This is a genomic window from Streptomyces sp. NPDC002776, assembly GCF_053592195.1.
Window position 1 is genome coordinate 164,125 of the sequence record NZ_JBSFVG010000001.1, and the last position, 55,821, is coordinate 219,945.

The 55,821-nt window shown below is 70.7% G+C and carries 53 protein-coding genes and 1 pseudogene (1 of these 54 only partly in view); 20 read left to right on the plus strand and 34 right to left on the minus strand.

Features of this window, described 5'->3' with window-relative positions; genetic code table 11:
• Together ACWD11_RS00755 and ACWD11_RS00760 are read left to right on the plus strand one after the other, a co-directional pair.
• Nucleotides 1-399: pseudogene (locus ACWD11_RS00755) on the plus strand (DEAD/DEAH box helicase); the annotation flags it as partial.
• A 401-nt stretch (nt 400-800) separates the two neighbouring features.
• On the plus strand, nt 801-1,658 hold the full coding sequence (locus ACWD11_RS00760; protein ID WP_451280478.1) for an alpha/beta fold hydrolase: 858 nt from the start codon (nt 801-803) through the stop codon (nt 1,656-1,658).
• 50 nt (nt 1,659-1,708) lie between these two features.
• Here ACWD11_RS00760 and ACWD11_RS00765 read toward each other — a convergent pair whose 3' ends face one another.
• Complete coding sequence (locus ACWD11_RS00765; RefSeq protein ID WP_389415068.1) at nt 1,709-2,599, minus strand: NYN domain-containing protein; 891 nt, start codon at nt 2,597-2,599, stop codon at nt 1,709-1,711.
• Between the two features lie 194 nt (nt 2,600-2,793).
• Here ACWD11_RS00765 and ACWD11_RS00770 point away from each other — a divergent pair, with 194 nt between their 5' ends.
• Nucleotides 2,794-2,946: a hypothetical protein gene (locus ACWD11_RS00770; RefSeq protein WP_202485837.1), complete on the plus strand. Its 153-nt coding sequence runs from the start codon at nt 2,794-2,796 to the stop codon at nt 2,944-2,946.
• An 81-nt stretch (nt 2,947-3,027) separates the two neighbouring features.
• Here the strand turns inward: ACWD11_RS00770 and ACWD11_RS00775 are convergent, their stop codons facing one another.
• The 4 genes from ACWD11_RS00775 to ACWD11_RS00790 all read right to left on the minus strand — a co-directional run bounded on the left by ACWD11_RS00775 (nt 3,028) and on the right by ACWD11_RS00790 (nt 6,197).
• Complete coding sequence (locus ACWD11_RS00775) at nt 3,028-3,633, minus strand: MarC family protein (RefSeq protein ID WP_389415069.1); 606 nt, start codon at nt 3,631-3,633, stop codon at nt 3,028-3,030.
• Nucleotides 3,634-3,684: 51 nt separating this feature from the next.
• Complete coding sequence (locus tag ACWD11_RS00780; protein WP_389415070.1) at nt 3,685-4,542, minus strand: PHP domain-containing protein; 858 nt, start codon at nt 4,540-4,542, stop codon at nt 3,685-3,687.
• A 206-nt stretch (nt 4,543-4,748) separates the two neighbouring features.
• On the minus strand, nt 4,749-5,390 hold the full coding sequence (locus ACWD11_RS00785) for a DUF6758 family protein (protein WP_389415071.1): 642 nt from the start codon (nt 5,388-5,390) through the stop codon (nt 4,749-4,751).
• 222 nt (nt 5,391-5,612) lie between these two features.
• Nucleotides 5,613-6,197 (minus strand): suppressor of fused domain protein, encoded by a 585-nt coding sequence (locus ACWD11_RS00790; RefSeq protein WP_451280481.1) that lies wholly within the window; start codon nt 6,195-6,197, stop codon nt 5,613-5,615.
• Between the two features lie 465 nt (nt 6,198-6,662).
• Between ACWD11_RS00790 and ACWD11_RS00795 the strand changes: the two genes are divergently transcribed.
• Nucleotides 6,663-7,790: a magnesium and cobalt transport protein CorA gene (locus ACWD11_RS00795; RefSeq protein ID WP_389415073.1), complete on the plus strand. Its 1,128-nt coding sequence runs from the start codon at nt 6,663-6,665 to the stop codon at nt 7,788-7,790.
• 33 nt (nt 7,791-7,823) lie between these two features.
• Nucleotides 7,824-8,336: a hypothetical protein gene (locus tag ACWD11_RS00800; RefSeq protein ID WP_451280483.1), complete on the plus strand. Its 513-nt coding sequence runs from the start codon at nt 7,824-7,826 to the stop codon at nt 8,334-8,336.
• A 5-nt stretch (nt 8,337-8,341) separates the two neighbouring features.
• Here the strand turns inward: ACWD11_RS00800 and ACWD11_RS00805 are convergent, their stop codons facing one another.
• Nucleotides 8,342-9,073 (minus strand): LolA-like protein, encoded by a 732-nt coding sequence (locus ACWD11_RS00805; RefSeq protein ID WP_389415075.1) that lies wholly within the window; start codon nt 9,071-9,073, stop codon nt 8,342-8,344.
• Nucleotides 9,074-9,250: 177 nt separating this feature from the next.
• On the opposite strand from ACWD11_RS00805, the gene ACWD11_RS00810 reads away from it, so the two are divergent.
• Genes ACWD11_RS00810 through ACWD11_RS00820 form a run of 3 tightly spaced genes read left to right on the plus strand, consistent with a single transcriptional unit; the run spans nt 9,251 to nt 12,303 of the window.
• Nucleotides 9,251-10,549 carry a magnesium transporter MgtE N-terminal domain-containing protein gene (locus ACWD11_RS00810; RefSeq protein WP_389415076.1) on the plus strand — a complete coding sequence of 433 codons (1,299 nt, stop codon included), beginning with the start codon at nt 9,251-9,253 and terminating at the stop codon, nt 10,547-10,549.
• Nucleotides 10,539-11,126, plus strand: a complete 588-nt coding sequence (locus tag ACWD11_RS00815; RefSeq protein WP_389415077.1) for a DUF1003 domain-containing protein — start codon at nt 10,539-10,541, stop codon at nt 11,124-11,126. Before ACWD11_RS00810 ends, ACWD11_RS00815 begins: the two co-directional genes overlap by 11 nt.
• A 43-nt stretch (nt 11,127-11,169) precedes the next feature.
• Entirely contained in the window at nt 11,170-12,303 is a 1,134-nt protein-coding gene (locus tag ACWD11_RS00820) for an Mrp/NBP35 family ATP-binding protein (RefSeq protein WP_389415078.1), read from the plus strand.
• Between the two features lie 44 nt (nt 12,304-12,347).
• Here ACWD11_RS00820 and ACWD11_RS00825 read toward each other — a convergent pair whose 3' ends face one another.
• From ACWD11_RS00825 to sigE, 5 genes are all read right to left on the minus strand, one after another.
• Nucleotides 12,348-13,004, minus strand: coding sequence for a hypothetical protein (locus ACWD11_RS00825; protein WP_389415079.1), 657 nt, complete (start codon nt 13,002-13,004; stop codon nt 12,348-12,350).
• A 221-nt stretch (nt 13,005-13,225) separates the two neighbouring features.
• Nucleotides 13,226-13,657: a sec-independent translocase gene (locus ACWD11_RS00830; RefSeq protein WP_389415080.1), complete on the minus strand. Its 432-nt coding sequence runs from the start codon at nt 13,655-13,657 to the stop codon at nt 13,226-13,228.
• Between the two features lie 153 nt (nt 13,658-13,810).
• Nucleotides 13,811-15,625 (minus strand): trypsin-like peptidase domain-containing protein, encoded by a 1,815-nt coding sequence (locus ACWD11_RS00835; protein WP_451280486.1) that lies wholly within the window; start codon nt 15,623-15,625, stop codon nt 13,811-13,813.
• Nucleotides 15,626-15,765: 140 nt separating this feature from the next.
• Nucleotides 15,766-16,740 (minus strand): anti-sigma factor family protein, encoded by a 975-nt coding sequence (locus ACWD11_RS00840; protein ID WP_451280488.1) that lies wholly within the window; start codon nt 16,738-16,740, stop codon nt 15,766-15,768.
• Nucleotides 16,737-17,510: an RNA polymerase sigma factor SigE gene (gene sigE / locus ACWD11_RS00845; RefSeq protein ID WP_389415083.1), complete on the minus strand. Its 774-nt coding sequence runs from the start codon at nt 17,508-17,510 to the stop codon at nt 16,737-16,739. The genes ACWD11_RS00840 and sigE overlap by 4 nt, the downstream gene beginning before the upstream one ends.
• Nucleotides 17,511-17,672: 162 nt before the next feature.
• Between sigE and ACWD11_RS00850 the strand changes: the two genes are divergently transcribed.
• Nucleotides 17,673-18,371, plus strand: coding sequence for an O-methyltransferase (locus ACWD11_RS00850; protein ID WP_383312304.1), 699 nt, complete (start codon nt 17,673-17,675; stop codon nt 18,369-18,371).
• Between the two features lie 86 nt (nt 18,372-18,457).
• Here ACWD11_RS00850 and ACWD11_RS00855 read toward each other — a convergent pair whose 3' ends face one another.
• A complete protein-coding gene (locus ACWD11_RS00855) occupies nt 18,458-18,625 on the minus strand; it encodes a DUF3117 domain-containing protein (RefSeq protein ID WP_003966491.1) in 168 nt (55 codons plus the stop codon).
• Between the two features lie 344 nt (nt 18,626-18,969).
• Between ACWD11_RS00855 and chcB the strand changes: the two genes are divergently transcribed.
• A complete protein-coding gene (gene chcB, locus ACWD11_RS00860) occupies nt 18,970-19,761 on the plus strand; it encodes a 2-cyclohexenylcarbonyl CoA isomerase (protein ID WP_389415084.1) in 792 nt (263 codons plus the stop codon).
• A 14-nt stretch (nt 19,762-19,775) separates the two neighbouring features.
• Here chcB and ACWD11_RS00865 read toward each other — a convergent pair whose 3' ends face one another.
• Together ACWD11_RS00865 and ACWD11_RS00870 are read right to left on the minus strand one after the other, a co-directional pair.
• Nucleotides 19,776-20,405: a DNA-3-methyladenine glycosylase I gene (locus tag ACWD11_RS00865; protein WP_451280491.1), complete on the minus strand. Its 630-nt coding sequence runs from the start codon at nt 20,403-20,405 to the stop codon at nt 19,776-19,778.
• Nucleotides 20,402-20,746, minus strand: coding sequence for a DivIVA domain-containing protein (locus ACWD11_RS00870; protein WP_389415620.1), 345 nt, complete (start codon nt 20,744-20,746; stop codon nt 20,402-20,404). The genes ACWD11_RS00865 and ACWD11_RS00870 overlap by 4 nt, the downstream gene beginning before the upstream one ends.
• Nucleotides 20,747-20,879: 133 nt before the next feature.
• Between ACWD11_RS00870 and folP the strand changes: the two genes are divergently transcribed.
• Nucleotides 20,880-21,740 (plus strand): dihydropteroate synthase, encoded by an 861-nt coding sequence (gene folP, locus ACWD11_RS00875; RefSeq protein ID WP_451280493.1) that lies wholly within the window; start codon nt 20,880-20,882, stop codon nt 21,738-21,740.
• Between the two features lie 30 nt (nt 21,741-21,770).
• Here the strand turns inward: folP and ACWD11_RS00880 are convergent, their stop codons facing one another.
• Together ACWD11_RS00880 and dapE are read right to left on the minus strand one after the other, a co-directional pair.
• Entirely contained in the window at nt 21,771-22,529 is a 759-nt protein-coding gene (locus ACWD11_RS00880) for an LOG family protein (RefSeq protein ID WP_389415087.1), read from the minus strand.
• 101 nt (nt 22,530-22,630) lie between these two features.
• Complete coding sequence (gene dapE, locus ACWD11_RS00885) at nt 22,631-23,710, minus strand: succinyl-diaminopimelate desuccinylase (protein WP_389415088.1); 1,080 nt, start codon at nt 23,708-23,710, stop codon at nt 22,631-22,633.
• Between the two features lie 83 nt (nt 23,711-23,793).
• On the opposite strand from dapE, the gene ACWD11_RS00890 reads away from it, so the two are divergent.
• Both ACWD11_RS00890 and ACWD11_RS00895 read left to right on the plus strand, forming a co-directional pair.
• The gene (locus tag ACWD11_RS00890; protein WP_451280495.1) at nt 23,794-24,762 is read left to right on the plus strand and encodes a heavy metal transporter; all 969 of its coding nucleotides are present in this window, start codon (nt 23,794-23,796) and stop codon (nt 24,760-24,762) included.
• Nucleotides 24,763-25,074: 312 nt separating this feature from the next.
• On the plus strand, nt 25,075-25,530 hold the full coding sequence (locus tag ACWD11_RS00895) for an ATP-binding protein (RefSeq protein ID WP_389415090.1): 456 nt from the start codon (nt 25,075-25,077) through the stop codon (nt 25,528-25,530).
• A gap of 62 nt (nt 25,531-25,592) precedes the next feature.
• Here the strand turns inward: ACWD11_RS00895 and ACWD11_RS00900 are convergent, their stop codons facing one another.
• Both ACWD11_RS00900 and fdxA read right to left on the minus strand, forming a co-directional pair.
• A complete protein-coding gene (locus ACWD11_RS00900; RefSeq protein WP_451280497.1) occupies nt 25,593-26,687 on the minus strand; it encodes a bifunctional succinyldiaminopimelate transaminase/glutamate-prephenate aminotransferase in 1,095 nt (364 codons plus the stop codon).
• Nucleotides 26,688-26,796: 109 nt separating this feature from the next.
• A complete protein-coding gene (gene fdxA, locus ACWD11_RS00905) occupies nt 26,797-27,117 on the minus strand; it encodes a ferredoxin (RefSeq protein WP_003985062.1) in 321 nt (106 codons plus the stop codon).
• Nucleotides 27,118-27,257: 140 nt separating this feature from the next.
• Between fdxA and ACWD11_RS00910 the strand changes: the two genes are divergently transcribed.
• Nucleotides 27,258-28,268 (plus strand): GNAT family N-acetyltransferase, encoded by a 1,011-nt coding sequence (locus tag ACWD11_RS00910; RefSeq protein WP_451280499.1) that lies wholly within the window; start codon nt 27,258-27,260, stop codon nt 28,266-28,268.
• A 30-nt stretch (nt 28,269-28,298) separates the two neighbouring features.
• Complete coding sequence (locus ACWD11_RS00915; RefSeq protein ID WP_389415093.1) at nt 28,299-29,165, plus strand: transglutaminase family protein; 867 nt, start codon at nt 28,299-28,301, stop codon at nt 29,163-29,165.
• A 60-nt stretch (nt 29,166-29,225) separates the two neighbouring features.
• Here the strand turns inward: ACWD11_RS00915 and ACWD11_RS00920 are convergent, their stop codons facing one another.
• The 4 genes from ACWD11_RS00920 to ACWD11_RS00935 all read right to left on the minus strand — a co-directional run bounded on the left by ACWD11_RS00920 (nt 29,226) and on the right by ACWD11_RS00935 (nt 33,120).
• Nucleotides 29,226-31,427: a hypothetical protein gene (locus tag ACWD11_RS00920; RefSeq protein ID WP_451280501.1), complete on the minus strand. Its 2,202-nt coding sequence runs from the start codon at nt 31,425-31,427 to the stop codon at nt 29,226-29,228.
• A gap of 158 nt (nt 31,428-31,585) precedes the next feature.
• On the minus strand, nt 31,586-31,999 hold the full coding sequence (locus tag ACWD11_RS00925) for a DUF6113 family protein (protein ID WP_389415095.1): 414 nt from the start codon (nt 31,997-31,999) through the stop codon (nt 31,586-31,588).
• A complete protein-coding gene (gene mshB, locus ACWD11_RS00930; protein ID WP_451280503.1) occupies nt 31,999-32,892 on the minus strand; it encodes an N-acetyl-1-D-myo-inositol-2-amino-2-deoxy-alpha-D-glucopyranoside deacetylase in 894 nt (297 codons plus the stop codon). The genes ACWD11_RS00925 and mshB overlap by 1 nt, the downstream gene beginning before the upstream one ends.
• Before the next feature lie 33 nt (nt 32,893-32,925).
• Nucleotides 32,926-33,120, minus strand: coding sequence for a hypothetical protein (locus ACWD11_RS00935; protein WP_250077487.1), 195 nt, complete (start codon nt 33,118-33,120; stop codon nt 32,926-32,928).
• 177 nt (nt 33,121-33,297) lie between these two features.
• On the opposite strand from ACWD11_RS00935, the gene ACWD11_RS00940 reads away from it, so the two are divergent.
• Nucleotides 33,298-35,412, plus strand: coding sequence for a prolyl oligopeptidase family serine peptidase (locus ACWD11_RS00940; protein WP_451280505.1), 2,115 nt, complete (start codon nt 33,298-33,300; stop codon nt 35,410-35,412).
• Nucleotides 35,413-35,534: 122 nt separating this feature from the next.
• Here ACWD11_RS00940 and ACWD11_RS00945 read toward each other — a convergent pair whose 3' ends face one another.
• The 12 genes from ACWD11_RS00945 to ACWD11_RS01000 form a co-directional block, all read right to left on the minus strand.
• The gene (locus ACWD11_RS00945; RefSeq protein WP_451280507.1) at nt 35,535-36,572 is read right to left on the minus strand and encodes an ABC transporter ATP-binding protein; all 1,038 of its coding nucleotides are present in this window, start codon (nt 36,570-36,572) and stop codon (nt 35,535-35,537) included.
• On the minus strand, nt 36,565-37,548 hold the full coding sequence (locus tag ACWD11_RS00950) for an ABC transporter ATP-binding protein (protein ID WP_389415099.1): 984 nt from the start codon (nt 37,546-37,548) through the stop codon (nt 36,565-36,567). The genes ACWD11_RS00945 and ACWD11_RS00950 overlap by 8 nt, the downstream gene beginning before the upstream one ends.
• 3 nt (nt 37,549-37,551) lie before the next feature.
• Nucleotides 37,552-38,529 carry an ABC transporter permease gene (locus ACWD11_RS00955; protein WP_451280509.1) on the minus strand — a complete coding sequence of 326 codons (978 nt, stop codon included), beginning with the start codon at nt 38,527-38,529 and terminating at the stop codon, nt 37,552-37,554.
• Nucleotides 38,522-39,445 (minus strand): ABC transporter permease, encoded by a 924-nt coding sequence (locus ACWD11_RS00960; RefSeq protein ID WP_451280511.1) that lies wholly within the window; start codon nt 39,443-39,445, stop codon nt 38,522-38,524. The genes ACWD11_RS00955 and ACWD11_RS00960 overlap by 8 nt, the downstream gene beginning before the upstream one ends.
• Nucleotides 39,446-39,451: 6 nt before the next feature.
• Nucleotides 39,452-41,080 (minus strand): peptide ABC transporter substrate-binding protein, encoded by a 1,629-nt coding sequence (locus ACWD11_RS00965; protein WP_389415103.1) that lies wholly within the window; start codon nt 41,078-41,080, stop codon nt 39,452-39,454.
• Between the two features lie 211 nt (nt 41,081-41,291).
• On the minus strand, nt 41,292-42,401 hold the full coding sequence (locus ACWD11_RS00970) for an ABC transporter ATP-binding protein (RefSeq protein WP_451280513.1): 1,110 nt from the start codon (nt 42,399-42,401) through the stop codon (nt 41,292-41,294).
• Between the two features lie 14 nt (nt 42,402-42,415).
• Complete coding sequence (locus ACWD11_RS00975) at nt 42,416-43,477, minus strand: ABC transporter ATP-binding protein (protein WP_389415105.1); 1,062 nt, start codon at nt 43,475-43,477, stop codon at nt 42,416-42,418.
• Nucleotides 43,478-43,493: 16 nt separating this feature from the next.
• Entirely contained in the window at nt 43,494-44,471 is a 978-nt protein-coding gene (locus ACWD11_RS00980; protein WP_389415106.1) for an ABC transporter permease, read from the minus strand.
• Nucleotides 44,472-44,568: 97 nt separating this feature from the next.
• Entirely contained in the window at nt 44,569-46,359 is a 1,791-nt protein-coding gene (locus ACWD11_RS00985; protein ID WP_389415107.1) for an ABC transporter substrate-binding protein, read from the minus strand.
• A gap of 101 nt (nt 46,360-46,460) precedes the next feature.
• The gene (locus ACWD11_RS00990) at nt 46,461-47,507 is read right to left on the minus strand and encodes an ABC transporter permease (RefSeq protein WP_389415108.1); all 1,047 of its coding nucleotides are present in this window, start codon (nt 47,505-47,507) and stop codon (nt 46,461-46,463) included.
• Nucleotides 47,508-47,868: 361 nt separating this feature from the next.
• On the minus strand, nt 47,869-49,776 hold the full coding sequence (gene typA / locus ACWD11_RS00995; RefSeq protein WP_389415109.1) for a translational GTPase TypA: 1,908 nt from the start codon (nt 49,774-49,776) through the stop codon (nt 47,869-47,871).
• Between the two features lie 195 nt (nt 49,777-49,971).
• Nucleotides 49,972-52,131 (minus strand): ABC transporter family substrate-binding protein, encoded by a 2,160-nt coding sequence (locus ACWD11_RS01000; protein ID WP_389415621.1) that lies wholly within the window; start codon nt 52,129-52,131, stop codon nt 49,972-49,974.
• A gap of 323 nt (nt 52,132-52,454) precedes the next feature.
• Between ACWD11_RS01000 and ACWD11_RS01005 the strand changes: the two genes are divergently transcribed.
• The 4 genes in view from ACWD11_RS01005 to ACWD11_RS01020 are tightly spaced (at most 19 nt apart) and all read left to right on the plus strand, a layout consistent with a single transcriptional unit that may run on beyond the window.
• Complete coding sequence (locus ACWD11_RS01005) at nt 52,455-52,745, plus strand: hypothetical protein (RefSeq protein ID WP_389415110.1); 291 nt, start codon at nt 52,455-52,457, stop codon at nt 52,743-52,745.
• 19 nt (nt 52,746-52,764) lie between these two features.
• Nucleotides 52,765-53,586, plus strand: coding sequence for a hypothetical protein (locus ACWD11_RS01010; RefSeq protein WP_389415111.1), 822 nt, complete (start codon nt 52,765-52,767; stop codon nt 53,584-53,586).
• Nucleotides 53,586-55,538, plus strand: a complete 1,953-nt coding sequence (locus ACWD11_RS01015; protein WP_451280517.1) for a fumarate reductase/succinate dehydrogenase flavoprotein subunit — start codon at nt 53,586-53,588, stop codon at nt 55,536-55,538. The genes ACWD11_RS01010 and ACWD11_RS01015 overlap by 1 nt, the downstream gene beginning before the upstream one ends.
• Nucleotides 55,535-55,821, plus strand: partial view of a succinate dehydrogenase/fumarate reductase iron-sulfur subunit gene (locus ACWD11_RS01020; protein ID WP_389415113.1) — the 5' end (the start) only. 493 nt of this gene lie beyond the right edge of the window; only the first 287 of its 780 coding nucleotides appear in the window; the start codon lies at nt 55,535-55,537; its stop codon lies off the right edge, out of view. The genes ACWD11_RS01015 and ACWD11_RS01020 overlap by 4 nt, the downstream gene beginning before the upstream one ends.

The following is a 55,821-nucleotide window of genomic DNA, read 5'->3' on the forward strand; positions in this document are numbered from 1 at the left end:
GCCCCGCGCCGCCGGACCCGCAAGACGGCGGAAGCGGCGCTCGACACCGCCGAGGCCACCGAGGCCAAGCCCAAGGTCCGCCGCACCCGCAAGGCCGCCGAAACGGCGTCCGAGCCGGAGGCAGCCGCCGAAGCCAAGCCGCGCCGCACCCGCAAGACGGCGGAGACGGCGGTCGACACCGCCGAGGAGCCGACGGCCCCGCGCCGCCGGACCCGCAAGACGGCGGAAGCGGCGCTCGACACCGCCGAGGCCACCGAGGCCAAGCCCAAGGTCCGCCGCACCCGCAAGGCAGCCGAGACGGCCGTCATCCCGGCCCAGGCCACGGAGACCGCGGAGGCGAAGCCCAGGGCCCGCCGCACGCGCAAGGCGACGGTCGCCGCAGAGCCCACGGAGAGCTGATCTCCGACCAGAACGGCCCGGCCCCACCCCAGGTGGGACCGGGCCGTTCGCTTTCCCCAGTGCCGGTGGGCCCAACCCGCCCGCGCAGGGCCCCTGCCCCAGCACGGTGAGAACCTCGCCGCACCCACGACGGAACCCCGCCCCCCATAAGGGCGCAGGCCCCCCCGGGCAGGAGCCCACCCCAAACCCGACGCAACCCTGCCCCACCCACGACGGAGCACCGCCCCACCCCCATAGGGACGCACGCCCACCCCGGCAGGACCCCGCCCCAGGCCGCGACAAACGCGGTCCGCCCCGCGCAGGAGCCCCGCCCCACACCCGACGGAGCCCGCCACACATCCGACGGAGCCCCGCCCCACCCACGACAGTCCCCGCCCCCCCACCCCGCTACCCTCGCCCCCGTGACCACCCCCGCTCCTCCCCCCACCCCCCGCGCCTACACCCTGCACACCCCCCGCGGAGACTTCGCCGTAATCGACTCCCCCGTATCCCCCGGAGTGGAAGCGCGGGGTGTCGCCCTCCTGCTCCCCGGCTTCACCGGCAGCAAGGAGGACTTCACCCTCCTGCACGCGCCGCTCGCCGCACGCGGATACCGGAGCGTGGCCGTGGACGGTCGGGGACAGTACGAGTCGGACGGCCCTGCGGACGACGAATCCGCATACGCGCAAGAGGAGTTGGCGCAAGACGTCCTCGCGCAGGCGGAAGCCGTCGGCGCCCCCGTCCATCTGCTCGGGCACTCCCTCGGCGGCCAGATCGCCCGGGCCGCCGTGCTCCTCGACCCCTCCCCCTTCCGGTCGTTGACGCTCGTCGCGTCGGGCCCCGCCGAGATCTCCGTGTCCCAGCAGCAGCGCGTCAAGCTGCTCCGCGACGCGCTCGCCGTGATGACGATGCCGGAGGTGTGGGAGGCGATCCTGGCCATGGGGCCGCCCGAGGAGGTCGGCGGACCGGCCCGCGGGATCGGCGGGCCCGAGCATCTGCGCCGCCGCTGGCTCGGCACCAAGCCCGCCCAACTCGCCGCCACCGGGCACCAGTTGTGCACCGAGCCGGACAGGGTCGCCGAACTGGCCGCCGTACCGCTGCCGTTCCATGTGCTGTCGGGCGAGAAGGACGACACCTGGCCGGTCCCGCTCCTCGACGACATGGCGCTACGGCTGCACGCCCGCCGCACCGTCGTCCCCGGCGCCGAGCACTCCCCCAACGCCGAACAGCCCTTCGCCACCGCCCAGGCCCTCGCCGACTTCTGGGACGGCGACGGTTAGCCCGCGTATCAGACCCCGCGACGCCGGATGATCCAGTCGGGAGGGCCTGCCTAGTACTGCGCCTGGAGATGCCCCCAGAACCCGTCCCGCAGCGCCCGCCGCAGGTCCGCCTGGCCGCGCAGGGAGTACTGGAGCATCCCCTCCGCCTCCACCAGCAGGTCCTGGTCGACGGAGCCCGGCAGATAGGGGTGCCCGGGGAGCAGTTCCACCAGAGCCTCCCTGCCCCGTGCCGCCAGCCACTTCGCCGCGATCTGGGCGCCCACGAAACGGACGTCCTCGCGGGTGGGCCGGGCCGCGGTCCCCTCGGAGGCGGCCGTGCGCCGGGAGACGTACGGCTTGAAGAAGTCGAGGTCGAGGGTGCGCTGGCTGTCGACCTCCCAGAGCAGCGGCTCGGCCTGGTTGCGCCCCTCCGGCGCCTCGATGCCCCACAGATGGACCCGGGCGCCGTACCCCTGCGCCGCCTCCACCGCGGAGACCAGGTCCTCGTCGCCGCCGAGGAGGGCGGCGTCGCTGATGGCGCGGTGCCGGGCGAGGGACTCCAGGTCGGTGCGGATCAGGGAGTCGACGCCCTTCTGCTGGTTGCTGGAGTTGAGGTTGCCGAGCCGCACCTTGACGTCCGGCAGTTCGGCGATCGACTGCTGCTCGGCGGTATGGATGCGGCGCCGGGCGCCGTCGTACCAGTAGACGCGGAGCAGTCTGCTGTCCGCGAAGATCGTCCGGGCCCGGTCGATGAGCGCCTCGATCAGCCCCTCGGTGTCCAGGTCGAAAGCGCGCCGGTCCTCGGTCCCGGCGACGAGCCGGCCCGCGGCGGCGTACAGATAGCCCGCGTCGACGAAGATCGCATGGGTCGAGGGTGTCTTCGCCACCTCGGCGAGCATGCGCTGAAGCAACTCGTTGGTGCGGTCGATACGGGCGCCGAGCGCCGTGAGGTCGTCGTTCATCGCCTCCATTGTCCCGGCGGTCACGCTGCGAACACAACCGGTCCCGCTCGGTCCCGGCCATGCCGCTTACTGGTCAGTAATTAGCCGTTCGAAAAATTTCTTTAGCGTAGGGAATGTTTGTAACAAACAAGCCGTTGACTATCTACGTACACAGCAATTCTCCTCAGGAGGATGACCAGACGAAGGGAGAAGCCATGCGCTTCGAGATCATGCGACTCGACGAGGTCGACGGCACGACCGTGGACAGCACCGTCGTGGACGCCGCCTCCGTCAACCGGATCGTGCAGCAGGCAGCCGCCATCGGGCAGCGCCTGTGGATCCGCCCGGCCGACACCACGGCCTCGTAACAGACGCGGATCACCGCTGACGCTTCAGAGCCCCCGCACGGCACCGATGCCGTACGGGGGCTCTGCGCTGTGCCGAGGGGTTCAGGAGCCCTGGATCACCTGTGTGACGCCGTTGATGATCTGCTGTACGGCGATCGCGGAGAGCATCATGCCCGCGAGCCGGGTCACCAGCACCACGCCACCGTCCTTGATGACCCGGATGATCAGCAGCGAGTACCGCATCACCAGCCACAGCACGACATGGATGGCGAGGATCGCCGTCCACACCGAGACCTGCATGGTCACGCTGTCGGCCTTCTGCACGGCCAGGATGACGGACACGATCGCACCGGGGCCCGCCAGCAGCGGCATGCCGAGCGGCACGAGGGCGACGTTGACGTCCTTGGTCTGCTTCGGCTCGTCCGTCTTGCCGGTGAGCAGGTCCAGGGCGATGAGCAGGAGCAGCAGCCCGCCCGCGATCATCAGCGCGGGCACGGACACATGCAGATAGGCGAGGATCTGGTGGCCGAGGACCCCGAAGACGGTGATCACGCCGCCGGCCACGCAGACGGCCTGGAACGCCATCCGCCGCTGCACCTTGGCCGGACGGCCCGAGGTCAGCGCGAGGAAGATCGGGGTGATCCCAGGGGGATCCATGATGACAAAAAGGGTCAGAAAGAGTGAGCCGAAGACGGCGACGTCGAACATCAGTGAAGAGGCCTTGCGAAGAAGCGAACGTGATGGACGGGGGGAGGTGTCTCAGGCTCCGCCGGTCCCCGGAACCGGGAACGCCCCCGTCGCGCGCCGCGTGATCTCGCCGTAGACCTCGGGGTCGGTCGTGTACTCGCCGAGCACACAGGTCTTGCGGCTGCCGTGGTAGTCGCTGGAGCCGGTCATCAGCAGACCGAGCTCCTTGGCGAGGCCGCGTAGCCGCGCCCGGGTGTCCGGGTCGTGGTCCATGTGGTCGACCTCGATGCCGTCGAGTCCGGCCGCGGCGAGCTCCGCGATGGCCGACTCGGGGACCGTACGGCCTCGCTTGGCGGCCGCCGGGTGTGCGAACACGGCGACTCCGCCCGCGCCCTTGATCAGCCGGATCGCCTCGAAGGGATCCGTCTCGTGCTTGGCCACGAAGGCCCGTCCGCCGTCGGCCAGCCAGTCCTGGGTGAAGGCGTCACCCACGGTCGGCACGACCCCGAGCTCGACGAGCGCGGAGGCGACGTGCGGGCGCCCGACGGAGCCGTCCCCGGCGATCCGCAGGACCTGCTCCCACGTCACCGGCACACCCAGCTCGTTCAGCCTGGCGACCATCCCCTGGGCACGCGGCACCCGGTCGTCCCGCACCAGCTCACGCTCGGCGAGCAGCGCCGGCTCCTCGGGATCGAAGAGGTAGGCCAGCATGTGCATGCTGATCCCGTCGAGGCGGCAGGACAGTTCGGCACCGGTGACCAGCGTCAGCCCCTCGGGCAGTGCCGCGACGGCCTCGGCGTGCCCACGGGTGGTGTCGTGATCGGTGAGCGCCACGACGTCGAGCCCGGCAGCGGCGGCGTTGCGCACCAGCTCGGCAGGCGTGTCCGTGCCGTCGGAAGCGGTGGAGTGAGTGTGCAGATCGATACGCACGCGCGTGCTCCAACGGGCCGGGAAGGACGGGGGACACGCCAAGGATAACCGCTGATTCAGCCGCTCATGTCACACCCGCAGCCCAGGTTCACTTCTTACGAACGCCCTGTGCGACGCCTCTGAAAGGGGCGCGGGGAACTGCGCGACCAGCCAAGGACGCCCCGCAGCCGCCCAACAAACACGCACCCCCACCCCGGGAGGCGCCCTTAGGGCTCCAGCAAGCGCGGCGACAACGCCCCGCACGGCACCAGGTCCAGCTCGGCCCCCGCGTCCCGCAGATCCGTCAGCACCAGCTCGTCGTACATCAGCAGACCCGTCTGCTCGGGCCAGACCACGGCCCATAGCCACAGCCCCCGGGCCTCACCGGCGAACACGGCCCGGTCGTCCGGCGTCTTGGTGACATGCCACAGCGGAGTCGGCCGCCCGGCGGCCAGCACCTTGGCCTGGGCCGGCTTGTCGACGTTCATGTACGGCCCCGGGTCCGGCCCGTCGATCCCCGCGTACCGCGCCCCGAGCCCGACCCCCAGCTCCTCGGCGACCAGGATCAGCTCCCCCAGGCCGCCCAGGGGTCCGGGACCGGAGCAGGCGACCGCCGTCGCGCGTCCGCCGCTGCGGTCGTCCCCCGCGCAGGCCACGCCCGTGAACAGCCATCCGACCGGCAAGGGCCACGGCATCCACACCGGCACCTGGGTGCGATGCACGACGACGCTGAGAGCCTCGACGCTGGGCGGGATCACGGGCTGCAGCGGATGCACGGTGCCGTGGACATCGCACTGCCAGGAATCGGCGAAGAGTCCGGGAGCCCTGACCCGGCCACCACACTTCGGGCAACTGGGTTCGCCCCTCATAGGGCTCCACGGTCCTACCCCTTCCGCGCCACGTCAAGGACGATCACCCGTCCGGGCGGAAGCAGCCGACCGACCCGATTTAGATGCAGTCAGCATCTATTGGGGCAGCCGGCTCACCAGGAAGGCGCTGGCGGAGGAGCCGGAGGCCCGGCACGCCGCGCCGGGGACGGTGTCAGCGTGTTCGCCAACTGGCCGTCCCCGATGGCCGGTTGGTGACCTTGCTCACGCCAGCGGGACCGAGGCGCGGGCCGGGTCCCTGAGGTCCGTCCCGTTCGCCAGCCAGCGCTCCTGGAGGGCCCCGGCGCCGTGCACGCGCTTCCACGCGGCCTCGTTCGGAGTAATCGGGAGCAGGGGCAGGAAGTGGACGGGGTCCAGGGGCTCATCCAGTTCCAGGTCCTCGACCAGACCGCCCGGCTCGGCGACCAGGACCGAGCTGAACGGGGCGCCGGGCCACAGCGGTTCACCGACGTCCAGGGAGGCGCCGGGCGCCACGACCACGCCCTCGACCTGCGGGGACGCGGCCAGTACGGCGAGCGGGCGGAGGACCTTGTCGGTGTCGGCGAGGCCCGCCCGGACCGAGAGGACCAGCTCCGCGCGGGGGCCCTTGACGGGGTCGGCGACCACCGCGGTGGGGTCCGTCATGGGGTGCGCGGACATACCGAGGGTGGCGTAGCGGACGATGTCATCCTCGTGGAAACGCAGCACCTCGATGCGGTCCGTCCCGAGGAAGGTGACCGCGGCGCGGGCGTCCGGTTCGCCCAGCGCGGAGCGCAAGCGAGCCTCGACCAGAGGAAGAACATCAGCCATGCGGCGAGCATAGAACTCGTCAGTACCGGGCAAAGCAGCGCCTTGACACTTCGGCCGGCTGCTACTCTGGCCCGGTGGTTCGGGGCAGCACGCAGAAGCGTCGCGGTCAAGCCCCGGACGCCGACGACACTCCCTTACGAGGGACCGGCCGGAGGAGGTGGGGCTGCAATGGATCGAAGTCGACCGTGCAGTAGCACCCGCTCTTCCCGCCGCTGACGTAGCTGCTCTGCTTCTAGCCGACTGCCACCTCTCGCCTGCCTTTCACCGCGGAAGAGCCTTCGTTTCGTTTTGCCTGATCTGTCAGTCAGCAGCAGTAGCTGAATCAGCAGCGAAGTACGCCACCGCGACGGTGCGGTGCTCCCCGCTTTGTGGACGTGCCAAACATCCGCAGTCAGGACGTCCCCATTCCGGGCAGTTCCATCCGTCGAAGCGGCCTTTCGCTGCCTGCTCGCGAAGGAGCCTGCCATGTCGATGATCCGTGACCTGCGTGCCGCGGTCCGTCCGTCCCGTCCCTCACTGAGCAAGGCCATGCGCATGGACGGCGGCGCGTACGACACCACCCGTGACCCCGGCACGCCCTCCGCCGTCGTCGACTGCGCCGTCTACCGTGACGGCGCGCGCGTCGAGTGCGGACGGCAGCTGAGCCCGCACGAGGCGATGCGCCAGGTGCGGCGCGACGGCGGGTTCGTGTGGATCGGGCTGCACGAGCCGACCGAGGCCGAATTCGCCGGTATCGCCTCGGAGTTCGGACTGCACCCGCTGGCCGTGGAGGACGCCGTCCAGGCCCATCAGCGGCCCAAGCTGGAGCGCTACGACGACTCCCTGTTCACCGTCTTCAAGACGGTCCACTACGTCGAGCACGCCGAACTCACCGCCACCAGCGAGGTGGTGGAGACCGGCGAGGTCATGTGCTTCACCGGCCGGGACTTCTTCATCACCGTCCGGCACGGCGGGCAGGGCTCGCTGCGGGCGCTGCGGCACCGGCTCCAGGACGACCCGGAGCTGCTCGCCAAGGGCCCGTCCGCGGTGCTGCACGCCATCGCCGACCATGTCGTCGACGGGTACATCGCCGTGGCCGACGCGCTCCAGGACGACATCGACGACGTGGAGACGGACGTCTTCTCGCCGGGCCGCAAGGGCACCCCGCGCGGCACGGACGCCGGCCGGATCTACCAACTCAAGCGCGAGATCCTGGAGTTCAAGCGGGCGGTATCGCCGCTGCTGCGGCCGATGCAGCTGCTGAGCGAGCGGCCGATGCGGCTGATCGACCCGGACATCCAGAAGTACTTCCGGGACGTCGCCGACCACCTCGCCCGGGTCCAGGAGCAGGTCGTCGGCTTCGACGAGCTGCTCAACTCCATCCTCCAGGCCAACCTCGCGCAGGCGTCCGTGGCGCAGAACGAGGACATGCGGAAGATCACCTCGTGGGCCGCGATCATCGCCGTACCGACGATGGTCTGCGGGGTGTACGGCATGAACTTCGACTACATGCCCGAGACCCACTGGAAGTTCGGCTACCCGCTGGTCCTCGGTGTCACGGTGATGATCTGTCTCGGCATCCACCGCACGCTCAAGCGCAACGGCTGGCTCTAGGGAGCGTCCGGCGGGGCTGACTAGGCTGGGCTCATGACAAGTGAGCTGCTCGATCAGGCCCTCGTCGAGGAGGCCACGAAGAAGTCCGGGCTGATCTGGGTCAAGGGGCCCGGTGTCCCGGCCCGGACGCTGTGGCACGTGTGGCACGAGGGCGCGGCGTGTGTGGTCGGCGACGGGCCCGGCGAGCAGCCGCTGCCGGGGCTCGCCGACGGGGGCGGGGCCGAGGTCACGGTCCGCAGCAAGGACAAGGGCGGCCGGCTGGTCTCCTGGACGGCGAAGGTCGTGGAGCTGGCCTCGGGGTCCGAGCGGTGGGAGGCGACGGTCGCCGAGCTCAAGGGCAAGCGGCTGAACGCCCCGGACGGCGAGGCGATGCCGGAGCGCTGGAAGCGGGAGTGCCGCGTGCTGCGGCTGGAGCCCACGGGCTCGACCGCGCCGCTGCCGGACGGCGACCTGTCCTCGGCCCCGCTGCCCTCGCCGGCGACCACGCGGGAACCGATCCCCGCGGGGCTGCCGAAGCTGCTCATGAGGCGCCGCAAGCGCACCTAGCGCCCCTACGACGTCGGCAGCTGCCGGCCGTAGTCCACCGTCTCGGTCTTGTCCGGCTCCTCCAGGGTGAAGTTCTCGCCCCAGGAGGAGAAGGTCAGCGTGCCCGCGCCGCCGCCGCGCACCAGCCGCAGCGGATACGGCGTGCCCTCCAGCGAGACGTCCAGGGTGCCGCCGGAGCCGCCGTCGCCGGTGATGCGGACCGTGCGGGTGCCGGACTGCTCGTGACGGCCGTCGGTCTCGACCTTGCCGTGCAGCGTGAGCAGGCCCTCCAGCAGCACGTCCGGATCGGTGAAGCCGCTGAACTTCTTGTACGAGGGATCGCCCTGCGGCACCTTGACGTACTTGCCGCTGAGCTTGGCGCTCGCCGCCGCGTCCGCGTCGCCGTCGCTCCAGAAGTCGGCGTCGGCCTTCAGGAACAGCTGGTCGTCGATCCTGAGCAGCCGGAAGGTCGCCCCCTCGGCGGTGACCGAGCCCACGCCCCCGTCGGACTTCAGCCGCATGTCGAGGGTGTACGTGCGCCCGCTGGTGACCACGCTCCCGGCCAGCCGTACCGCGTCGGCGGACTCGGCGGCGGCGAGGGTCTTGCGCTGGATCTGGTCGGCGGGCAGCTTGCCGACACCGTTCGTCCCCGCGTCGGGATCCTCACTGCCGCACCCCGCCAGACCCGTCACGGCCAGGGCACTCAGCGCACTCAGCAGCGCGGCCCGGCGGATGCGGCCCTGGGGAATCGCAGTCACAGGTGGGCTGCCTTTCTGACGGATCCTGATCGGCGTACGGCAGCGTACCGGGGTCCCGGAAGCCGGACGGAGCCAGTCCGGCCGGACCGCTCACCAGGGCGTATCCGAACGGGACGGGCTAGCCTGAAGCCCATCCGAGCGGGCATAGCCGGTGGAATCGGCCGAGGAGGTGCGGAAATGGCGGCGGGCACTCCCCGGGTCTTCGTGTCGCACCTCTCCGGCATCGCCGTCTTCGACCCGAACGGCGACCAGGTCGGCCGGGTCCGCGACCTGGTGGTCATGCTGCGCGTCGGCCGGCGACCGCCCCGACTGCTCGGCCTCGTCGTCGAACTGTCCACCCGGCGCCGCATCTTCCTGCCCATGACCCGGGTGACCAGCATCGAGTCCGGCCAGGTCATCACCACCGGGGTGCTCAACGTCCGCCGCTTCGAGCAGCGGCCGACCGAGCGGCTGGTCTTCGGTGAGCTGCTGGACCGCCGGGTCACCCTCGTCGAGACCGGCGAGGAGGTCACGGTGCTGGATCTGTCGGTGCAGCAGCTGCCGGCCCGGCGGGACTGGGAGATCGACCGGGTGTTCGTGCGCAAGGGCGGCAAGAGCGGGCCGCTGCGGCGGGCCAGGGGCGAGTCGCTGACCGTCGAGTGGTCCGCCGTCACCGGGTTCTCGGCGGAGGAGAAGGGCCAGGGCGCCGAGAGCCTGCTCGCCACCTTCGAGCAGCTGCGCCCCGCCGACCTCGCCAACGTGCTGCACCACCTCTCCCCCAAGCGCCGCGCCGAGGTCGCCGCCGCCCTCGACGACGACCGGCTGGCCGACGTACTCGAAGAGCTGCCGGAGGACGACCAGATCGAGATCCTCGGCAAGCTGAAGGAGGAACGGGCCGCCGACGTCCTGGAGGCCATGGACCCCGACGACGCGGCCGACCTGCTCTCCGAGCTCCCGGAGGCGGACAAGGAGCGGCTGCTGAGCCTGATGGAGCCCGCCGACGCGGCCGACATGCGGCGGCTGATGGCGTACGAGGAGCACACGGCCGGCGGTCTGATGACGACCGAGCCGATCGTGCTGCGGCCCGACGCCACCGTCGCCGACGCGCTGGCCCGGGTCCGCAACGCCGACCTCTCCCCCGCGCTGGCCGCCCAGGTCTACGTCTGCCGCCCGCCCGACGAGACCCCGACCGGCAAGTACCTCGGCACGGTCCACTTCCAGCGCCTGCTGCGCGATCCGCCGTACACGCTCGTCAGCTCGCTGCTCGACGACGATCTGCAGCCGCTGGACCCGGACGCCGCGCTGCCCGTCGTCGCCGGTTTCTTCGCCACGTACGACATGGTCGCGGCGCCGGTCGTCGACGAGTCGGGCTCCCTGCTGGGCGCGATCACCGTGGACGACGTGCTGGACCACATGCTGCCCGAGGACTGGCGGGAGACCGAGTTCCACCTCGACGAGGACGAGGACGACGAGGAGGCGGCGGCGCATGGCTCCTGAGCGCGACGGCGGCCGGGAGCGCACGCTGTCCGGGGCGACCGCGTCCACCCGGCCGCGCGCCCGGCTGGACCAGCCCCGGGCGCCGCGCCGCCGGTTCCTGCCCGAGTACGACCCGGATGCCTTCGGGCGGTTCTCCGAGCGCATCGCCCGCTTCATCGGCACCGGGCGGTTCCTCGTCTGGATGACGGTCGTCATCATCGCGTGGGTACTGTGGAACATCTTCGCGCCCAAGGACCTGAAGTTCGACGAGTACCCGTTCATCTTCCTGACCCTGATGCTCTCGCTCCAGGCCTCCTACGCGGCCCCGCTGATCCTGCTCGCGCAGAACCGGCAGGACGACCGTGACCGGGTCAATCTCGAGCAGGACCGCAAACAGAACGAGCGGTCGATCGCGGACACCGAGTACCTGACCCGGGAGATCGCCGCACTGCGGATCGGACTCGGCGAGGTCGCCACCCGGGACTGGATCCGCTCCGAGCTGCAGGACGTGCTCAGGGAGCTGGACGGCCATCGCGCCGCAGGTCCGGTCGTATTCCCGGCAGAACGGCCGCACGGACGTGACGTAGACGACCGGTGACGGGCATCCCGGGGCCCCCGCGGGGCGCCGTACCATCGACCTTATGGCTACGGAAGACGCGGTGCGTGAAGCACTGTCGACGGTGAACGACCCCGAGATCAACCGCCCCATCACCGAACTCGGGATGGTCAAGTCGGTGGAGATCGGTGCGGACGGAACGGTCGCGGTCACCGTGTACCTGACGGTCTCCGGCTGCCCGATGCGGGAGACGATCACGCAGCGCGTCACGGAGGCGGTGTCCGGGGTGGAGGGCGTCACCCACGTCGACGTGACGCTGGACGTCATGAGCGACGAGCAGCGCAAGGAACTGGCGACCGCGCTGCGCGGCGGCCAGACCGAGCGCGAGGTCCCCTTCGCCAAGCCGGGCTCGCTGACCCGGGTGTACGCGGTCGCCTCCGGCAAGGGCGGCGTCGGCAAGTCGTCGGTGACGGTGAACCTGGCGGCGGCGATGGCGGCGGACGGACTGAAGGTCGGTGTCGTGGACGCCGACATCTACGGTCACAGCGTGCCGCGCATGCTGGGCGCCGACGGCCGTCCGACCCAGGTCGAGAACATGATCATGCCGCCGTCCGCGCACGGCGTGAAGGTGATCTCCATCGGCATGTTCACGCCGGGCAACGCGCCCGTGGTGTGGCGCGGCCCGATGCTGCACCGGGCGCTCCAGCAGTTCCTGGCGGACGTGTACTGGGGCGACCTGGACGTCCTGCTGCTGGACCTGCCGCCCGGCACCGGTGACATCGCGATCTCGGTCGCCCAGCTGGTCCCGAACGCCGAGATCCTGGTGGTGACGACCCCGCAGCAGGCCGCCGCCGAGGTCGCCGAGCGGGCCGGCTCCATCGCCGTCCAGACCCACCAGAAGATCGTCGGCGTGGTCGAGAACATGTCGGGGCTGCCCTGCCCGCACTGCGACGAGATGGTCGACGTCTTCGGCACCGGCGGCGGCCAGACGGTCGCCGAGGGCCTGACCCGTACGACGGGTGCCACCGTCCCCGTGCTCGGCTCCATCCCGATCGACGTCCGCCTGCGCGAGGGCGGCGACGAGGGCAAGCCGGTGGTCCTGACGGACCCGGACAGCCCGGCGGGCAGCGCGCTGCGCGCCATCGCCGGAAAGCTGGGAGGGCGGCAGCGGGGCCTTTCGGGACTGTCCCTGGGGATCACGCCCAGGAACAAGTTCTAGAGAGCCGCACCTGGGGGGCGCCGTGGATGTCGGCGCCCCCTTCGTCATGCGTATTCGCCGATGTCCTTGATCATGGCGAAGCCGAGCCCGTACGCACTCATCCCTCTGCCGTACGCGCCCACGTGCACGCCCTGCTGCGTGGACCCCGCGAGGACCCAGCCGAACTCGGACTCGCGGTAGTGGAAGGGCGTGGGGACCCCGTCGACCGGCAGGGAGAGGGTCGACCACTCCTCGCCTTCCAGGTCGTCGGCGAGGGCCCACGCGGTCTCCGTCTGCTGCTCCAGCCAGCTGTCCCGCAGCGAGTGGTCCATCTGGCCGGGCCAGGTGAACGACAGCAGCCCCACACCGGCCAGCCAGGCCGCCGAGGAGACCGTGGTGGCCTCCAGCAGCCCGGTGCCGTCGGCGCTCCTGCGGGACGGATTCGCGGCCACCGTGACGACCACCGCGAACTTCTCCCGGTCCTCCGTGGCCTCATTGCGCACCGAGGGCTCGTCGCCGTGTCCGATCGACCCGTGCTCGACCGTCCCGTCGGCCGCCGTACCCACCTGCATCAGCCAGCGCGGTCCCGTGAACGCCTCGTCGAGGCCGTACCACGGGAAGGGCGCCTCCAGGTAGCCGTCGACCGTGCGCCGGGCGGAGGGGACCTGTTGTCCGCCCTCCGCGGCCGACGCCTGCGCGACTGCCCGACTCGTCGTCTCCATGTACCCGGACGCCTCCTCGTTCTCGGCGGACCGGGGCGGCCCGCCCCCCTTCGGGCGGCCTCGCTTTTTGGCGTACGGCCCGCACAACAACTCGGCAGCATAGCCACCCTGGTGTGAACAGCCGGGAAAGCGCCCGGCGCGCGGGGCGCCCGGACGGCGTGTTCAGGCCGTGCGGACGCCTGCCGAAGGTATGAATCGCATCACGTACACGCGCCGACGGCTCAGGTGGCGTCCGCGTCGTAGGGCGCGCGTTCCTCGGGCTTCTTCGTCATGTCGACGCGCTCGCCGGACGCGGAGGAGGGCGAGGCGGCCGGCGCGGAAGCGTCCGCGTCGCGGCTGTGGACCGCGTCCGTGACCTCGGCCATCTCCTTCTTCAGGTCGAAGCCGTTGCGGATCTCCTTGAGCCCCAGCTCGTCATTGTCCATCTGCTTGCGGATGAACGTCTTGGGGTTGAGGTCCTCGAACTCGAAGTCCTTGAACTCCGGGCCGAGCTCCTGCCGGATGTCCTGCTTGGCGCTCTCCGAGAACTCGCGGATCTTACGGACCGTCCGCATGACGTCCTGGATGACCTTGGGGAGCTTGTCCGGACCGAAGACGAGCACGGCAAGGACGATGAGCGTCACCAGCTCGAGCGGTCCTATGTCATTGAACACCTGAAGCTCCTTGCGATCCGGGCCGGGTCCACGGTACCTGCCGTTCCCGTACGACCGGTACTGTCCCGTCGGCTCCGTGTGTGCGCGGACGGAGGGTTTTCCGGTTGTTTGCCTTGTGGGGGACGGCAGGCGCCCCCGCCTGTGAGGTTCCTGTCAGTCGCCGCCGGAGGAACCGAGCACCAGCGAGATGGTCCGCTCCTCGCCATCGCGCTCCAGGGTGAGTTCGAGGCGGTCGCCCGGGCGGTGCGCGCGGGTCTTGACGATCAGTTCCTCGCCGGAGTGCACGCGTCGGCCGTCGACCTCGGTGATGATGTCGCCGGGTTCGATGCCGGCCCGGTCGCCGGGGCCGCCGGCGGTGACCGCGGGGCCGCCGTCACTGCCCTTGGTGCCGACGCGGGCGCCGTCGCCGGAGTAGTCCATGTCGAGGGTGACGCCGATGACCGGGTGGGTGGCCCGTCCGGTGTTGATCAGCTCCTCGGCCACCCGCTTGCCCTGGTTGATCGGGATGGCGAAGCCGAGCCCTATCGAACCGGCCTGGCCGCCGTCCGGCTCGGCACCGCTGCCGGCGGAGCGGATGGCGGAGTTGATGCCGACGACCCGGGCCCTGGCGTCGAGCAGGGGCCCGCCGGAGTTGCCGGGGTTGATGGGCGCGTCGGTCTGCAGCGCGTCGACGTAGGACACGTCGCTGGCGTCACCGCCCTCGCCGCCGGCCGTGATGGGCCGCTCCTTGGCGCTGATGATGCCGGAGGTGACGGTGCCCGCCAGGTCGAAGGGGGCGCCGATGGCCACGACCGGGTCACCGACCTGGACGTTGTCGGAGTTGCCGAGGGACATCGGGGTCAGCCCGCTGACACCGGTCACCTTCACCACGGCCAGGTCGTATCCGCTGTCCCGCCCGACCACGGTGGCCTCGGCGGTGTCGCCGCTGTGGAAGGTCACGGTGATCTCGCCGCCGGTCCCGGCGGGCTCCACGACATGGTTGTTGGTGAGGATGTGACCCCGGTCGTCGAGCACGAACCCGGTGCCGGTGCCCTGCTCCTCGGCACCGGACACATGCAGGGTCACCACGCTCGGCAGCGCCCGCGCCGCGATCCCGGCCACGCTGTCCGGAGCCCGCCCGCTGGGCTCGGCGGCGGCCTGCGGCAGCTCCACGTCGCTCATACCGCCGTTCCGCTCCAGATGGGCCCCTACGGCCCCGCCGACGCCCCCGGAGCCGAGGGCGAGCAGCAGGGCGCCGGTGAGCAGCCGCCGCCTGCCCTTCTTGCGGCGCTGGTCCTTGGCGGGGACGGCGGCGCCGCTGTGCTGGAGGGGGCCGGGGAAGGGGGCCGCCGCCCAGGGGTCGTAGTTCTGCCAGGGGGCGGGAGCGGGAGCGGCGGTGGCCTGCGCCGGGGCCGGAAGGGGGGCCGCGTGCGCCGGTACGGCCGTGCCGTGCGCCGGAGTCGTCGCCGGGTGCTGCACGGGAGGAGCGGGCGCCCAGGGGCCCGGCTCGCCGTAGGGCGGGGTGCTGTAGGGGTCGGGGTCGTGCAGGGGGCGGGGACGCGCGTCGGGGGCAGCCAACGGGGCGGTGTCCAGCGCCGTGGCGGTGTCCGGCGCCGTGGCGGTGTCCGGCGCCGTGGCGGTGTCCGGCGCCGTGGCGGTGTCCAGCGCCGTGGCGGTGTCCAGCGCCGTGGCGGTGTCCGCAGGCGTTACGGCCGTGTCGCCGCCCGGCGCCACGGCGGTGCCCGCACGCGTTACGGGCGTATCGGCACCCGTGACGGGGTCCAGGGCGCCGGAGGCGGCCGGGGCCGCGGCCCCGGCCGATGGGACCGGTTCCGTGGTGGGTCGGCTCAGTTCGTAGTCACCGTCCGCGTTCGGCACCGGGGCCGGTCCGGACGGCGACGGCTCGGCCGCGCCGTCCGTCTGGTCCGAAGGCCCCTGGAACCGAGGACGGCTCCACCATTTCGCCTTCGTGGGCTTCCCCTCGTTCATGCTCTCCCCACCGCCGGCCGCGGCACGCTCGTCGGCACTCGCCGCGGCTCCTCGAACTTCGCCTCCGCACCCGGCTGCCTGCCGTGAGCGCGGCCCACCCCGGATTCAACCAGGTTCGCGGGCCGCCGCGCAGAGGCCGGTCAGCGGTCGGAGGAGGCGGAGGTGACCGAGACGGACGGGGAGGAGGTCGGGTCGGGGACGAGCGCGGCGAGCAGTCCGGGAGAGGCGACCTCCGGGGCGGGGTGCCAGGTGGTCAGGGTGAGCGGCGTGGCAGTGCCGAGCGGACGTATGAGCGGGGACATGACGGCCGCGCCCGCGACCGGGCTGGTCAGGGAGTCCCCGGCGCCCTGGAGCTGACCGGCGGAGACGCCGGGCAGCAGCGGCGCGGACACCGCGGTCGGGGCGGCCGGGGTGTCGCCGAACGTCCGCGGGCCCTGCCCCTGGACCAGCAGCGGCCCGACGCCACGGCGGCGCTGGTTGTCGGGTGTCGTCGCCGCTCCGGTGCCCTGGCTGCGTGCCGGGGTCACATTGCTGCCGGAGCCCGAACCGCGGGTGTCCGTCTCGGCCGGGACGCCGGTGGTGACCCCGCCGAGCGCGATGGCGGCCAGCGACACCGCTCCGGCGGCGACGAAGGCGAACCGCAGCCCGCGCGAGGACGGCCGGTCGGCGTCGGGACGCCCCACGGGGTGCAGCCGGAAGCCGCCCGCCGAAGGGCCGGTGAGCGCGGAGCCGTGCGGCCGGGCGGGGACATAGCCGAACTCGAAGCGCTCGCCGCGCCGGACGCCGAAGGCGCCGGTGGCGGGCGGCTCGGCGAAACCGCCGAAGGCTCCCCCGCCCAGCGGTGAGCCACCGCTGCCCGGGTCGCCTCCCGGCAGGCCCTGGAGCCGGGCCAGGAAGCTCTCGGAGGGGGGCGGCGGGGCCGCCTCCGCGAAGACGTTCTTCAGCCGGCGCTGGGCGTCGGCCTCCGCCTTGCACTTGGCGCAGGTGGCCAGGTGGGCGAGGACCCGCTCGCGCGAGTCATGACCGAGTTCCCCGTCCACCAGGGCGGAGAGTCGGTCTCCAAGGTGCTGCTCGGCGAGGCGTCGCTCGCCGGGACCGGGCCGGGTTCCACTCACGCGGTCGCGCCCCCTCCCCCGAGGGCGGGCACCCGCGGCACGAAGGACCGGCGTCCCGCCCGGGCCTCCGGGGAGCGGTGCGCGAGGGCCTTGCGGAGCTGCGAGCGCCCCCGGTGGATACGGGAGCGGACGGTGCCGAGCTTGACGCCCAGGGTCGCGGCGATCTCCTCGTAGGAGAGCCCCTCGATGTCGCACAGGACGACAGCGGCCCGGAACTCGGGCGCGAGGGTGTCGAGGGCCTGCTGGACGTCGGCGTCGAAGTGCGCGTCGTTGAAGACCTGCTGCGGGGACGGCTCGCGGCTGGGCAGGCGCTCGGCCGCGTCCTCGCCGAGGGCGTCGAAGCGGATGCGCTGCTTTCGGCGGACCATGTCCAGGAAGAGGTTGGTGGTGATGCGGTGCAGCCAGCCCTCGAAGGTGCCCGGGGTGTAGGTCGACAGCGAGCGGAAGACGCGGACGAAGACCTCCTGGGTGAGGTCCTCGGCGTCGTGCTGGTTGCCGGTGAGCCGGTACGCGAGGCGGTAGACGCGGCCGCTGTGCGTGCTGACGATCTCCTCCCACGTGGGCGGAGTCCACGCCTGCCCGTCCGCGTCGGTGGAGAAGGTCGCGGTCTGGGCGTAGTCGTCGGCGTGGCTGGGGTCAGCAGCGTTGTCGTTCACGGATTTCGGCCTGCCCGCCGATCCGAGGAGGCGCCGGAGCACTCCTGCGCGATCCACAGGTGCGGCCGCACCTCCCCTGTCGGCTCTGGTGGTGTCCAGTGGAGCCCCTACCATAGCCACCTCGCCCGTTAGCTCCGGATAAGCGGTTTTACGAGAATTTGATCTGGGCTGGCACGGCTCATGCGACTGCGTCAGCATGTGCTCGATCCCCGCCCCGCCGTCGTGATCCAACCGTGTCCCCCCTGTCGTCTCCCACCCTTCTAAACGCCTGGTCCCATCTGCGGGTTCCCGGCCGCAACGGATACAGTCACGCCCAGGCAACCACGGGGACAGGAGAGGGTCATTACCGGCAACCGGCAGACGAGCTGGGCGTTCGCCGACGCCTATGTCGCCGAGGACGACGCGCTTCGCTGGGCCCGCGACCGGGCCCGCGAGGCCGGCCTGCGCACGGTGTCGCCCGGCACGGGCGCGGCGCTGCGGTTGCTCGCCGCCACCGTGGACGCGAAAGCGGTCGCGGAGATCGGCACCGGGACCGGCGTCTCCGGCATCCATCTGCTGCACGGCATGCGCCCCGACGGCGTGCTGACCACCGTGGACACCGAGCCGGAGCACCAGCAGTTCGCCCGGCAGGCCTTCCGGGCCTCCGGCTTCGCCAGCAACCGGGCGCGGTTCATCCCCGGCCGTGCGCTGGAGGTGCTGCCCCGGCTCGCGGACGCCGGCTACGACCTGGTCTTCTGCGACGGTGACCGGCTCGAGTTCCTCGACTACCTCGCTGAATCGTTGCGCCTGCTGCGTCCGGGTGGCCTGGTGGTCTTCGAGGGCGTCTTCGCGAACGGCCGTACGGTCGACTCGGGCCCGCAGCCGACGGAGGTGCTGCGGCTGCGCGAGCTGCTGCGCGCGGTGCGCGAGAGCCAGGACCTGGTGCCGTCGCTGCTGCCGGTGGGCGACGGCCTGCTGTGCGCGGTCAAACGCTGAGGCAGCACGGGGTACGGCCGGGCAGAGAACTGCCCCGGCACCTCATGAGATGCCGGGGCAGCTGAAAGGGTATGGTCGCTTGCGCGTCAGCCGACGACCTTCTTGAGGGCGTCGCCCAGTGCGTCGGCCTCGTCCGGGGTCAGCTCGACGACGAGCCGACCGCCGCCTTCGAGCGGAACGCGCATGACGATGCCCCGCCCCTCCTTGGTCACCTCGAGCGGGCCATCGCCCGTCCGCGGCTTCATGGCCGCCATGCTCGTTCCCCTTCCTGAAACCAGCTCAATCGTCAAAGCCGACGACCCCATGAGGGCATGCGCGGTCCTGGCGGGACTCGCGACACCGGCATCGAACACATTGCTTCCCAGCCATTATCCCGCATCGCAGGACCCGATGACCAACATCGGTCGGCATCGCTTGGGCAACGCGCGCGAGCAAAACCACTCAATTCGGCGATGTGACTGCGATACTGCGCCGCCCCGAGCCCATCCGCCGAACGAAAACGGGTCCGAATTCTTTGACGCAGGTCACACCTGCGCTCCCGGCGATCTCCGCCATGCTGTCCTCAGACAGGAGCCGCGAACACCGGAGGGGATACGTCATGGCCGACACCGTGCTCTACGAGGTGAGCGACGGACTCGCGACGATCACGCTGAACCGCCCCGAGGCGATGAACGCGCTGAACATCGAGACCAAGGTCGCCCTGCGGGAGGCGGTGACCGAGGCGGGTGCGGACTCCGCCGTGCGGGCTGTACTGCTCACCGCCGCCGGTGACCGGGCCTTCTGTGTGGGGCAGGACCTGAAGGAGCACATCGGGCTGCTGGCCGAGGGGTCCGGGCGGGTGATGAGCACGGTGCGCGAGCACTACAACCCGATCGCCCTGGCGCTGACGTCGATGGCCAAGCCCGTGGTGGCGGGGGTGAACGGCGTCGCGGCGGGAGCGGGGTTCGGCTTCGCCCTCGCCGCGGACTATCGGGTCGTGGCCGACTCGGCCGCCTTCAACACGTCGTTCGCCGGGGTGGCCTTGACCGCGGATTCCGGGATCTCCTGGACACTGCCTCGGGTGGTGGGCCCGGGCCGGGCTGCTGACCTGCTGCTCTTCCCTCGGAGCGTCAAGGCTCAGGAGGCGTACGAGCTGGGGATCGCGAACCGGGTGGTCCCTGCCGGGTCGCTCCGCGAGGAGGCGGAGAAGGTGGCTCGGGCGTTGGCCTCGGGGCCGACGGTCGCGTACGCGGCGATCAAGGAGGCCGTGGCCTTCGGGTTCTCTCACTCTCTGGCGGAGACGCTGGAGAAGGAGGACGAGTTGCAGGCTCGGGCGGGGGCGTCGGAGGACCATGCGATCGCCGTGCAGGCCTTTGTGAACAAGGAGCAGCCGAAGTACTTGGGCCGGTAGGGGGCGGGGCGGATTCACCGTTCGGGGGTGCGGGGCCGCTCGGGCTGGGCGCGCAGTTCCCCGCGCCCCTGACGTACGTCCCTCGCCACGCAGGTTTTCAGGTGGTCGTTGACCAAGCCGCACGCCTGCATCAGGGCGTACGCCGTCGTGGGCCCCACGAATCTCAGTCCCCGCTTCTTCAGGGCCTTCGACAGGGCCGTCGATTCCGGAGTCACCGCCGGGACGTCCGCCAGGGTTTCCGGGGCCGGGCCCGGGTCCGGGGCGTGGGACCAGATCAGGGCGTCCAGGTCGCCCGGGGCCCAGTCGGCCAGGGCGCGGGCGTTGGCCAGGGTGGCGTCGATCTTGGCTCTGTTGCGGATGATGCCCGCGTCGGCCAGCAGCCGGTCGCGGTCCTCCTCCGTGAAGGCCGCGACCTTCTCGATCCTGAAGTCGGCGAAGGCGGCGCGGAAGCCGGAGCGGCGGCGCAGGATCGTGAGCCAGGACAGGCCGGACTGGAAGGCCTCCAGGCAGAGGCGCTCGAAGAGGGCGTCGTCGCCGTGGACCGGGCGGCCCCACTCCTCGTCGTGGTAGGACACGTAGTCCGGGGTGGACACGGCCCAGGGGCAGCGCAGCGCGCCGTCGGGACCGGCGAGGGCCGCCGTCACCGGTCCTCCTCGGCCGGCTTCTCCATGGAGAGGCGGGCGCCGGACCGGGCACCGGCCAGGGCGGACTCCAGATCGGCGATCCGGGCGTCGCGCTCGGCGAGTTCGGCGCCGAGCCGGCTGAGGGCGTCGTCGACGTCCGCCATGCGGTAGCCGCGGGCGGCGAGGGGGAAGCGGAGGCTGTCGACGTCGGCGCGATGGACCGGACGGTCGAGCGGGAGCGGGTCCTGGAGGCGCTCCGGGGCGGCCTCCGGCAGCGGGCCGCCGCCCTCGCCGCCGCCCACCACCGCGAGGGTCACGGCGGCGACCACAACGGCGAGCGCGACGACCAGGAACAAGAACATAACCATCGCTGAGGCCCCCACGGTCGGTGCAAGTGTGCGGTCGAGTGTGTCAGGGTCCGATCGTGCCATGCGACTCTGACAGTTAGGGTCGCAGACGGCTGTTGATCAGGACGTACGGAGAGGTTCACAGGGGATGCTCAGGCTGGGCAGGCGTGAGTTCGACACGCATGAGCCGGTGATCATGGCGATCGTGAACCGGACCCCCGACTCCTTCTACGACCAGGGGGCGACGTTCCGCGACGAGCCGGCCCTCGCGCGCGTGGAGCAGGCCGTGGCGGAGGGCGCGGCCATCATCGACATCGGTGGGGTGAAGGCCGGGCCGGGCGACGAGGTGTCTGCGGCGGAAGAGACGCGGCGGACCGTGGGTTTCGTGGCGGAGGTGCGGCGGCGGTTCCCCGATGTGGTGATCTCGGTGGACACCTGGCGGGCCGAGGTCGGCGAAGCGGTGTGCGAGGCCGGGGCGGATGTGCTGAACGACGCCTGGGGCGGGGTGGATCCCCGGCTGGCGGAGGTGGCCGCCCGGTACCGGGTGGGGCTGGTGTGCACGCACGCCGGAGGCGCCGAGCCCCGTACGCGGCCGCACCGGGTGACGTACGACGACGTCATGGCCGACATCCTCCGGGTGACCGTGGGGCTGGCCGAGCGGGCGGTGGCGCTGGGGGTGCCCCGGGAGTCGGTGATGATCGATCCCGGGCACGACTTCGGGAAGAACACCCGGCACAGCCTGGAGGCGACACGGCGGCTGGCGGAGATGGTGGCCACCGGGTGGCCGGTGCTGGTGTCCCTGTCCAACAAGGACTTCGTCGGGGAGACGCTGGACAGGCCGGTGAAGGAGCGGGTCGTGGGGACCCTGGCGACGACGGCGGTGTCGGCGTGGCTGGGGGCGCAGGTGTACCGGGTGCACGAGGTCGCGGAGACGCGCCAGGTGGTGGACATGGTGGCGTCGATCGCGGGCCACCGCGCACCGGCGGTGGCCCGGCGGGGGCTGGCGTAAGGCCTCCTCACCCCCGCCCGGCGTGCCGCGCTAGCGGCCCGCCTCCTTCGACACCAGGGCCACCGCCTCGTCCACGTCGTCCGTGACGTGGAAGAGCAGCAGGTCCTTCTCCGACGCCTTGCCCTGGGCCACCAGGGTGTTGCGCAGCCAGTCCACCAGACCGCCCCAGTACTCCGTACCGAAGAGGACGATCGGGAACTGGGTGACCTTCTGCGTCTGGACGAGGGTCAGCGCCTCGAACAGCTCGTCCAGCGTGCCGAGGCCGCCGGGAAGCACGACGAAGCCCTGCGCGTACTTGACGAACATCATCTTCCGTACGAAGAAGTAGCGGAAGTTCAGACCGATGTCGACGTAAGGGTTCAGCCCCTGCTCGAAGGGCAGTTCGATGCCGAGGCCGACTGAGACGCCGTCCGCCTCGCAGGCGCCCTTGTTGGCCGCCTCCATGGCGCCGGGTCCGCCGCCGGTGATGACCGCCCAGCCGGCCTCGACCAGGGCGCGCCCGAGGCGTACCCCCGCCTCGTAGTCGGGCGAGCCCTGTGGGGTCCGGGCGGAGCCGAAGACGCTGATCGCGGGCGGCAGTTCGGCGAGGGTTCCGAAGCCCTCGATGAACTCCGACTGGATGCGCAGGACGCGCCAGGGGTCGGTGTGGACCCAGTCCGAGGGTGCGCGCTCGTCCAGCAGTCTCTGGTCCGTCGTGCTCGACTGCACCTGACCGCGCCTCCGGAGGACGGGTCCCAGGCGCTGTTCCTCCGGCGGCTGCTTCTTCCCCGCGGGGTTCCCGGTAGCCATGTGCGCTCCCTCCACTTGCCGTCGTTCCACCTCAGCGTAGATCTACGCGGGTTACGGAGGGGGGACATCGGCATGTCCGGCGCCCGCCGATCCCCGCGTCCTCACGCCGTCAGCCAGGTCCGCAGGCGTTCCTCGCCCGCGAGGATCTTCGCCGTCTCCACCCGCTCGTCGCGCTTGTGCGCCAGGTGCGGGTTCCCGGGGCCGTAGTTGACCGCCGGGATGCCGAGCGCGGAGAAGCGGGAGACGTCCGTCCAGCCGTACTTCGGCAGCGGTGTCCCGCCGACCGCCGTGATGAAGGCGGCCGCCGCCGGATGGGACAGGCCCGGCAGCGCCCCGGGGCTGTGGTCGTCCACCACGAACTCCTCGACCCCGCAGTCCGCGAACACCTCGTGGACGTGGGCCAGCGCCTCCTCCTCGGTACGGTCGGGGGCGTAGCGGAAGTTGACCGTCACCACGCACTCGTCGGGGATGACGTTGCCGGCCACCCCGCCCGAGATGCCGACCGCGTTCAGGCCCTCCCGGTACTCCAGGCCGTCGATCACCGGCCGGCGGGGCTCGTAGGAGGCGAGGCGGGCCAGGATCGGGGCGGCGGCGTGGATCGCGTTGGCGCCCATCCAGCCGCGCGCCGAGTGCGCCCGCTCGCCCTTCGTCCGCAGCAGCACCCGCAGGGTGCCCTGGCAGCCGCCCTCCACCTGGCCGTCGGACGGCTCCAGCAGCACCGCGAAGTCGCCGGCCAGCCACTCGGGGTGTGCCTCGGCCACATGGCGCAGGCCGTTGAGGTGTGCGGCGACCTCTTCGTTGTCGTAGAAGACGAAGGTCAGGTCGCGGTTGGGGGCGGGGACCGTCGCCGCGATGCGCAGCTGGACCGCCACCCCGGACTTCATGTCGCAGGTGCCGCAGCCCCAGAGGACGCCGTCGTCGTCCAGCCGGGAGGGGACGTTGTCCGCGATCGGCACGGTGTCGATGTGCCCGGCGAGGATCACGCGCTCCGGACGGCCGAGGTCCGTGCGGGCCACGACGTTGTTCCCGTACCGGTCGACCGTCAGGTGGGGCAGGGCCCGCAGCGCGGTCTCGATCGCGTCCGCGAGGGGCTGCTCGGTGCCGCTCTCGGAGGGGAAGTCGACGAGCTGCGCGGTCAGCCGCGCGGCGTCCAGCGTGAGGTCAAGCGGGGTCTCGGGCATGCCCTCGACCCTAGCGCTCCCGTCTCCCGGGCACTTTGCCCACCGGACTCCGGCGTCGCTCTACTCTCCAGTACCTTGTACGCGTGCCAGAGCCGTCCACCACTCCCCGACGCCGCCGCGGCCGCCTCTACCGTTGCGGGGCGGCCTTCGTGGTCCTGCTCGCCGTCGCGGGTTATCTCGTCGTCCAGTACGTCACCGGAGGCGCCGGAGCGCCCGGCTGCAAGGTCGTCTCGGCCGACGGTGACGGGGCGGCGTACGAGTTCACGCCCGAGCAGGCGGTGAACGCGGCGACGATCGCCGCCGTGGGCACCGGGCGGAACCTCCCCGAGCGGGCGGTGACCATAGCGCTCGCCACCGCGCTGCAGGAGTCGGCGCTGCGCAACATCGACTACGGCGACCGGGACTCGCTCGGCCTGTTCCAGCAGCGGCCCTCGCAGGGCTGGGGCACCGAGCAGGAGGTCATGGACCCGACCTACTCGGCCAAGATCTTCTACGACCACCTGGTCAAGGTGGACGGCTACACGGGGCTGCCGCTCACCGTCGCCGCGCAGCGCGTGCAGCGCAGCGGTTTCCCGGACGCCTACGCCAAGCACGAGCCGGACGCCGCTCTGCTCGCCGCCGCCCTGACCGGCCACTCCGCCGCCACGCTGACCTGCGAGGGGCGCCCGGGCACCACGCGGGTGGCGGGGACCGACGCGGTACGGACCGCGCTCGCCCGGGACTTCGGGCAGGACGTGCTGGAGCCTGCCGGTGCCGTGGTCGGCGACGGGGACCCCACTCCCGCGGCCTCCCCCGGCGCCGGACGCGACGCAAGGACCCTCACGCTGCCCGTGACCGAGGGCAGCGGCGGGCTCGGGGTGACGCAGCGCGGCTGGCAGCTCGCGCACTGGGCCGTGGCCAACGCCTCCGCCCTGCGCATCGAAAAGGTCTCGTACGCCGGGCGTGAGTGGACCGCCGGGAACACGGACAGCCAGTGGCGCGCGACCGAGACCGACGGGGCCGCGGGCGCCGAGAAGAACGCGGGACCGGTCCGGATCGTGACCGCGCAGTAGTGCGGGACGTCACCCGTGCGGGTTACCGCGCGGGCCGGGGGTTCCCGAGGTGCGCGGGTTTTGGCGCGGGTATCCGTGAATCCCGGAAAACCCTTGAGAACAAAGGGCTGTAAGCATTCAGCAGGCTTTCCGGGCGCGGACTCTTTGCCCGTTTTTATCCACAGCCGATAATGCGACGCATTACCAAGTCTTTACGTTACTTCGCCGCAACCTTCGCGGGCTTCGAGCGGTAGTCACTGCGTCCGGGGCCGGAGATCACCTCCGGTCGAGGACATCACCGTTCTCACCAGACAGACCCGTCGAAGGAGCATCATGACCCTCCCCCTGACCCGCCGCATCGCCCGTGCCGCGCTGCTCGTCGCTGCGGGAGCGGCCGCCGGGGTCGGTACGGCCGGCTCCGCCAGCGCGGCCCCCGAACTGCCCGCCGCCAAGAACCTCGGCGGCCTGACCGCCCTGGACGCGGCGAGCGTCGGCAACACAGCCGACGCTGCGGCGCAGAGCGCCACCGGGCTCGCGGGCGAAGCCGGCGCCCAGGCGGTCGAGAAGGCGGTGCCTGCCGCGGGCAAGACCGGCGGCAAGGCGGTCAAGAAGGCGACGCCCGTCGCGCAGAAGACCGCGGGTGAAGCGGCCGGGTCGGCCGGGGACGTCCTCGGCGACACGGCGTCCACGGCGACCAAGGACGGTCTGCCGACGGACTCCCTGACCAAGGGCGGCGGCCTGCCGCCGGCCGGCTCCCTGCCGGTCGGCAGCCTGCCGCTCGGAGGCTGATCCTCCCGGCCGAACGCCGAAGGGGTCCAGGAGTCTTCTCCTGGACCCCTTCGGCGTATGCCTCAGGACAGCCGCCGCACGGCTTCCCGCACCCTCTCGTCCGTCGCCGTGAACGCCACGCGTACGTACGTCGCGCCGGCCTCGCCGTAGAAGTCGCCCGGCGCCACCAGGATGCCCAGCTCGGCCAGATGGGCCACCGTGTCCCAGCAGGACTCCCCGCGGGTGGCCCACAGGTAGAGGCTGGCCTCGCTGTGCTCGATGCGGAAGCCGTGGTGCACGAGGGCCGTCCGGAGCGCCTCGCGGCGGGCGGCGTAGCGGTCGCGCTGGACACGGACGTGGTCGTCGTCGCCCAGGGCCGCGATCACGGCCGCCTGGGTCGGCGCCGACGTCATCATGCCGCCGTGCTTGCGGATCTCCAGCAGCGGGGCGAGGACCTCCGGGTCACCGGCCAGGAAGGCGGCGCGGTAACCGGCCAGGTTGGAGCGCTTGGAGAGGGAGTGGACGGCCACGATGCCCTCGTACGAACCGCCGTTCACGTCCGGGTGCAGCACCGAGACCGGGTCGGCCTCCCAGCCCAGTTCCAGGTAGCACTCGTCGGAGAAGAGCAGGATGCCGTGCGACCGGGCCCAGGCGACGATCCGGGTCAGCTCCTCCTTCGGCAGGACCTCGCCCGTCGGGTTGGAGGGGGAGTTGAGCCACAGGAGCTTCAGGCCCTCGGGGTCCAGCGCGGTCGGGTCGTCGTAGACCTCGTACGCGGCGCGGGCGAGGCGGGCGCCGACCTCGTAGGTCGGGTAGGCCAGGCGGGGGTAGGCGACGCGGTCGCCGGGGCCGAGGCCCAGCTGGGTGGGGAGCCAGGCGACCAGTTCCTTGGAGCCGACGACCGGCAGCACGTGCCGGTGGGTCACCTCGCGGGCACCGAGCCGGCGCTCCACCCAGCCGGTGATCGCGTCGCGCAGCTCCGGGGTGCCCCAGACCGTCGGATAGCCCGGCGAGTCGGCCGCCTCGACCAGCGCTTTCCGGATCAGCTCGGGGACCGGGTCGACCGGGGTGCCGACGGACAGGTCGACGATGCCGCCCGGATGCGCTGCGGCCGTCGCCTTGTACGGCGTCAGCTTGTCCCAGGGAAAGGCGGGGAGACGGTCGGAGACTGCGGACACGGGGATCTGGCTCACTTTCTCGTCCGTACGGCAAACGCCTCGGCCCCGCAGGCGATCGGAGGCGATCAGGCCGTGCGGGACCGAGGCGGCGCGGTGATGCGGGCCGCTCTCAGCCGTTCTGCGGCGGCAGCGCGGCGATGAAGGGGTGGTCCCGCTCGATCAGACCGAGCTTGCTGGCACCGCCGGGGGAGCCGAGCTCGTCGAAGAACTCGACGTTGGCCTTGTAGTAGTCCTTCCACTCCTCCGGAGTGTCGTCCTCGTAGAAGATCGCCTCGACCGGGCACACCGGCTCACAGGCTCCGCAGTCGACGCATTCGTCCGGGTGGATGTACAAGGACCGGGAGCCCTCGTAGATGCAGTCGACCGGGCACTCCTCGATGCACGCCTTGTCCTTGACGTCGACACAAGGCTGCGCGATGACGTAGGTCACGCTGTCGTTCCTCCTCGATAGGGCGCTGGCGGGCCTCCACAGGCTCCGCCGCCTGGCGCGCGGGAGCGCGGCGTCGTCGATGCCCGCCCCTAGTATCTCCGTTCCGGGGCACGATCCGAACAGGAGGGGTGAACAGACCTGTGGAAATCTCAGCGACCGGGCGCCTTGAGGTCCGTATCACCGCTGCTGACGTGGGTAAACGGGTGTCCGTACGGCGCCTGAACGATCCTGCGCGGGCGGGTGAGAAGTTCACCGACACGGTGGGTGTTCTCGCATCATGGGACGACGGTGTGCTGCTGATCACACGGAAGAGCGGCGAAACCGTCCGCATCGCGGAATCGTCGCTGGTCGCGGGGAAGGTGGTGCCGAGCGCTCCGGCCCGTCGCCGGGGCCCCGCCGCCTCGTACGAGGAGCTCGCGCACGTCTCGGCGCGCGCGTGGCGCCCGGTGGAGAGCGACCGGCTCGGCGCGTGGGAGCTGCGGGCCGCTTCCGGCTTCACCCGCCGCGCCAACTCCGTGCTCCCGCTGGGCGACCCGGGCCTGCCCCTGGACGAGGCGCTGTCCGTCGTACGGCGGTGGTACGGCGAGCGCGGGCTGCCCGCCTACGTGCAGACCGCGACCGGCGCCGAGGGCACCCAGGAGCTGCTGTGCGCGGAACTGGAGCGGCGGGGCTGGACGCGTGAGGTGACCGCCGAGCTGTGGACCGGGGCGCTGGCCCCGCTCGCGGACCGGGAGGAGCCGGCCGAGGTCGTGCTGTCCCGGTCGGCGGATCGGGCATGGCTGGCGCGCTACCAGCGCAGGGGCCTGAGCGAGGTCGCCCTGAAGGTGCTGGGCAGCGGTCCCTCGGTGTGGTTCGCGACCGTTCCCGGTGCGGACGGCGTCCCTGCCGCCATCGGGCGGTGCGTCGTCGACGAGCGGTGGGCGGGCTTCGCCGCCGTCGAGGTCGATCCGGCGCTGCGGCGCCGGGGGCTCGCCTCCGCCGTGATGGCCGCGCTGGCCGGACGGGCCCTGGACGAGGGGGCGTCGGCGGCCTGGCTGCAGGTCGAGGCGGACAACACGGCGGCCCGGGCGCTGTACGCCGGGACGGGCTTCTCGGCGCATCACGCGTACCACCACTACCGCGAGCCGGGGAACTCCGGCTCCGGCCGGTAACCGATCGCCGCGAGAGGGCACGAGCCTGCTATGCCTCCCCCCGATCCCCCTCCCCCCAACCCCCCGCCTCCGGAACGCTCCATCGAGCTGCGCCGGCGGTTCGCCGAGGAGGCCCGCTGCGAGCGGCCCGATCTGTCGACGCTGTGTCTGCTGGTGGGCGCCGAGGCGGACGGCGCGCTGGACGAGGACGGCCTGGACGCGGCCCAGATGGAACTGGACCGGCTGGCCGGGCAGCTGCCGTTCCGGCCGGGCGGCCCGCGCTCCTGGGCCGTGTCCCTGCGCGAACTGCTCGGCGACCGGCTCGGCTTCCGGGGCACCCCCGGGGACTACCAGCGGCTGGAGTCCTCGCTGCTGCACGAGGTGCTGCGCCGCAGGCGCGGGCTGCCGATCCTGCTGTCGGTGGTGTGGATGGAGGTGGCGCGCAGGGCCGGGGCGCCGGTGTACGGCCTCGCCCTGCCGGGGCACTTCGTCGTGGGGTTCGGGGAGCCGGGCGAGCAGGTGCTGGCCGATCCGTTCGACGGGGGCCGGGCCATGACGGGGGCGGATGCCGAGCTGCTGGTGGCCGGGGCCACGGGGGCGTCCCTGCATCCGTCGATGCTGGTGCCCGCGGCGCCGCTCGAGGTCGTCGCGCGGATCCTGAACAACGTCCGGGCGTGGGCCGCGGCCCGGCCCGAGCGGTCGGACGTGGCGTTGTGGGCCGTGGAGTTGGCGCTGCTGCTGCCCTCGCATCCGGCGCGGCTGCGCTACGAGCGGGCCCAGGTGCTGGTGCAGCGGGGGAGCTTCGTCGAGGGGGCGGTGGAGCTGGAGGCGTACGCGGACGTGGTGGCGGCGGTGGATCCGGGTGCCGCGGCCCGCGTCAAGCAGCAGGCGCACGCCGCGCGGGCCATGCTCAACTGACCGCCGCGACGGGTGTCCGGAGTGCCGCACGACGCGGGTCGTGCGGCACTCCGGGCCCGGTCAGCTCGGGTTCGTCTCGATGGTGACGTCCCGGTCGGACGTGCTCAGCAGGGCCTGGCGCAGGGCGACGTAGACGTCCTGCGGGGTGACGGCCGTCTTCTTGCCGGTGCCCCGGGTGATCTGCACCCCGTCGAAGGTCTGGCCGTAGAGCTCCTCGAGCGCCTTCAGGTCGGGGCTGTCGACGAGCTTGCCGTCGACGGCCTTGACGCGGAGGAACTTCCACAGGGAGTTCTCCGGGCTGAACTCGATGAAGCGGGTGGCGTCCGTGCGCACGATGACGTTGGCCGACATCGCGGGCTCGGCGAACTCCTTCATCATCCGGTCGACCTCGGCCTTGTCGACCGTCGGTTCCTTGGCGGTCGTCGCGACCGGCACCGCGGGGGCCGTGCCGGTCTCCACCTGGGTGCGGTACGCCTCCTCGACCGCGCCGGTCGACTTCGCGACGTCGATGCCCTGGCCCGCCTTGCCGTACACGGCGACGGCCTTGCCCGACTCGAATGTGATGGTGCCGTCGGCCACCGATCCCGAGCCGCCGGCGGCGTTCTCCAGCGCGGCCTGGAGCTTCTCCTCGTCGACCGGCATGACCGGCTCGACCACGCGCTCCTGGCCGAAGAGCGAGCCCACCACGGAGACCGGGTGGTAGTCGCTCACCGCGGCCTCGCTGACGGTGGCCACGGCATCGAACTGGAGCCCCGCCTGGTCCGGCTCCAGGGCGACGGTCTTGCCGCCGACCGTCAGCTTCAGCTCCTTGTTCACCCGGCCCTCGAAGGCGTCGTCGAGCTTCTTGACCGCGTCGTCCCGGGTGCCGCCGCCGATGTCGACGCCGAGCACGGTGGTGCCCTTGGGCACGTCGGAGTGGTTCATCAGCAGCCCGGCGCCGTAGAGGCCACCGGCCAGGACGATCACGCCGCCGGTGAGCAGGCCCAGCTTGCCGCGGCCCTTCTTTTTCTTCGGCGCGGGCGCCGAGGGCACGTTCGGGGAGACCGGCTCGGGCAGCTTCGGGGGCGTGTGGGGCAGCGGTCCGTCGGTGGGCGCGCCCGGCCCGAACGGGTGCTGGACGGCGGGCGGGACCACCGGGATGCCGCTGGTGACGGTGTGCCCGGAGACGTTGTCGGCGGGGTTGCCGTAGCCGGGGGTGCCGGGCTCGGGGGCCGGCTTCTGCGGGGTGAGGATCGCGGTGTCGTCGCTCAGGCCGCCGCCGGGGGTGTGCATACCGGGGACGCCGCCCATGGTGCCGGGGCCGCCGCCCATGGGGGGCACCAGCGGGCCGTCGCCGGTCACGGGGCCGGTCGTCGGGCCGGCGGGGCCCTGCTGTCCGCCCCGGCCGCCGGGGGCGCCGGGTCCACCGGGGCCGTTGAAGCCGCTGGGGCCGCCGGGACCGGCGGGGCCGCCGCCCGGTCCGCCGGGCATGCCCTGGGCGCCGTAGCCGTTCTGGCCGCCGTAGCCGCCGTTGCCGTTCTGGCCGCCGTTGCCGGAGACGTACGGCAGGTCGTCGCGGTGGGCCTCGTCGCCGGGCCGGGCGCCGGGGCCCCGCGGGCCGGCGGCCAGCGCCTCGGTGACGTCGAAGGAGCCGGTGCCGCCGCCGTGTCCGGGCGCCACCGGTCCGCCGGTCGCGCCCGCGCCGTTGGTGGCACCGGGACGGGCCCCGCCCTGCGTGTTCATGGAGCCCACGACCCCACCGGGCCGCGGCGCACCCGCGCCACCGGCCGTACCCGGCGCACCGGCCGCACCCGCACCGGGGCGCGGAGCCGAGGGCGCCGAACCGCCGGGCGCACCGGCGCCGTTGCTCTGGCCGCCGCCGGTACCGCCCTTCGGGGCCGCGGACTTACGCGGTACGAACCACTCGCTCGTCTTGTCCTCGGCCGCAGCCGCGGGGTCGGCGGGAGGCTCGGGCGGACGCGCGGACGCGGCGGCTCCCGGCGCGGGCGGCTCGGTCCCGGCGCCCGCGTCGGAGTTCTCGCCGTCCCCGACGGGCTTGCGCACGACGACCGGCGGAATGGGCCGCGATCCGGGGATGTTGATCCGGATCCGGGTGGTCAGCGTGGTCTCGGTCTTGCGTTCCTCCGGCCGCGCGGCCGAACGGCCCGCATCCGGACCGCCGTCGGGAACCGCAGGCGTCCCGTAAGGCGGCGTGCCCGAAGGGTAAGCGGCTCCGCCGCGCCCGTTGGGCCCGGAGGACGGACTGTCAGTTTCACGACTCAAGGCAGGTTCTCCCGGTTGGCTCCGCCGCCCGACTCGTCCTCACTGCTCCGGGCGGCTCGGCGGCGCCACCACCATACTGGCCACCTCTGGCCCGTATCCCACGACCGCCGGGGAAACCCCACGGGACTCGCACGTGCGCGGCGCGGAGAAGTGGTACGTCACTTCCCAAGTCGGACCCGATCGTCGTCCGGTTGCCGCGTGGGGGCGAGCGTGGCGCACATCACAGCCGTGGCCATGCCGCCGAGCAGGAAGAGGTAGGAGCCGCCGTCCGAGGCGAAGACGAAGTCGCCCTCGGGGCGGCTGGCGGTGAGCAGGATGACCGCGAGCATCCAGCCGCCGGCCGGCGCGACGGCCCCGGCCCGGCCGCGGGCGATCAGCGCCCCGCCGAGGCAGAGCCCGATCTCCCCGGCGAGCGCGAGCAGCAGGCCGCCCGGGAACCAGGCCCCCTGGATCAGCGCGCCGGCGGCGGCGACGAGCGCGCCGAGCACGAACAGGCCGAGGAGCAGGGCGAACCGGGTGAAGGAGGGCGGCCCCAGGGGCTGGGCGAGCATCGGCGTCCGGTCGTTCTTCATCAGGCGTCCTCGATCCCCGCGAACAGGTCGGTCTCCGGCGTCGCGGCCCTCCCCCAGCCTTCGGCCGGGGGGACCCCCATCTCGCTTCGCTCGCCGCGCGCCAACTCGTAGTACTCGGTGGTGAAGACGGGCTGGGCGAGACCGTTGGAGAGGACGAAGTACTCCCCCGCCACCTCGATCTGGGTGGCGTGCGCGGCCATCGCGGCGGTCTTGGCCGCGGCGTGGGCGGTGCCGTCGACGACGGTGGTGATCCGCTCGTCCCCGACCACTCCGGGAACGTCGTCGAGGGTGGCCGCCTCGGTGAACGGCAGCTCCGGCAGGGTGGCCGCCAGACGGGCGAACGCCTGTTCGCCGACGGTGCGCGGGACCCGGTTCCAGTAGACCTTGGCGACCGGGCAGCCCGCCTCGGCCGCGAGCTCCGCGGCGCGCATGGCGACGCGGTGGGCCTGGATGTGGTCCGGGTGGCCGTAGCCGCCGTTCTCGTCGTAGGTGACGAGGACCTGGGGACGTACCTCGCGGATCACCTCCAGGAGGTGACCGGCGGCCTCGTCGACGTCGGCCTGCCAGAAGCAGTCGGGGTCGTCGTTGTCGGGCAGGCCCATCATCCCGGAGTCGCGGTAGCGGCCGGTGCCGCCGAGCTGACGGAAGTCGTCGACGCCGAGCGCGCGCATGGCGGCGGCCAGCTCGCCCAGGCGGTGCTCACCGAGGGCGGTGCCGGACAGCTGGGCGAGGCCGGGCGGGATGACCTCGCCGCGCTCGCCGAGTGTGCAGGTGACCAGGGTCACATGGGCACCCTCGGCGGCGTACGCGGCCATCGTCGCGCCGTTGTTGATCGACTCGTCGTCCGGGTGCGCGTGCACCAGCAGCAGACGCCGGGAGGGCAGTTCCGTCATGGTCCCCACCCTAAGGGGGCGGCCCCGGGGTGATCAGAACTTGATGCTGCCGATCATGCTGGCCACGCTCGTGGTCAGGTCGTTGATCGTGGGCGCCATGGTCGAGGAGGCGAGATAGAAGCCGAGCAGGATGCAGACGAGCGCATGACCGCCCTTCAGTCCCGACTTCTTGACGAGCAAGAAGACGATGATCGCCAGCAGCACCACCGCCGAAATCGAGAGTGCCACGGCGGCTCACCTCCAAAGTTCCCAGGAGCGCGGGGGGTCGGACTTGGGGGGCAGATAAATCCATATCGCAGCCAGCGGGTTCATACCCACTATGCGCTAGTGATCATAACTATCCGTACGCGCGCATCGGATGGCGCACGGCCGCACAAGGGGGCGCATGGCCAATATGGTCGGTCCATGACGACGAGGTCCGACTCCTTTCCCCGACGGCACGCCCGCACCCAGCGGTTCACGCTCGGCGCGCCGCGCGCGTTCACCGTGGCGCCCGACGGCTCCCGGGTCGCCTTCCTGCGCTCCTCCTCCGGTACGGACCGGGCGAACGCGCTGTGGGTGCTCGACTGCCGGGACGGCGGGGAGCGCGTGGCGGCGGACCCGCGCGCCCTCCTGGGCGGTACGGCGGAACGCCTCTCCCCGCAGGAGCGCGCCCGGCGCGAACGCAGCCGCGAGGGGGGCGCCGGCATCGTCGGTTACGCCACCGACGCGGCCCTGGAGCTGGCGTCTTTCGCCTTGTCAGGCCGCCTTTTCGTGGCCGAGCTGCGGGCCGGGACGGCACGCGAACTCCCCGTCCGCGGACCGGTGATCGACCCGCGCCCCTCCCCCGACGGCCGCCATGTCGCCTACGTCGCCCGGGGCGCCCTGCACGTGGTCGGCGCCGAGGGCGAGGGGGACCGGACGCTGGCCGAGGAGGAGCCCGAGCAGGTCTCCTACGGTCTGGCGGAGTTCATCGCGGCCGAGGAGATGGGGCGTTCGCGGGGCTTCTGGTGGGGTCCGGACTCCGACCGGCTGCTGGTGGCCCGGGTGGACGACACGCCGGTGAGCCGGTGGTGGATCGCGGATCCGGCCCATCCGGAACGTGCGCCGCAGAAGGTGGCGTATCCGGCGGCGGGGACCGCCAACGCGGACGTACGGCTGTTCGTGATCGGCCTCGACGGGGGGCGCACGGAGGTGCTGTGGGACCGGGCCCGCTATCCGTATCTGGCGCATGTGCACTGGTCAGCGGCGGGTGCTCCGCTGCTGCTCGTCCAGGCGCGCGACCAGCGCAGCCAGCTGTTCCTGGCCGTGGACCCGGAGTCGGGGGTGACCCGGATGGTGCACGCGGACGAAGATCCAACTTGGCTGGAACTTTTCCCCGGGGTGCCGTGCTGGACCCCTTCCGGGCAGCTGGTGCGGATCATCGACGAGGGTGGCGCGCGGGTCCTCACGGTGGGCGAACGCCCGCTGACGGGTGCGCAGTTGCACATCCGTGCGGTGCTGGACGTCTCGGACGACGACGTGCTGGTCTCGGCGTCCGCCGGGGAGGCCGCGGCGGATCCGGAGATCGGTGAGGTGCATGTCTATCGGGTGAACGAACTCGGGGTGGAGCGCCTGTCTCAGGAGCCCGGGGTGCACTCGGCGGTGCGGGCCGGGGGCGTGACCGTATGGGTGTCCGCTTCGCTGGACCGGCCGGGGCCGCGGGTGCGGGTCCTCCGGGACGGGAAGCCGGTGGCGATCATCCCCTCGTACGCAGAAGATCCTGGTCTGTCCCCGCGCGTGACGTTCATCCAAGGGGGCGCACGGCGTGTCCCGTGCGCCGTGCTTATGCCAACGGACTACCGCGGTGACGCCTCCCTGCCGGTGCTGCTGGACCCCTATGGCGGCCCGCACGGCCCGCGGGTGGTCGCCGCGCACAACGCGCTGCTCACCTCGCAGTGGTTCGCCGACCAGGGGTTCGCCGTGGTCGTGGCCGACGGCCGGGGCACGCCGGGTCGCTCGCCCGCGTGGGAGAAGGCGATCCACCACGATCTGACGGTTGCCCTCGACGACCAGATCGATGCCCTCCAGGACCTCGCGACAACGCACCCGCTCGATCTGTCCCGGGTGGCGATCCGCGGCTGGTCCTTCGGCGGCTGGCTGGCGGGGCTCGCGGTGCTGCGCCGCCCGGACGTCTTCCACGCCGGCATCGCGGGCGCGCCGGTCACGGACTGGCGGCTGTACGACACCCACTACACGGAGCGGTACCTGGGCGGCCCGGCCGCGCATCCGGAGTCGTACGCGAAGAGTTCCCTGGTGACGGACGAGGGGCTGTCCGCCCCTGCCGAGGGCCACCGCCCGCTGATGATCGTGCACGGCACGGCCGACGACAACGTGGTGTTCGCGCATGCCCTCAGGCTGTCCTCGGCCCTGCTCTCGGCGGGCCGCCCGCATGAGGTCCTGCCGCTGTCGAGCGTGACGCACATGACGCCCCAGGAGCAGGTCGCGGAGAATCTGCTGCTGCTCCAGGTGGACTTCCTGAAGCGCTCGCTGGGGCTGTAGGGACGGCAACGGACCGGGGCGACATGGCGTGCCCCGGTCCGTTTACGGCACCCGCACGGCCGTACGGTGTCCAGACTGACGCGTCCGTATATCGGATCCGGGTCAGGGGAGTTGCCGCTGTGTTACCCCGCCTCCTGCGACGGTACGACGTGCTTCTCCTCCGCGAAGTGGCAGGCCGAGTCGTGCGCGGCGGGGCCCGCCAGGAGGCTGAGGTGGGAGGGGACCGCGAGGAGGGGGACCTCCTGGGCGCAGCGTTCCTGGGCCTTCCAGCAGCGGGTGCGGAAGCGGCAGCCGGAGGGGATGTTCGTCGGGGACGGGACGTCGCCGGTCAGGATGATCCGGTCGCGGTGTTCCCGGGCCTCGGGGTCGGGGACGGGGACGGCGGACAGGAGTGCCTGGGTGTAGGGGTGCGTCGGATGGTCGTAGATCTCGGTGTCCTTGCCGGTCTCCACGATGCGGCCGAGGTACATGACGCCGACCCGGTCGGAGATGTGCCGGACGATCGACAGGTCGTGGGCGATGAAGATGTAGGAGAGGTCGAACTCGTTCTGGAGGCGGTCCATCAGGTTGATGACCTGGGCCTGGACCGAGACGTCCAGGGCGGAGACCGGTTCGTCGGCGACGATGACCTCGGGGCGCAGCGCGAGACCGCGGGCGATGCCGATGCGCTGGCGCTGGCCGCCGGAGAACTGGTGCGGATAGCGGTGGATGTACTCGGGGTTGAGGCCGACGACGTCCAGCAGGTCCTGCACCTTGCGGCGCCGGTCGCCCTTCGGGGCCACCTCGGGGTGGATGTCGTAGGGCTCGCCGATGATGTCGCCGACGGTCATCCGGGGGTTGAGGGAGGTGTAGGGGTCCTGGAAGACCATCTGGATGTTGCGGCGGACGGTTCTCAGGGCCTTGCCGGAGAGCTTGGTGATGTCCTCGCCCTTGTACCGGATCGAACCCGCCGTCGGCCGTTCCAGGTTGACCAGCAGCTTGGCGACCGTCGACTTGCCGCAGCCGGACTCGCCGACGATGCCGAGGGTTTCGCCCCGGTCCAGTTCGAAGTCCACGCCGTCCACGGCCTTCACCGCGCCGACCTGCTTCTTGAAGAGGATGCCCGTGGTCAGCGGGTAGTGCTTGACCAGGCCGCGGACCTGGAGGAGCGGCTCAGCCATGGAGGCACTCCCGCCAGAAGTGGCAGGCGCTGCCCCGGTCCTCGTCCGACGTGGTCACCTCGTACAGCGGCGGTTCGTCGGTGCGGCACACGTCCTGGGCCATGGGGCAGCGCGGGTGGAAGGCGCAGCCGGGCGGGATCTGCATGAGGTTCGGCGGCAGTCCCTTGATGGCGTAGAGCTCCCGGCCCTTCTGGTCCAGGCGCGGGATGGAGTCGAGCAGGCCCCGGGTGTAGGGGTGGGCCGGTGCCTTGTAGATGTCGTGGACGGGCGCCGACTCCACGATGCGGCCCGCGTACATCACGGCGATCCGGTCGGCGACGTCCGCGACCACGCCGAGGTCGTGGGTGATGAGGATCAGGCCCATGTTGTACTCGCGCTGCAGCTCCGCGAGCAGCTCCATGACCTGGGCCTGGACCGTGACGTCCAGGGCGGTGGTCGGCTCGTCGGCGATGATCAGGGCGGGCTCCAGGGCCAGCGCCATGGCGATCATGATGCGCTGGCGCATACCGCCGGAGAACTGGTGGGGGTACTGCTTGACCCGTTCCCGGGCGGCGGGGATGCGGACCCGGTCCATCAGCTCCACGGCCTTGGCCCGCGCGTCCTTCTTCGACATGCCCCGGTGCACGACGAACATCTCGCCGAGCTGGTCGCCGACGCTGAGCACGGGGTTCAGGGACGACAGCGCGTCCTGGAAGATCATCGCCATCTCGGCGCCGCGGATCTTCCGGCGCTCCTCCTCCTTCAGCTTCAGCAGGTCCCTGCCCCGGAAGAGGACCTCGCCCGCGGTGATCCGCCCCGGCGGCGTGTCGAGGATGCCCATGACGGTCTGCGCGGTGACCGACTTGCCCGACCCCGACTCACCGAGCACGGCGAGGGTCTCGCCCGCGTCCACCCCGTAGCTGACGCCGTTGACCGCCTTGGCGACCCCGTCCCTGGTCCGGAACTCCACGTGCAGATCACGCACTTCGAGCAGCACGTCTCACCTCAGTTTGGGGTCGAGGGCGTCGCGGATTGCGTCGCCGAGCATGATGAAGGCCAGGACGGTGATCGCCAGGGCGCCCGAGGGCCAGAGCAGGGCGTGCGGGGCGTTGCGGATGTAGGGGGAGGCGGCCGAGATGTCGATGCCCCAGGAGACGCTCGGCGGTTTCAGGCCGACGCCGAGGTAGGACAGGGTCGCCTCCAGGGCGATGTACGTGCCGAGCGCGATGGTCGCGACGACGATCACCGGGGCGACCGCGTTGGGCGTGATGTGCCGCAGCAGCATGCGGGAGTTGGTGGCGCCGAGCGCGCGGGCGGCCTGAACGTAGTCGTTCTGTTTGACGGTGATGACCGAGCCGCGGGCGATACGGGAGATCTGCGGCCACCCCAGCAGCACCATGAACCCGATGACCGGCCAGATGCTGTTGCTGGTGACCACCGACAGCAGCACGAGCCCGCCGAGCACGACGGGGATCGCGAAGAAGACGTCCGTGATCCGGGAGAGCACCGAGTCCCACGTCCCGCCGAAGAACCCCGCGAGCCCGCCGAGCACGCTGCCGAGGATCGCCACCCCGAGCGTGGCGCAGACGCCGACCGTGACGGACGTACGGGCGCCGTAGACCGTACGGGTGTACACGTCGCAGCCCTGGCCGTTGAAGCCGAAGGGATGGCCGGACTGGGACCCCTGCTGGGCCTTGGCGAGGTCGCACTTGAGGGGGCTCATCCAGGTGATGGCACCCGGCCACAGGGAGACGAAGACCAGGAAGAGGATGACCAGCCCGGCGATGAGGAAGACCGGGTTGCGCCGCAGGTCGCGCCAGCCGTCGGACCACAGCGAGCGGGGCTTGTCCTGCGGGCTCGCGCCGCCCGGGCCGCCCGGCGTCCTCTCCAGGCTCTCCCCCTCCGACGTCGCCAGATCCATGGCGCCGCCCATGCCGGTCGAGGCGATGGCACCCTCGGGTTCGCGGGGTTCAGGCATAGCGGATCCTCGGATCGAGTACGGCGTAGAGCAGGTCGACGAGCAGGTTGGCGACCAGGAAGACCAGGACGAGGACGGTCACGAAGCCGACCACGGTCTGGGTGTTCTGCCGCAGGATGCCCTGGTAGAGCTGGTAGCCCACGCCGTGGATGTTGAAGATCCGCTCGGTGACGATCGCGCCGCCCATCAGCGCGCCGATGTCGGTGCCGATGAAGGTGACCACCGGGATCAGCGAGTTGCGCAGCAGATGCCGGGTGATCACCCGGCGCCGGGGCAGGCCCTTGGCGACGGCCGTACGGACGTAGTCGGACCGTTTGTTCTCCGCGATGGAGGTCCGGGTCAGCCGGGTGACATAGGCGAGGGAGACCGAGGCGAGGACCAGGCCCGGCACGATCAGCTCGCCGAAGGTGGCGTCGGTGGACACGGAGGGTCTGATCCAGCCCCACTCCACGCCGAGCAGCAGCTGCAGCAGCAGCCCGGTGACGAAGGTCGGCACGGAGATCACCACGAGGGTGACCAGCAGGACCCCGGTGTCCACGGGCCGGCCGCGGCGCAGCCCGGTGATGACACCGAGCGTGATGCCGATGACGATCTCGAAGAGGATCGCGACGATCGTCAGCCGGATGGTCACCGGGAACGCCGCCGCCATCAGCTCGGTGACCTCCTGCCCGTTGAACGCGGTGCCGAAGTCGCCGGTGAAGACGTTCCCCATGTACGTCAGGTATTGCTGCCAGACCGGCTTGTCGAGGCCGAACTCCTTCTTCAGCTGGGCGGCCGTCGCCGGGTCGCACTGCCGGTCGCCGCAGAGTCCCGCGATGGGGTCGCCCATCACGTTCACCATGAGGAAGATCAGCAGGGTCGCCCCGATGAAGACCGGGATCATCTGGAGCAGGCGTCGGACGACGTACCGTCCCATGGGCGCTCAGCCGACCTTGATCTCGTTGTAGACGGGGACGCTGAACGGGTTGAGCTTCACGTCGGACAGCCGCTCCGAGTAGCCCGCGCTGCCGTTCTGGTACCAGAGCGGGATGGCGGCCATGTTGTCCCGTACGACCTCCTCGGCGTCCTGGAAGAGGCCGACCGCCTTGGCGGTGTCGGTCTCGGCGTTGGCCTGGTCGACGAGGTCGTCGAACTCCTTGTTGGACCACTTGCCGTCGTTGGAGGAGGCGTTCGTGTAGTAGAGCGGCTGGAGGAAGTTCTGGATGAGCGGATAGTCCATCTGCCAGCCCGCGCGGAACGGGCCGCTCATCTTGAGGTCGGTGATCTGGCTGCGGAAGTCGGCGAAGGTGCCGACCGGGTTGCCGACGCAGGCGCGTTCGTTGTCGAGCGCGTTGTTGATGGAGTTGCAGACGGCGTCCACCCAGTCCTTGTGCGAGCCGGTGTCCGCGTTGTACGTGATCTTGACCTGGCCGCCGGGGAGCCCGCCGCCCTCCTCGATGAGCTGCTTGGCCGCGTCGGGGTCGTACTCGCAGGCGTCGCCGCAGAGCCCTTCCTTGAAGCCGCCGTCCTCGCCGAGCACCGGGGAGGTCCAGTCGGTGGCCGGGGTGCGGGTCTTCTGGAAGATGGTCTCGGTGATCTGGTCGCGGTCGATGGCCCGGGACAGGCCCGTGCGGACCTTCTCCATGCCGGCCTTGTTCCACTTGTCGTCGTAGTAAGGGAAGGCGAGCGTCTGGATGATGCCGGCGGGGGTGTTGAGGTAGCGGTCGCCGAGGTCGGCCTGGACGTTCTTGAGCTGGGCGGCGGGGACGTCGTCGACCAGGTCGAGGTTGCCGGCCATCAGGTCGGTGTAGGCGGTGTTGTTGTCGGTGTAGACCTTGAGGTCGACGCCGCCGTTCTGCGCCTTGTCCTCGCCGGGGTAGGCGTCCCAGGTGCGCAGGGACATCTGGGAGCCCTTGGCGTAGGAGTCGACGGTGTACGGGCCGTTGCCGACGGGCTTGCTCAGCCAGGCGTCGCGGTCGTCGAAGAACGCCTGCGGCAGCGGGGCGAAGGCCGGGTAGCCGAGGGTCTCGGGGAACGTGGAGAACTTCTGGCTGAGCTTGACGGTGAAGGTCTTGTCGTCGACGACCTTCAGCCCGGAGAGGGTGTCGGCGCTCTGCTTGCCGCCGTCCTCGGGGTGGGTCTTGTCGTAGCCCTCGATGTAGCTGAAGAAGTAGGCGTTCTTCTGGTTGTTCTTCAGGCTGGCGCCGTAGTTCCAGGCGTCCACGAAGGACTTGGCGGTGACCTTCTCGCCGTTGCTGAAGGACCAGTCCTTGAGGGTGACGGTGAAGTTCTGCGAGTCGGTCGTCTCGATCTTCTCGGCGAGCATGTCCGTCGCCTCGCCGGTCTCCGGGTCGTACCGCTTGAGGCCGCGGAAGATCATGTCGAGGACCTTGCCGCCCTGCACCTCATTGGTGTTGGCGGGCTCCAGCGGGTTCTGCGGATCGCCCCAGGAGGAGCTCAGCACCGCGCCGGTGTCCCCACCGCTGTCGCCGCCCCCGCCTCCGCAGGCCGACGCCGCGAGCGCTACCGCCGCCGCGCATGCGGCCCATTTGGCGTGCGTGGCTCCACGCATGGAGTCCTCCTCAGACTGCGCTGTGCTTGCGCTGTGTTTCCAGCGCCTGGACGCTGGGCTACTACCGGCAAATATCGGCCGATATGCCACACAACGCACACTCTTGCAGCCCTATGGGCTACAAACGCGACGGGCCTGCCCCCGGAGCGGATCGCACCCGGCCGGGGTGCGACCTGCTCCGGTGGACAGGCCCTGAAGAGGGAGAGTGGACTCAGTCCTGGTCGGCCTCGAGAGCGATGAGCGCCGGGTCCATGACGACGTCCTCGTCGCGGGCCACGGTGGTCGGCTCCTCCGGGAAGTGGCACGCCGTCAGGTGACCGCCGCGGTTGCCGGAGATCTGCACGAGCGGGGGCTCCTCCGTGGCGCACTTGTCCTGCGCCTTCCAGCAGCGGGTGCGGAACCGGCAGCCGGACGGCGGGAAGATCGGCGAGGGGACGTCACCGTAGAGCCGGATCCGCTCCCGCTGCTCGACCTCGTCATCCACCTGCACCTCGGGCACTGCAGAGAGCAGAGCGTGGGTGTAGGGGTGCCGGGGCCGGTTGTAGATGGAGTCCCGGTCGCCGACCTCGACCACCTTGCCGAGATACATGACGGCCACGCGCTGCGAGAAGTGCCGCACGATCGCGAGGTCGTGGGCGATGAAGACGAAGGCGATGCCCAGCTCGTCCTGGACCTTCTGGAGCAGGTTCACCACCTGCGCCTGGATGGACACGTCCAGCGCCGAGACCGGCTCGTCGGCCACGATCAGCTTGGGGTTCAGCGCGAGCGCCCGGGCGACACCGATGCGCTGGCGCTGACCGCCCGAGAACTCGTGCGGGAAGCGGTTGTAGTGCTCGGGGTTGAGACCGACCAGCTCCAGCAGCTCCCGGACACGCTTCTCCCGGCCGCCCTCGGGGTTGATCCCGTTGACCTCCATCGGGGACTTGATGATGGAGCCGACGGTCTGCCGCGGGTTCAGCGAGGAGTACGGGTCCTGGAAGATCATCTGGATCTCGGACCGTACGGGCGCCAGCTGCCTGCGCGTGGCACGCGTGATGTCCTGACCGGCGTACGTGATCCGGCCCGCGGTCGGCTCCAGAAGCCGGGTGATCAGGCGCCCGGTGGTGGACTTGCCACAGCCCGACTCGCCGACCAGGCCCAGGCTCTCGCCCACGCCGACGCTCAGATCGACGCCGTCGACGGCCTGGACGGCGCCGACCCTGCGTTTGATCGGGAAGCCGCCGTAGATGGGGAAGTGCTTGGTCAGGCCCGTGACCTCCAGGAGCGGCTCCGAGGAGGTGGTGGAGCCCTGCTGTGCGGGGAGGGTGAGGTTCTCGCTCATGATCTCGGTTCTCCCTAGCGCAGCCGGGGCTGGATCTCGTCGATGAAGATGGTCTGCTTCTGCTCCACCGAGAGGTGGCAGGCGGAGGCGCGGCCCTCGCCCAGGGGCGGCCGGGATTCGCTGCACAGATTGCCGGGCACCTTGTCACGGAAGGCGCAGCGCGGGTGGAAGGGGCATCCGGTCGGCGGGTTCAGCAGCGACGGCGGGCTGCCCGGGATCGGTGTCAGTTCCTGCTCGATGTCGCCGTCCAGGCGCGGCATGGAGCTGAGCAGGCCCCAGGTGTACGGGTGCCTCGGGGTGCGCAGCACTTCCTTTACGGAGCCGCGCTCGACGGCCCGGCCCGCGTACATCACCAGCAGGTCGTCGGCCATGTTGGCGATGACGCCGAGGTCGTGGGTGATGAAGACGATCGCGGAGCCGAACTCCTGCTGCAGGTCCTTCAGCAGGTCGAGGATCTGCGCCTGCACGGTCACGTCGAGCGCGGTGGTCGGCTCGTCGGCGATCAGCAGTTCGGGGTCGCACATCAGGGCCATGGCGATCATCGCGCGCTGACGCATACCGCCGGAGAACTGGTGCGGGTAGTCGTCGAAGCGCACCTTGGGCTGCGGGATGCCGACCTTCTCCAGCATCTGGATCGCCCGGTCCTTGGCCTCCTTCTTGGAGGCCCCCATGTGCTTCATGTACGGCTCGGAGAGCTGCCGTCCCACCGTGTAGTACGGCGACAGCGCCGTCAGCGGGTCCTGGAAGATCATCGCCATCTTGTTGCCGCGGAGCTTCTCCAGCTCCTTCTCCTTGGCGGTGACGAGCTCCTGGCCGTCCAGGACGATCTCGCCGTCGATGGTGGTGGTCCGCGGGTTGTGCAGGCCCAGGACGGTCAGGTTGGTGACGGACTTGCCGGAGCCCGACTCGCCGACGATGCCCAGGGTCTTGCCGCGTTCGACATCGAAGGAAAGGCCGTCGACCGCCTTGACGATGCCGTCCTCGGTGGAGAACTGCACCCGCAGGTCACGGACCGAGAGGAAGCTCTCGGGCCCGGTCGGGGCCGGGACGTCCTCGGTTTTGGTCAGTGTGGTCACGGTGGTTCGTTCTTCCTTAGGAGAGTCGGACGCGCGGGTCGATCCAGGCGTACGCGATGTCGACGAGGATGTTGAGGAGCAGGATGAAGAAGGCTCCGACCAGCATGACGCCCATCGTCAGTGGGAGGTCCTTCGTGACCGCTCCATCCACGGCGAGGCGGCCGATCCCCTGAAGGTCAAAGGTGAGTTCGGTGACGACACCGCCGCCGAGCAGCGAGCTGAGGTCGATGCCGAGGATGGTCACGATCGGGATGAGCGAACCGCGCCAGGCGTAGCGGAAGAACACGTACTTCTTGCCCATGCCCTTGGCCCGGGCGGTGCGCACGTGCTCCTCCTGCAGCTGCTCGATCATCGAGGAGCGCGCCATACGGGTGTACTGGCCGGTGAAGATCGTCGCCATGACGGCCATGGGGATCCACAGACCGGCAAGCCAGCCGAACGGGTCGTCGGTGAACGGGACGTACTTCGGGTTCTCCACCCAGCCGGTGCTGTAGACGAAGATCAGCAGCACGATCGGGCCGAGGAAGTAGATCTGGAACGAGCTGAGCACCATGGACGCGCCGGTGGCGGCCTTGTCGATCATCGTGCCCCGCCGGTAGGCGGCCACCATGCCCGCGCCGATTCCGACGACGAGGAAGACGACCAGGGCGCCGGCCGTCAGGGACAGGGTCAGCGGGAGGCGGTCCATGATGATGGCGGTGACGTTGTCGTTGTAGAAGAACGACCGGCCCAGGCACGGGGCGGGGCAGTCACCCTGCGGGAAGTCACGGCCGGCCACGATGCCGGACATGAACTCCCAGAACTGCGTGGCAAGCGGCTGGTTGAGGCCGAGGGCCTGCCGGATGTCCTCCAGTCGCTCGGGCGAGCAGTCCTTGCCACAGGCCAGGGAGGCGTAGTCGGACGGCGCGGCGACGAAGAGGAAGAAGGTTGCGGCGCCGATCAGGAACAAGGTGACGACGGCACCGACCGAGCGCCGGAGGATGAACTGAAGCATGGCGGGGGGCTGCTCTCTGCGGAGACGGTGGACGGGTTCACGGAACCGCGGGGACGCGCTCCGCCTGGTGCGCGCCCCCGCGAACAGCCGTAGAGAGCTACGACTTCAGGAACACTCGAGTCACGTCCAGGTAGCTGGACTCAGTGCTGTAGCGGGCACCGCCGACGTTCGAGCCGTAGAGCTGGAACTGCTTGGTGTACCACAGCGGGGCGGCCGGGTTGACCTCCTCGAGGATGTACTTGTGAGCCTCTTCCCAGGTCTTGGCGGCCTTCTCCGGCTGCTCGGTCAGGGCCTTATTGATCAGCTCCTGGACCTTCGGGTCGTCGATGTGGGAGTAGTTCGGCGCACCGTCGGCGACCTGGTCACCGTCGTAGATCGGCGTCACGACCGTCGCGGCGGACGGCCAGTCCTGGCCCCAGCCGGTGATGTAGATGTCGAACGGGTTGTCGAGCTTGCCGATCTGCTCGTAGTAGCTCGCGGCGTCGATCTCCTTGGAGACGACGTCGAAGCCGACCTTGCCGAGGGCGTCCTCGATGGCGACCTTGCGCTTCTGGCCCGCCTCGGAGTTGGCGTAGGCGAAGACCAGCTTCTTCTCGGACGCCGGAACGTCGGCGAGCAGTTCCTTGGCCTTCTCGATGTTGCCCGCCGGCGTCTTCAGACGGCCGTAGGGGTCGTACTTCGCGTCGTAGCCCGGCAGGGTCGGGGCGAACAGGTTCGGGGCGACGTCGCCACCGAACGCGCCACCCTCACCGGCGATCAGCGACTTGGAGTTCACCGCGTAGGTGGCGGCGTCACGGACGGCCTTGTTCTTGACGCGGTCCATGTTGAACGTCAGCGTCATCACGTAGGGCTGGTAGCCCTTGATGGTGCGCTTGTTGACGGCCGGGGCGCCGATGACGTCCTGGATCTGGGTGGCGTCGACACCGCCGGTGAACTGGATGGCGTTCTTGGCGTCACCCTGGTCGGAGATCAGACGCTTGGTCTGGGACGACTCGGTGATGCCGAACTCGAAGTTGAAGCCGTCCACGTACTGGTGACGCACCGAGTCCGTCTTCGGGTCCCACTTCTCGTTCTTGACGAGCTTCAGGGTCTTGCCGGCCTTGAACTCCGCGATCTTGTACGGGCCGAGGGCGACCGGAGCCGTGTCGTACTTCTCCTTCGTGTCGGACTCCTCCGGCACGATGGAGTAGCCCGGCATGGCCAGCGTCATCGGCAGGTCGGGACGCGGGGTGTCGAAGTGGAAGACGATCGTCTTGTCGTCCGGGGTCTCCAGGACCGAGTCCGGCAGGTGCTTCTTGCCGAAGCCGCCGTCCGGCAGCTCCTTGCGGTAGTCCGGGCCGCTCAGCCAGGTCTGGAGGTAGGTCGGGCCGTCGAAGATGAACTCGGCGTACAGGCGCTCGACGGTGTGGCGGACGTCGGCGGAGGTTATCTCCTTGCCGTTCTCGTCCTTGATGCCGTCCTTCAGCTTGAACGTCCAGGTCTTGTTGTCGTTGGACGACTGACCGGAGTCGGTCGCGAGGTCACCCACGACGGCGACGCCGCCCTTGCCGTCCTCCTCGAAGTTGGTCAGGCCACGGAAGACCAGGTTGGCGAACTGACCGGCGTCCGAGACGTAGATCTGGCCCGGGTCCATGTGCGAGAGACCGGACTCCTGGTAGACCGTGACGGTGCCGCCCGGCTTGGCCCCGGGGACCTCCTCGGCCGGACCGGTCGAAGCCTTGGCGTCCAGGTAGGCGACACCCTGGGACTGCTCCTTGGCCTTGTCCTGGCTCTCGCCCTTCTCCCCACCGGTGTTTCCGGTGTTCTCCGAGCAGCCCGTGAGCGCGAGGGAGCCGGCCGCGATGGCGACCATGATGGCGCGCGCTCTGCGCGAGGTGAACGACTTCATAGCGGTGAATGCACCTACCTGTCGGTTGTTGTCCGTATGTACTGCCTGACGCGGCTGGTAGGCCGACGTGGGGGCGGCAGCCACCCCCCACCAAGGACGGCTCAGCGCCCGGACTTGGGGTCGAAGGCATCCCGTACCGAGTCTCCGAGGAGGTTGAAGCACAGGATGAAGATCACGAGCGCCACACCCGGGAAGAAGATGAACGCTGGGTCCTGCTGGGTGTAGTCGGCGCCGGCGGCGAACAGACGCCCCCAGTCCGGGGTGGGCTCGACGAAGCCGACGCCCGCGAAGGAGAGGAAGGCGATGGTGAGGATGGTGCTGGGCAGCTGGTACGTGAACTGCACCAGCACCGGGGTGACGATGTTCGGCAGGACCTCCTTGCGGATGATCCGGCCCGGTGAGGCCCCGGACACCTTGGCGGCCTCGATGAACTCCCGCTCACGCAGGGCCAGTACCACCGAGCGGACAAGACGGGACATACCCATCCAGCCGAGCACCCACAGCACGATCAGGATAGCCAGCGCCCGGAAGTACGTGGGCGTCTCGTCCCGCGGGTCCACGAAGAACGAGGTCACCACGGGCATGAAGGCGATGAAGAACAGCTGCGACGGGAAGGACAGGAAGAAGTCCGTGACCCGGCCGAGCCAGTAGTCGGTGCGACCGGCGAAGTAGCCGCCGACCAGACCGATGATCACGCCGGTCACAGTCAGCAGGACCGACACTCCGAGCGCCATGAACAGCGACGTCCGCATGCCGTACACCAGCATGGCGAACAGATCGCGGCCGTACTGCGGCTCCACGCCGAACCAGTGATCGGCCGACATTCCGCCGAAGTAGCCGAGCGGAAGACCGAACTCGTCCAGGACCGGCTTGTCCGCGTACGTCGGATCCTGACCGTACAGGGTGTACGGGTTGGTGCCGCTGATCGCGGTGAGCAACGGCGCGCACAAGGCCACGACGAAGAAAAAAATCACTACGCCGGCACAGAAGACCCCTGTACGGTCACGCCTGAAGCGCTGCCACATCAACTGCCCGGGAGATCGACCCTCAAGCTTCTTTGGCTTGTCGGCAACCTCTGAGGTTGCTTCGAGTTCAGGGTCCAAGGCGACCGCGGACCCGGAGCCCTCGGCCTTCGTCGGACTGGTCATGTGTGTTCTTCCCCCGGGGGGTTGGAGAGTTGAGCGCAGCACAGTTACCGGCAGGTTCTGCGGTTTGGGGGAACTGTCGCCAAATGCATCAACGCGCGTCAAGGGCGTAAGACATAGGGATCTCCCTACCGTCAATATTTTGAGCAAAAATTGCAAAGATTGACACCTGCGCGCGCTTGACAAGTGAGACGGCAAACCGTCAAATCAGACATTTAAGTTCAATTTTGCCGTTTACACGTCCGAAACTTGAGTTCCGGAGCACCGATATTCGAACAAGGGTTACGGGCCGCTGAAGCCGAGGCTTCGGCGCACGACCAGAAGCCCCTCGGCGGCTGCCGAGGGGCTTCTGTGTGAGGGTGCGTCAGCCGTGCTTGGCTCGGCTCGCGGCGCGGGCGCGCTCGCGGGCGTCCAGGTTCACCTTGCGGATGCGAACGGCCTCCGGGGTGACCTCGACGCACTCGTCGTCGCGGCAGAACTCCAGCGACTGCTCCAGGGAGAGCTTGCGCGGCGGGACGATCGCCTCGAACGAATCGGCCGAGGACGACCGCATGTTGGTGAGCTTCTTCTCCTTGGTGATGTTGACGTCCATGTCGTCGGAGCGCGAGTTCTCGCCGACGATCATGCCCTCGTACACCTCGGTGCCCGGGTCCACGAAGAGCACGCCGCGCTCCTGGAGGTTCGTCATCGCGAACGCGGTGACGGCACCGGCGCGGTCGGCGACCAGGGAACCGTTGTTACGGGTCTGGAGCGTGCCGAACCAGGGCTCGAAGCCCTCGTGGATGGAGTGGCCGATACCCGTACCGCGGGTCTGGGTCAGGAACTCGGTGCGGAACCCGATGAGTCCGCGGGACGGCACCACGAACTCCATGCGGACCCAGCCGGAGCCGTGGTTGGACATGTTGTCCATCCGGCCCTTGCGGACGCCCATGAGCTGCGTGACCGCGCCCATGTGCTCCTCGGGCACGTCGATCGTCATGCGCTCGACCGGCTCGTAGACCTTGCCGTCGATCTCCTTGGTGACGACCTGGGGCTTGCCGATGGTCAGCTCGAAGCCCTCGCGGCGCATCTGCTCGACCAGGATGGCGAGCGCGAGCTCACCACGGCCCTGGACCTCCCAGGCGTCGGGGCGCTCGGTGTCGAGGACGCGGAGCGAGACGTTGCCGATCAGCTCGCGGTCGAGGCGGTCCTTGACCTGGCGGGCGGTGACCTTGCGGTCCTTGACGGCCGCCTTGGCGTCGGCGCCCTTGCCGGTGCCGCCGCGGCCGACCAGCGGGGAGGTGTTGGTGCCGATGGTCATGGAGATCGCCGGCTCGTCGACCGTGATCAGCGGGAGCGCGACGGGGTTCTCGGGGTCGGCGAGGGTCTCGCCGATCATGATGTCCGCGATACCGGCGACGGCGCAGATGTCACCGGGGCCGGCCACCTCGGCGGGCCTGCGGGTGAGCGCCTCGGTCATCATCAGCTCGGTGATGCGGACGTTGCTGATCGTTCCGTCACGCTTGATCCACGCGACCGTCTGGCCCTTCCTGAGCTCGCCCTGCTCGACCCGCAGCAGCGCGATACGGCCGAGGAAGTTGTCGGCGTCCAGGTTGGTGACGTGCGCCTGCAGCGGGGCGGCCTCGTCGTAGGTCGGGGCCGGGACGTGCTCCAGGATGGTGGAGAAGAACGGCTCCAGGCTGGTCGAGTCGGCCGGGACGGTGCCGTCCTCCGGCTTGGTCAGCGAGGCGATGCCGTCACGGCCGCACGCGTAGACGATCGGGAACTCGATCTGGTCCTCGTCGGCGTCCAGGTCGAGGAAGAGGTCGTACGTCTCGTTGACGACCTCGTCGATCCGGGAGTCGGGCCGGTCCGTCTTGTTGATGCACAGGATGACCGGCAGCCGCTGCTGGAGCGCCTTGCGGAGCACGAAGCGGGTCTGCGGCAGCGGGCCCTCGGAGGCGTCCACGAGCAGCACGACGGCGTCCACCATCGACAGGCCGCGCTCGACCTCACCGCCGAAGTCGGCGTGGCCGGGGGTGTCGATGATGTTGATGGTGATGACGTCGCCGCCATCCTTCGGGTGGTACTTGACGGCCGTGTTCTTGGCCAGGATCGTGATGCCCTTCTCACGCTCCAGATCGTTCGAGTCCATCATGCGGTCGTCGAGGGACTCGGCGGCGTGCGCGGCGAAGGAGCCGGCCTGCTTGAGCATGGCATCGACGATGGTCGTCTTGCCGTGGTCGACGTGAGCGACGATGGCGACGTTACGAATGTCGTGGCGCGTGGCCATATTGCGGCGTTCTCCCGGAGTGTGAGGACGGCCTGCGCGTACCTAGGTGTTACGCGGGCCCTGCCGGGCTTGACATGCCACGGCCTCACCCCATGGTACGGGGCCCACGGTGTGCAAGCGCGCCGGGATACATCCGTGCAGGTGAACGCGGGTTTACGGGGCCGACGGCGACCGTCGGCCCCGTAAAAGTCACCCCTACTTCTTCGACGGGCCCGCCGCCGGTCGCGCGCCCTTCTTCACGAAGCCCATGTCCTCGTAGACCGGGGTCTGGAAGCCGAAGGCACCCGCGTTGGCCAGGTTCTTCCTCGCCGCCGTCAGCTGAGGGCGCTGGTAGAGCGGGATCGAGCCGGCCGCGGCCCAGATCCTCGAGTCCGCCTTGCGGATGAGGCTCTTCGTTTCGCCCTCGTTCAGCGTGGAGACAGCTTGGTCGAACAGCTGGTCCACCTGGTCGGTGCCCACCCGGGTGTAGTTCTGCTCGACGTTCAGGGAGCCGTCGGCGGCCGGGACGGGCTTGGCGTAGATCGGGCGGGCGTCGGTGGCCGGGAAGGCGGAGGCCGGCCAGGAGTACAGCGCCAGGTCGTACTCGCCGGAGGCGATGTGGTCCTTGAAGTAGCTCTCGTCCGACACCTTGGACAGCTCCGTGCGGATGCCGACCCGGTCCAGCATCCGCCGGATGCGCTCCGCGACCGTCTGCAGCGTCTGCGAGCCCGGGCCCGAGGGGAGCACGAAGCGGAGCGTCAGGGCCTTGCCGTCCTTGGCCAGCGCTCCGGCCGCGGCGCCCGCGGGAGCCGCCGTGCCCTTCGGGGCGTACGCGCCCGGCGCGCCGCCCTGCTTCAGCTCGTGCCGCTTCTTCTCCCGGTCCGCCTCGGCGGGCGCCTTGTCGTCACCGACGATGTACGTGCCGTCGTCGCCGCCCCCGGACTCCTTCTCCTTCTCCTCCTTGCTCTCCTTGCTCTCCTTCTTCTTCCCGCTGTCCTGCTCGCCCTCGGCGCCTGCGGCCTTCTCGTTCTTCTTCTGCTTCACCGGTCCGCCGCGCACCCACCCGGCGTCCGCGAGCAGCGCCTGGGCCTCCGCGGTGTCCTGGCCGCCCAGCGCGCCGCTGTTGTCGGCGTAGGCGGCCTGTCCGGCGAGCGCCAGATGGCTGCCGACGGGCTCCGCGGGCAGTCCCAGCGGCTTCAGGACGGCCCCGGCGAGCTCCTTGCGGTCCAGCGCGCGGGCCACCGCCCGGCGCACCCGCTCGTCGGCGAGCGGACCGTCGGCGCCGTTGAGGGCGAGCTGGGTGAAGGCGGGCTCCAGCGAGCGGCGCACCTCGAAGCCGCGCAGGGCCTGCTGGCGGCGTTCGTCCTTGGTGAGCGCCCGGCGCTCCTTCTTGCGCGCGCTGATCTCGTCCTCGGCCGCCTCCTCGTCGGAGCCGTCGCTGCCGGGGCCGGCCAGGGGGGTGGCGCTCTGGCGCGGGGTGGCGGCGCCGTTGCCGCCGGCGCGGGCGGCGAGCCCGATCCGGCGGACCGTCTCGGGGTCGATCTCGGCCAGGTCGAGCGTGCCGGCGGTCAGCGCCGCGGCCCGCTTGTCGCGGGGCACCGCGCGCAGCACGATCTCGTTCAGCTTGGCCTGGCTGCCCCACCAGCGCGGATTGCGGGTGAGGGTGATCTCGTCGTCCTCGCGGTCGACCTTCTTGACGGAGAAGGGTCCGGCGGTGACCTTGAGCTTGCGGCGAGCGCCGTCGTTGAAGGCGTCCGGGGTGCCCATGACGTCCTTCGGGTACAGCGGCGAGAACAGCGAGCGCCAGTCGGCGTAGGGCCGGGCGAAGGTGACCTTGACCTCCAGGTCGTTGGCCCCGCGCTCGATCCGCTCGATGCGCTCGTAGCCTGCGTTGCGCGCGGTCCAGTAGGCGGAGTCCTTGCCGGACAGGGCGCGCCACTGGGCGGCGAAGTCGGCGGCGCCGATCTCGCGGCCGTCGCTCCAGACGGCCTGCTGGTGGAGCTTGTACAGCACGACCTGCCTGGGCTCGGTCCCGACGACCTTGGCGGACTCCAGGTAGTCGGGGTTCAGTTCCGGGCGCCCGCGCTCGTCGAGGCGGAACATCGACGGCAGGACGGCCTGGGCGACCCGGGTAGTGGTGGCGTCGGCGTCGGCCTGGAAGGTGTTCAGGGTCTCCGGCACCGAGTCGACGGCCCAGCGCAGGGTGCCGCCGTCGGCGACCAGGGAGCGGGCGGCGGGGGCGATGTCCTGCCCGGCGAGCGGCTTGCCCGCGGGGTCCTCGGAGGCGCAGCCCGCCAGGGCGGTCACCGCGAGCGCGCCCGCGGTGAGGAAGATGACCGAGCGCAGCGCTCCGCGGGAAAGGCCGTGCGGGGCCATCGGTTGTCTGCGGGCGCGTCGTGGCTGGTCGGACATCTCTGCTTACCTCCGTGAGCCGCGGGGGTTATGATCACTTTTGGCGGTATATGGTGCTGATCACATCTATGCGGCCACTGAAGAGGAAAGGGTTCGGCAACGGGCGGCGACACGGCGGGCCACGCCGGGAACCCCACCCGTGCGGCGCAACGCACCACGCGATGCACCTATGCGCCTCGGCCAATCGGTGCACATCCCTTCACAGCGACAGGTGTGACGCGCGACACTCGCAGGCGCATGAACGTTGCCACCCACGGCCGCGCGGCCGACGGAAGCGAGGTCACGTCATGTCCGTGCACGACGACCTGACAGCACTGCAGCGGTGCCTCGACGACCTGAACAGGTCGGTGAGCCGTCTGGAACAGCAGCTCGGAAGCGACGGTCTGGACATCCGCCGCGTCCGCACCGACTGCGATCACCTGCGCGAGAGCGTGGCCCTGCTGCGCGCGGCGGCCAGCGCCCCCGCGGCACAGAAGCGCCCCGATCTCGTCACCATCCCCGACACCCCGTACGACGACTCTCTGTGGATCGACACGGACGACGAGGGTCTAGGCGCCCGGGACCGACGAGCCCCCTGAACCCGACCGGAGTCAAACGTTGGCCACTGGTACGGAACCCCATCTGAACAGCGGCGGTGTACGCAGCGGTACGCGCGCCGCGATCACCGCCCCGCATCTGCGGACCGACCGCTGGTGGCTGGCGCCCGCCGCCACCGCGGCCGGTCTGCTGGCGTTCATCGTCTACTCGACCTGGCGCGCGTTCGCCAACGCCGACTACTACGCGGCGCCCTATGTCTCGCCGTTCTACTCCCCCTGCCTCGCGGAGAACTGCGAGCCGATGCGCAACGGCCCCAACTGGGAGATCTTCGGCAGCTGGTGGGGCCTCTCGCCCGCCGTCCTGATCCTGATCTTCCCGCTGGGCTTCCGGCTGACCTGCTACTACTACCGCAAGGCCTACTACCGGGGCTTCTGGGCCTCCCCACCGGCCTGCGCGGTGGCCGAGCCGCACAAGAAGTACTCCGGTGAGACCCGCTTCCCGCTGATCCTGCAGAACATCCACCGGTACTTCTTCTACGCCGCGATCCCGGTCGCCGGCATCCTGACGTACGACACCGTGCTGACCTTCCGCGACGAGCACTACGCGTGGGGCCACATGGGCCTCGGCACCCTAGTGTTCCTCGTCAACATCGTGCTGATCTGGGCGTACACGATCTCCTGCCACTCCTGCCGGCACATCGTCGGCGGCAAGCTCAAGCACTTCTCCAAGCATCCCGTGCGCTACCGGATGTGGCAGTGGGTCGGCAAGCTCAACGCCCGGCACATGCTGCTCGCCTGGTCGTCGTTGGTGAGCGTGGCGCTCGCCGACTTCTACGTCTATCTCGTCGCGTCCGGTGCCTTCGACGATCCGAGGTTGTTCTGATGTCCGTGGTGGACCGGCAGGAGTGGGACGTCGTCGTGGTCGGTGCCGGGGGTGCGGGCCTCCGGGCGGCCATCGAGGCACGCGAGCGGGGCGCCCGTACGGCGGTGATCTGCAAGTCGCTGTTCGGCAAGGCGCACACGGTGATGGCCGAGGGCGGCATCGCCGCCGCCATGGCCAACGCCAACGAGCACGACAACTGGCAGGTCCACTTCCGCGACACCATGCGCGGCGGCAAGTTCCTCAACCAGTGGCGGATGGCCGAACTGCACGCGCAGGAGGCCCCGGACCGGGTGTGGGAGCTGGAGACCTGGGGCGCCCTGTTCGACCGTACGAAGGACGGCCGGATCTCCCAGCGCAACTTCGGCGGCCACGAGTACCCCCGGCTCGCGCACGTCGGCGACCGCACCGGCCTGGAGCTCATCCGCACGCTGCAGCAGAAGATCGTGTCCCTGCAGCAGCAGGACTTCAAGGAGACCGGCGACTACGAGTCCCGGCTGAAGGTCTTCCAGGAGTGCACGGTCACGAGGGTGCTGAAAGACACAGCATCCCATAGCGGCTCCGCCGCGGGCCGCGTCTCGGGCGTCTTCGCCTACGACCGTGAGACCGGCCGTTTCTTCGTGCTGGAAGCGCCCGCCGTGGTGATCGCCACCGGTGGCATCGGCAAGTCCTTCAAGGTGACGTCGAACTCGTGGGAGTACACCGGCGACGGCCACGCGCTGGCGCTGCTCGCGGGAGCGCCGCTGCTGAACATGGAGTTCGTGCAGTTCCACCCGACGGGCATGGTCTGGCCGCCCTCGGTCAAGGGCATCCTCGTCACGGAGTCCGTCCGCGGCGACGGCGGGGTGCTGCGGAACTCCGAGGGCAAGCGGTTCATGTTCGACTACGTCCCGGACGTCTTCAAGGAGAAGTACGCCGAGTCCGAGGAAGAGGGCGACCGCTGGTACGAGGACCCGGACAACAACCGGCGCCCTCCCGAACTGCTCCCCCGCGACGAGGTGGCCCGTGCGATCAACTCCGAGGTGAAGGCGGGCCGCGGCTCCCCGCACGGCGGGGTGTTCCTGGACGTCTCGACGCGGATGCCCGCCGAGGTGATCAAGCGCCGGCTGCCGTCCATGTACCACCAGTTCAAGGAGCTGGCGGACGTGGACATCACGGCCGAGGCGATGGAGGTCGGGCCGACCTGCCACTACGTGATGGGCGGGATCGCGGTCGAGTCCGACACGGCGGCGGCCCGCGGGGTGCCGGGGCTGTTCGCGGCCGGTGAGGTCGCGGGCGGGATGCACGGCTCCAACCGGCTCGGCGGCAACTCGCTCTCCGACCTGCTGGTGTTCGGGCGCCGGGCGGGCTGGCACGCGGCCGAGTACGCGGCGGCCCTCGCCGTGGAGCGCCCCGAGGTGGACGACGCCCAGGTGGACGCCGCGGCGGCCGAGGCGCTGCGCCCCTTCTCCGCGGAGAGCCCCGACGAGGCCGCGCCGGAGAACCCGTACACCCTCCACCAGGAGCTCCAGCAGACCATGAACGACCTGGTCGGCATCATCCGCCGCGAGGGCGAGATGGCGCACGCGCTGGAGAAGCTGGCCGAGCTGCGGGTCCGGGCCCGGCGGGCCGGGGTCGAGGGGCACCGGCAGTTCAACCCGGGCTGGCACCTCGCCCTGGACCTCAGGAACATGCTGCTGGTCAGCGAGTGCGTGGCGCGGGCCGCGCTGGAGCGCACCGAGTCGCGCGGCGGCCACACCCGCGAGGACCATCCCGGCATGGAGCGCACCTGGCGCAACGTCAACCTGCTGTGCCGGCTGGCCGACCCCACCGGCGGTCTCGCGGCGACCGACCCGGAGCGCGGCCAGATCGACCTCGGCCGCGAGCACACCGACCCCATCCGCCCGGACCTGCTCGCCCTCTTCGACAAGGAGGAGCTGGTCAAGTACCTCGCCGAAGAGGAGCTGTACGAGTGAGCAGCTACGAGGCCCGCTTCAAGGTGTGGCGGGGTGACGTCGGCGGCGGCGGCCTCGAGGACTTCAGGATCGAGGTGAACGACGGCGAGGTGGTGCTGGACATCATCCATCGCCTCCAGGCCACCCAGGCCCCGGATCTCGCCGTCCGCTGGAACTGCAAGGCGGGCAAGTGCGGTTCGTGCTCGGCGGAGATCAACGGCCGGCCGCGGCTGCTGTGCATGACGCGGATGTCGGTGTTCGACCGCGAGGAGACGATCACCGTCACTCCGCTGCGCGCCTTCCC

Coding starts and splice junctions, on each gene's coding strand:
- ACWD11_RS00945 (WP_451280507.1), bottom strand. CDS start 36,572: ATGGCTGAGCCGCTCCTCCAGGTCCGCGGCCTGGTCAAGCACTACCCG.
- ACWD11_RS01015 (WP_451280517.1), top strand. CDS start 53,586: ATGTCCGTGGTGGACCGGCAGGAGTGGGACGTCGTCGTGGTCGGTGCC.
- mshB (WP_451280503.1), bottom strand. CDS start 32,892: ATGACGGAACTGCCCTCCCGGCGTCTGCTGCTGGTGCACGCGCACCCG.
- ACWD11_RS00940 (WP_451280505.1), top strand. CDS start 33,298: ATGACGACGAGGTCCGACTCCTTTCCCCGACGGCACGCCCGCACCCAG.
- folP (WP_451280493.1), top strand. CDS start 20,880: ATGCTCAGGCTGGGCAGGCGTGAGTTCGACACGCATGAGCCGGTGATC.
- ACWD11_RS00790 (WP_451280481.1), bottom strand. CDS start 6,197: ATGGCTGATGTTCTTCCTCTGGTCGAGGCTCGCTTGCGCTCCGCGCTG.
- ACWD11_RS00765 (WP_389415068.1), bottom strand. CDS start 2,599: ATGAACGACGACCTCACGGCGCTCGGCGCCCGTATCGACCGCACCAAC.
- sigE (WP_389415083.1), bottom strand. CDS start 17,510: ATGGTAGGGGCTCCACTGGACACCACCAGAGCCGACAGGGGAGGTGCG.
- ACWD11_RS00955 (WP_451280509.1), bottom strand. CDS start 38,529: ATGCCTGAACCCCGCGAACCCGAGGGTGCCATCGCCTCGACCGGCATG.
- ACWD11_RS00985 (WP_389415107.1), bottom strand. CDS start 46,359: ATGAAGTCGTTCACCTCGCGCAGAGCGCGCGCCATCATGGTCGCCATC.
- ACWD11_RS00965 (WP_389415103.1), bottom strand. CDS start 41,080: ATGCGTGGAGCCACGCACGCCAAATGGGCCGCATGCGCGGCGGCGGTA.
- ACWD11_RS00870 (WP_389415620.1), bottom strand. CDS start 20,746: ATGTTCTTGTTCCTGGTCGTCGCGCTCGCCGTTGTGGTCGCCGCCGTG.
- ACWD11_RS00825 (WP_389415079.1), bottom strand. CDS start 13,004: ATGGAGACGACGAGTCGGGCAGTCGCGCAGGCGTCGGCCGCGGAGGGC.
- ACWD11_RS01000 (WP_389415621.1), bottom strand. CDS start 52,131: ATGGCCCCGCACGGCCTTTCCCGCGGAGCGCTGCGCTCGGTCATCTTC.
- ACWD11_RS00815 (WP_389415077.1), top strand. CDS start 10,539: ATGGCTCCTGAGCGCGACGGCGGCCGGGAGCGCACGCTGTCCGGGGCG.
- dapE (WP_389415088.1), bottom strand. CDS start 23,710: ATGCCCGAGACCCCGCTTGACCTCACGCTGGACGCCGCGCGGCTGACC.
- ACWD11_RS00895 (WP_389415090.1), top strand. CDS start 25,075: ATGACCCTCCCCCTGACCCGCCGCATCGCCCGTGCCGCGCTGCTCGTC.
- ACWD11_RS00835 (WP_451280486.1), bottom strand. CDS start 15,625: ATGAACGAGGGGAAGCCCACGAAGGCGAAATGGTGGAGCCGTCCTCGG.
- ACWD11_RS00960 (WP_451280511.1), bottom strand. CDS start 39,445: ATGGGACGGTACGTCGTCCGACGCCTGCTCCAGATGATCCCGGTCTTC.
- ACWD11_RS00990 (WP_389415108.1), bottom strand. CDS start 47,507: ATGACCAGTCCGACGAAGGCCGAGGGCTCCGGGTCCGCGGTCGCCTTG.
- ACWD11_RS00820 (WP_389415078.1), top strand. CDS start 11,170: ATGGCTACGGAAGACGCGGTGCGTGAAGCACTGTCGACGGTGAACGAC.
- ACWD11_RS00785 (WP_389415071.1), bottom strand. CDS start 5,390: ATGAGGGGCGAACCCAGTTGCCCGAAGTGTGGTGGCCGGGTCAGGGCT.
- ACWD11_RS00925 (WP_389415095.1), bottom strand. CDS start 31,999: ATGAAGAACGACCGGACGCCGATGCTCGCCCAGCCCCTGGGGCCGCCC.
- ACWD11_RS00770 (WP_202485837.1), top strand. CDS start 2,794: ATGCGCTTCGAGATCATGCGACTCGACGAGGTCGACGGCACGACCGTG.
- ACWD11_RS00970 (WP_451280513.1), bottom strand. CDS start 42,401: ATGAGCGAGAACCTCACCCTCCCCGCACAGCAGGGCTCCACCACCTCC.
- ACWD11_RS00915 (WP_389415093.1), top strand. CDS start 28,299: ATGCCTCCCCCCGATCCCCCTCCCCCCAACCCCCCGCCTCCGGAACGC.
- ACWD11_RS00810 (WP_389415076.1), top strand. CDS start 9,251: ATGGCGGCGGGCACTCCCCGGGTCTTCGTGTCGCACCTCTCCGGCATC.
- ACWD11_RS00795 (WP_389415073.1), top strand. CDS start 6,663: ATGTCGATGATCCGTGACCTGCGTGCCGCGGTCCGTCCGTCCCGTCCC.
- typA (WP_389415109.1), bottom strand. CDS start 49,776: ATGGCCACGCGCCACGACATTCGTAACGTCGCCATCGTCGCTCACGTC.
- chcB (WP_389415084.1), top strand. CDS start 18,970: ATGGCCGACACCGTGCTCTACGAGGTGAGCGACGGACTCGCGACGATC.
- ACWD11_RS00775 (WP_389415069.1), bottom strand. CDS start 3,633: ATGTTCGACGTCGCCGTCTTCGGCTCACTCTTTCTGACCCTTTTTGTC.
- ACWD11_RS00800 (WP_451280483.1), top strand. CDS start 7,824: ATGACAAGTGAGCTGCTCGATCAGGCCCTCGTCGAGGAGGCCACGAAG.
- ACWD11_RS01005 (WP_389415110.1), top strand. CDS start 52,455: ATGTCCGTGCACGACGACCTGACAGCACTGCAGCGGTGCCTCGACGAC.
- ACWD11_RS00855 (WP_003966491.1), bottom strand. CDS start 18,625: ATGGCGGCCATGAAGCCGCGGACGGGCGATGGCCCGCTCGAGGTGACC.
- ACWD11_RS00980 (WP_389415106.1), bottom strand. CDS start 44,471: ATGCTTCAGTTCATCCTCCGGCGCTCGGTCGGTGCCGTCGTCACCTTG.
- ACWD11_RS00880 (WP_389415087.1), bottom strand. CDS start 22,529: ATGGCTACCGGGAACCCCGCGGGGAAGAAGCAGCCGCCGGAGGAACAG.